55 protein-coding genes (2 of these 55 only partly in view) are annotated in these 57,120 nt (G+C 69.4%); 35 read left to right on the plus strand and 20 right to left on the minus strand.

All coding sequences use genetic code 11. The features are described from left to right. From ACFX43_RS16570 to aroB, 16 genes are all read left to right on the plus strand, one after another. Positions 1–798, plus strand: partial view of an ABC transporter ATP-binding protein gene (locus ACFX43_RS16570; RefSeq protein WP_378829749.1) — the 3' portion only. It extends 288 nt beyond the left edge of the window; 798 of the gene's 1,086 nt are visible here — the last part of the coding sequence; the start codon falls outside the window, past its left edge; its stop codon occupies positions 796–798. Next, positions 798–1,985, plus strand: a complete 1,188-nt coding sequence (locus tag ACFX43_RS16575) for an ABC transporter ATP-binding protein (protein WP_378829759.1) — start codon at positions 798–800, stop codon at positions 1,983–1,985. Before ACFX43_RS16570 ends, ACFX43_RS16575 begins: the two co-directional genes overlap by 1 nt. A 231-nt stretch (positions 1,986–2,216) precedes the next feature. After that, positions 2,217–3,215 (plus strand): ABC transporter permease, encoded by a 999-nt coding sequence (locus ACFX43_RS16580; RefSeq protein WP_378829769.1) that lies wholly within the window; start codon positions 2,217–2,219, stop codon positions 3,213–3,215. Between the two features lie 65 nt (positions 3,216–3,280). Continuing rightward, positions 3,281–5,074: an ABC transporter substrate-binding protein gene (locus tag ACFX43_RS16585; protein ID WP_378829773.1), complete on the plus strand. Its 1,794-nt coding sequence runs from the start codon at positions 3,281–3,283 to the stop codon at positions 5,072–5,074. A 111-nt stretch (positions 5,075–5,185) separates the two neighbouring features. Further along, positions 5,186–6,178: an ABC transporter permease gene (locus tag ACFX43_RS16590; RefSeq protein WP_378829782.1), complete on the plus strand. Its 993-nt coding sequence runs from the start codon at positions 5,186–5,188 to the stop codon at positions 6,176–6,178. Positions 6,179–6,249: 71 nt separating this feature from the next. Beyond that, complete coding sequence (locus ACFX43_RS16595) at positions 6,250–7,581, plus strand: replication-associated recombination protein A (RefSeq protein WP_378840935.1); 1,332 nt, start codon at positions 6,250–6,252, stop codon at positions 7,579–7,581. Between the two features lie 12 nt (positions 7,582–7,593). Next, positions 7,594–8,151: a hypothetical protein gene (locus ACFX43_RS16600; protein WP_378829790.1), complete on the plus strand. Its 558-nt coding sequence runs from the start codon at positions 7,594–7,596 to the stop codon at positions 8,149–8,151. Further along, the gene (locus ACFX43_RS16605; protein WP_378829798.1) at positions 8,148–8,462 is read left to right on the plus strand and encodes a DUF6167 family protein; all 315 of its coding nucleotides are present in this window, start codon (positions 8,148–8,150) and stop codon (positions 8,460–8,462) included. Before ACFX43_RS16600 ends, ACFX43_RS16605 begins: the two co-directional genes overlap by 4 nt. Before the next feature lie 8 nt (positions 8,463–8,470). Continuing rightward, the gene (gene alaS, locus ACFX43_RS16610; RefSeq protein WP_378840941.1) at positions 8,471–11,158 is read left to right on the plus strand and encodes an alanine--tRNA ligase; all 2,688 of its coding nucleotides are present in this window, start codon (positions 8,471–8,473) and stop codon (positions 11,156–11,158) included. Further along, positions 11,158–11,628 carry a Holliday junction resolvase RuvX gene (gene ruvX / locus ACFX43_RS16615; RefSeq protein ID WP_378829808.1) on the plus strand — a complete coding sequence of 157 codons (471 nt, stop codon included), beginning with the start codon at positions 11,158–11,160 and terminating at the stop codon, positions 11,626–11,628. The genes alaS and ruvX overlap by 1 nt, the downstream gene beginning before the upstream one ends. Before the next feature lie 152 nt (positions 11,629–11,780). After that, positions 11,781–13,085 (plus strand): endolytic transglycosylase MltG, encoded by a 1,305-nt coding sequence (gene mltG, locus ACFX43_RS16620; protein WP_378829817.1) that lies wholly within the window; start codon positions 11,781–11,783, stop codon positions 13,083–13,085. A 13-nt stretch (positions 13,086–13,098) separates the two neighbouring features. Then, entirely contained in the window at positions 13,099–13,962 is an 864-nt protein-coding gene (locus ACFX43_RS16625; protein WP_378829826.1) for a shikimate dehydrogenase, read from the plus strand. Continuing rightward, positions 13,959–14,636 (plus strand): prepilin peptidase, encoded by a 678-nt coding sequence (locus tag ACFX43_RS16630; protein ID WP_378829830.1) that lies wholly within the window; start codon positions 13,959–13,961, stop codon positions 14,634–14,636. Before ACFX43_RS16625 ends, ACFX43_RS16630 begins: the two co-directional genes overlap by 4 nt. A 45-nt stretch (positions 14,637–14,681) precedes the next feature. Next, on the plus strand, positions 14,682–15,860 hold the full coding sequence (gene aroC / locus ACFX43_RS16635) for a chorismate synthase (RefSeq protein ID WP_378829842.1): 1,179 nt from the start codon (positions 14,682–14,684) through the stop codon (positions 15,858–15,860). A gap of 14 nt (positions 15,861–15,874) precedes the next feature. Further along, the gene (locus ACFX43_RS16640; RefSeq protein ID WP_378829851.1) at positions 15,875–16,390 is read left to right on the plus strand and encodes a shikimate kinase; all 516 of its coding nucleotides are present in this window, start codon (positions 15,875–15,877) and stop codon (positions 16,388–16,390) included. 2 nt (positions 16,391–16,392) lie between these two features. Further along, complete coding sequence (gene aroB, locus ACFX43_RS16645) at positions 16,393–17,490, plus strand: 3-dehydroquinate synthase (RefSeq protein ID WP_378829876.1); 1,098 nt, start codon at positions 16,393–16,395, stop codon at positions 17,488–17,490. 59 nt (positions 17,491–17,549) lie between these two features. Here aroB and ACFX43_RS16650 read toward each other — a convergent pair whose 3' ends face one another. The 4 genes from ACFX43_RS16650 to ACFX43_RS16665 all read right to left on the minus strand — a co-directional run bounded on the left by ACFX43_RS16650 (position 17,550) and on the right by ACFX43_RS16665 (position 20,312). Then, positions 17,550–18,011 (minus strand): VOC family protein, encoded by a 462-nt coding sequence (locus tag ACFX43_RS16650; protein WP_378829879.1) that lies wholly within the window; start codon positions 18,009–18,011, stop codon positions 17,550–17,552. A gap of 48 nt (positions 18,012–18,059) precedes the next feature. Beyond that, positions 18,060–18,449, minus strand: a complete 390-nt coding sequence (locus tag ACFX43_RS16655) for a helix-turn-helix domain-containing protein (RefSeq protein WP_378829886.1) — start codon at positions 18,447–18,449, stop codon at positions 18,060–18,062. Between the two features lie 63 nt (positions 18,450–18,512). After that, positions 18,513–19,670, minus strand: coding sequence for an acyl-CoA dehydrogenase family protein (locus ACFX43_RS16660; RefSeq protein ID WP_378829894.1), 1,158 nt, complete (start codon positions 19,668–19,670; stop codon positions 18,513–18,515). Positions 19,671–19,706: 36 nt separating this feature from the next. Beyond that, positions 19,707–20,312: a TetR/AcrR family transcriptional regulator gene (locus ACFX43_RS16665; RefSeq protein WP_355021714.1), complete on the minus strand. Its 606-nt coding sequence runs from the start codon at positions 20,310–20,312 to the stop codon at positions 19,707–19,709. Positions 20,313–20,459: 147 nt separating this feature from the next. Here ACFX43_RS16665 and ACFX43_RS16670 point away from each other — a divergent pair, with 147 nt between their 5' ends. The 7 genes from ACFX43_RS16670 (at position 20,460) to ACFX43_RS16700 (ending at position 26,181) form a co-directional block, all read left to right on the plus strand. After that, a complete protein-coding gene (locus ACFX43_RS16670) occupies positions 20,460–20,915 on the plus strand; it encodes a type II 3-dehydroquinate dehydratase (protein ID WP_378829901.1) in 456 nt (151 codons plus the stop codon). 313 nt (positions 20,916–21,228) lie between these two features. Then, positions 21,229–21,795 (plus strand): elongation factor P, encoded by a 567-nt coding sequence (gene efp / locus ACFX43_RS16675; RefSeq protein WP_355224970.1) that lies wholly within the window; start codon positions 21,229–21,231, stop codon positions 21,793–21,795. A 3-nt stretch (positions 21,796–21,798) separates the two neighbouring features. Then, entirely contained in the window at positions 21,799–22,212 is a 414-nt protein-coding gene (gene nusB / locus ACFX43_RS16680) for a transcription antitermination factor NusB (protein ID WP_160022948.1), read from the plus strand. A gap of 173 nt (positions 22,213–22,385) precedes the next feature. Further along, entirely contained in the window at positions 22,386–23,567 is a 1,182-nt protein-coding gene (locus ACFX43_RS16685) for a MinD/ParA family protein (protein WP_378829928.1), read from the plus strand. A 24-nt stretch (positions 23,568–23,591) separates the two neighbouring features. Further along, positions 23,592–24,602 (plus strand): NADPH:quinone reductase, encoded by a 1,011-nt coding sequence (locus ACFX43_RS16690; RefSeq protein ID WP_378829932.1) that lies wholly within the window; start codon positions 23,592–23,594, stop codon positions 24,600–24,602. Positions 24,603–24,664: 62 nt separating this feature from the next. Then, positions 24,665–25,243 carry a bifunctional pyr operon transcriptional regulator/uracil phosphoribosyltransferase PyrR gene (gene pyrR, locus ACFX43_RS16695; protein ID WP_378829938.1) on the plus strand — a complete coding sequence of 193 codons (579 nt, stop codon included), beginning with the start codon at positions 24,665–24,667 and terminating at the stop codon, positions 25,241–25,243. After that, entirely contained in the window at positions 25,240–26,181 is a 942-nt protein-coding gene (locus ACFX43_RS16700) for an aspartate carbamoyltransferase catalytic subunit (protein WP_355224963.1), read from the plus strand. Before pyrR ends, ACFX43_RS16700 begins: the two co-directional genes overlap by 4 nt. A 9-nt stretch (positions 26,182–26,190) precedes the next feature. On the opposite strand, the gene ACFX43_RS16705 is transcribed toward ACFX43_RS16700, so the two are convergent. The 3 genes from ACFX43_RS16705 to ACFX43_RS16715 form a co-directional block, all read right to left on the minus strand. After that, positions 26,191–26,859 carry a FadR/GntR family transcriptional regulator gene (locus ACFX43_RS16705; protein WP_378840945.1) on the minus strand — a complete coding sequence of 223 codons (669 nt, stop codon included), beginning with the start codon at positions 26,857–26,859 and terminating at the stop codon, positions 26,191–26,193. Continuing rightward, positions 26,802–27,167: a UBP-type zinc finger domain-containing protein gene (locus ACFX43_RS16710; protein ID WP_378829944.1), complete on the minus strand. Its 366-nt coding sequence runs from the start codon at positions 27,165–27,167 to the stop codon at positions 26,802–26,804. The genes ACFX43_RS16705 and ACFX43_RS16710 overlap by 58 nt, the downstream gene beginning before the upstream one ends. Before the next feature lie 28 nt (positions 27,168–27,195). Further along, on the minus strand, positions 27,196–27,738 hold the full coding sequence (locus ACFX43_RS16715) for a YciI family protein (RefSeq protein WP_378829951.1): 543 nt from the start codon (positions 27,736–27,738) through the stop codon (positions 27,196–27,198). 81 nt (positions 27,739–27,819) lie between these two features. Here ACFX43_RS16715 and ACFX43_RS16720 point away from each other — a divergent pair, with 81 nt between their 5' ends. The 4 genes from ACFX43_RS16720 to ACFX43_RS16735 are packed head-to-tail and all read left to right on the plus strand — an operon-like array spanning position 27,820 to position 31,186. Further along, positions 27,820–28,239, plus strand: a complete 420-nt coding sequence (locus ACFX43_RS16720; protein ID WP_378829958.1) for a DUF309 domain-containing protein — start codon at positions 27,820–27,822, stop codon at positions 28,237–28,239. A gap of 50 nt (positions 28,240–28,289) precedes the next feature. Continuing rightward, entirely contained in the window at positions 28,290–29,663 is a 1,374-nt protein-coding gene (locus ACFX43_RS16725) for an NAD(P)-binding protein (RefSeq protein ID WP_378829964.1), read from the plus strand. Positions 29,664–29,704: 41 nt separating this feature from the next. Next, positions 29,705–30,337 (plus strand): hypothetical protein, encoded by a 633-nt coding sequence (locus ACFX43_RS16730; RefSeq protein ID WP_378829967.1) that lies wholly within the window; start codon positions 29,705–29,707, stop codon positions 30,335–30,337. 3 nt (positions 30,338–30,340) lie between these two features. Continuing rightward, the gene (locus ACFX43_RS16735; RefSeq protein ID WP_378829971.1) at positions 30,341–31,186 is read left to right on the plus strand and encodes a hypothetical protein; all 846 of its coding nucleotides are present in this window, start codon (positions 30,341–30,343) and stop codon (positions 31,184–31,186) included. 24 nt (positions 31,187–31,210) lie between these two features. On the opposite strand, the gene ACFX43_RS16740 is transcribed toward ACFX43_RS16735, so the two are convergent. Next, positions 31,211–32,014, minus strand: coding sequence for an alpha/beta fold hydrolase (locus ACFX43_RS16740; RefSeq protein WP_378829978.1), 804 nt, complete (start codon positions 32,012–32,014; stop codon positions 31,211–31,213). Further along, a complete protein-coding gene (locus ACFX43_RS16745) occupies positions 31,972–33,258 on the minus strand; it encodes an MFS transporter (protein ID WP_378829983.1) in 1,287 nt (428 codons plus the stop codon). Before ACFX43_RS16745 ends, ACFX43_RS16740 begins: the two co-directional genes overlap by 43 nt. A gap of 115 nt (positions 33,259–33,373) precedes the next feature. Here ACFX43_RS16745 and ACFX43_RS16750 point away from each other — a divergent pair, with 115 nt between their 5' ends. The 3 genes from ACFX43_RS16750 (at position 33,374) to ACFX43_RS16760 (ending at position 36,547) form a co-directional block, all read left to right on the plus strand. After that, positions 33,374–34,285, plus strand: a complete 912-nt coding sequence (locus ACFX43_RS16750) for a LysR family transcriptional regulator (protein WP_378829989.1) — start codon at positions 33,374–33,376, stop codon at positions 34,283–34,285. A 154-nt stretch (positions 34,286–34,439) separates the two neighbouring features. Next, positions 34,440–35,027 carry a hypothetical protein gene (locus ACFX43_RS16755; protein WP_378829994.1) on the plus strand — a complete coding sequence of 196 codons (588 nt, stop codon included), beginning with the start codon at positions 34,440–34,442 and terminating at the stop codon, positions 35,025–35,027. Beyond that, positions 35,024–36,547 carry an FAD-dependent monooxygenase gene (locus ACFX43_RS16760; RefSeq protein ID WP_378830003.1) on the plus strand — a complete coding sequence of 508 codons (1,524 nt, stop codon included), beginning with the start codon at positions 35,024–35,026 and terminating at the stop codon, positions 36,545–36,547. Before ACFX43_RS16755 ends, ACFX43_RS16760 begins: the two co-directional genes overlap by 4 nt. 25 nt (positions 36,548–36,572) lie before the next feature. Here ACFX43_RS16760 and ACFX43_RS16765 read toward each other — a convergent pair whose 3' ends face one another. Together ACFX43_RS16765 and ACFX43_RS16770 are read right to left on the minus strand one after the other, a co-directional pair. Continuing rightward, positions 36,573–36,902 (minus strand): hypothetical protein, encoded by a 330-nt coding sequence (locus tag ACFX43_RS16765; RefSeq protein WP_378830009.1) that lies wholly within the window; start codon positions 36,900–36,902, stop codon positions 36,573–36,575. 154 nt (positions 36,903–37,056) lie between these two features. Beyond that, entirely contained in the window at positions 37,057–39,183 is a 2,127-nt protein-coding gene (locus ACFX43_RS16770; RefSeq protein WP_378830016.1) for an MMPL family transporter, read from the minus strand. A 132-nt stretch (positions 39,184–39,315) separates the two neighbouring features. Here ACFX43_RS16770 and ACFX43_RS16775 point away from each other — a divergent pair, with 132 nt between their 5' ends. The 4 genes from ACFX43_RS16775 to ACFX43_RS16790 all read left to right on the plus strand — a co-directional run bounded on the left by ACFX43_RS16775 (position 39,316) and on the right by ACFX43_RS16790 (position 44,960). Then, positions 39,316–40,464, plus strand: coding sequence for a sensor histidine kinase (locus ACFX43_RS16775; RefSeq protein WP_378830029.1), 1,149 nt, complete (start codon positions 39,316–39,318; stop codon positions 40,462–40,464). Continuing rightward, entirely contained in the window at positions 40,461–41,129 is a 669-nt protein-coding gene (locus ACFX43_RS16780) for a response regulator (RefSeq protein WP_378830042.1), read from the plus strand. The genes ACFX43_RS16775 and ACFX43_RS16780 overlap by 4 nt, the downstream gene beginning before the upstream one ends. A gap of 118 nt (positions 41,130–41,247) precedes the next feature. Next, entirely contained in the window at positions 41,248–44,202 is a 2,955-nt protein-coding gene (locus ACFX43_RS16785) for a metallophosphoesterase (protein ID WP_378830046.1), read from the plus strand. 53 nt (positions 44,203–44,255) lie between these two features. Beyond that, complete coding sequence (locus tag ACFX43_RS16790) at positions 44,256–44,960, plus strand: hypothetical protein (protein WP_378830049.1); 705 nt, start codon at positions 44,256–44,258, stop codon at positions 44,958–44,960. Positions 44,961–44,977: 17 nt separating this feature from the next. On the opposite strand, the gene ACFX43_RS16795 is transcribed toward ACFX43_RS16790, so the two are convergent. The 7 genes from ACFX43_RS16795 to ACFX43_RS16825 form a co-directional block, all read right to left on the minus strand. After that, positions 44,978–46,930, minus strand: a complete 1,953-nt coding sequence (locus ACFX43_RS16795) for a tachylectin-related carbohydrate-binding protein (RefSeq protein WP_378830054.1) — start codon at positions 46,928–46,930, stop codon at positions 44,978–44,980. Between the two features lie 164 nt (positions 46,931–47,094). Next, positions 47,095–48,999 (minus strand): caspase domain-containing protein, encoded by a 1,905-nt coding sequence (locus tag ACFX43_RS16800; protein ID WP_378830061.1) that lies wholly within the window; start codon positions 48,997–48,999, stop codon positions 47,095–47,097. Next, complete coding sequence (locus ACFX43_RS16805) at positions 48,996–49,391, minus strand: hypothetical protein (protein ID WP_378830063.1); 396 nt, start codon at positions 49,389–49,391, stop codon at positions 48,996–48,998. Before ACFX43_RS16805 ends, ACFX43_RS16800 begins: the two co-directional genes overlap by 4 nt. Positions 49,392–49,527: 136 nt before the next feature. Further along, entirely contained in the window at positions 49,528–50,130 is a 603-nt protein-coding gene (locus tag ACFX43_RS16810; RefSeq protein WP_378830068.1) for an antibiotic biosynthesis monooxygenase family protein, read from the minus strand. 573 nt (positions 50,131–50,703) lie between these two features. Beyond that, complete coding sequence (locus tag ACFX43_RS16815; protein ID WP_378840950.1) at positions 50,704–51,084, minus strand: RidA family protein; 381 nt, start codon at positions 51,082–51,084, stop codon at positions 50,704–50,706. A gap of 92 nt (positions 51,085–51,176) precedes the next feature. Continuing rightward, complete coding sequence (locus tag ACFX43_RS16820) at positions 51,177–51,851, minus strand: hypothetical protein (RefSeq protein ID WP_378830070.1); 675 nt, start codon at positions 51,849–51,851, stop codon at positions 51,177–51,179. 153 nt (positions 51,852–52,004) lie between these two features. After that, positions 52,005–53,090, minus strand: coding sequence for a CapA family protein (locus tag ACFX43_RS16825; protein WP_378830072.1), 1,086 nt, complete (start codon positions 53,088–53,090; stop codon positions 52,005–52,007). Between the two features lie 173 nt (positions 53,091–53,263). On the opposite strand from ACFX43_RS16825, the gene ACFX43_RS16830 reads away from it, so the two are divergent. After that, positions 53,264–53,596, plus strand: a complete 333-nt coding sequence (locus tag ACFX43_RS16830; RefSeq protein WP_141793738.1) for a hypothetical protein — start codon at positions 53,264–53,266, stop codon at positions 53,594–53,596. 135 nt (positions 53,597–53,731) lie between these two features. On the opposite strand, the gene ACFX43_RS16835 is transcribed toward ACFX43_RS16830, so the two are convergent. Further along, positions 53,732–55,384, minus strand: coding sequence for a helicase (locus tag ACFX43_RS16835; RefSeq protein WP_378830073.1), 1,653 nt, complete (start codon positions 55,382–55,384; stop codon positions 53,732–53,734). Between the two features lie 118 nt (positions 55,385–55,502). Further along, positions 55,503–57,120 carry the 3' portion of an ATP-dependent helicase HrpB gene (gene hrpB, locus ACFX43_RS16840; RefSeq protein WP_378830078.1) on the minus strand. Its footprint extends 932 nt past the window's final position, so the window shows 1,618 of its 2,550 coding nt (coding positions 933–2,550); its start codon lies beyond the right edge, outside the window; its stop codon occupies positions 55,503–55,505.

A 57,120-nucleotide genomic window follows, 5' to 3' on the forward strand; every position in this document is an offset into this window, starting at 1 on the left:
GAGATGCGCAAGCGACGCGGCCGCGACGTGGCGATGATCTTCCAGGACCCGCTCTCCGCGATGCACCCCTACTACTCGGTGGGCAACCAGATCATGGAGGCCTACCAGGTCCACAACAACGTCACCAAGAGGGAGGCGCGCAAGCGCGCCATCGAGATGCTCGACCGCGTCGGCATCCCGCAGCCCGACCGTCGCGTGGACGACTACCCGCACCAGTTCTCCGGCGGTATGCGCCAGCGCGCGATGATCGCGATGGGCCTGATCAACAACCCGAGCCTGCTCATCGCCGACGAGCCGACCACCGCTCTTGACGTGACCGTCCAGGCGCAGATCCTCGACCTGCTCCAGGACCTGCAGCGCGACTTCGACGCGGCGGTCATCATCATCACCCACGACCTCGGCGTCGTGGCGGAGATGGCCGATGACGTCCTCGTGATGTACGCCGGCCGCGCGGTCGAGTACGGCCCGTGCAAGGAGATCCTCACCCACCCGCAGATGCCTTACACCTGGGGCCTGCTCTCCAGCGTGCCGGACCTGACCGCGTCGACCGAGGCCAAGCTGATCCCGATCCGGGGCAACCCGCCCTCGCTGCTGAACGCGCCGCCGGGATGCGCCTTCGAGCCGCGCTGTGACCACGTTGCGAAGGTGGGCGGCGACCTGTGCCGGACGACCCTTCCCGACCTCACCCCGGCCAGCAGCGGTGGCAACCACACCAAGCGGTGCCACATCAAGAACGCCGACGAGGTCTATGTGGCAGAGATCCTGCCCGAGATCGCCCCTGACCTGGTGGAGGACTGATGAGCGACACCACGACTGCCACCGCGGCCTCGGTCGCGCCGGCGAGCACGGAGACCGTGCTCTCGGTCGAGAACCTGAAGATGCACTTCCCGGTCAAGGGCAGCGGCGTGATCCGGCGTACGGTCGGGCACGTCAAGGCCGTCGACGGGGTCTCCTTCGAGGTGGCCAAGGGCAGCGCCCTGGGCCTCGTCGGTGAGTCCGGTTGTGGCAAGTCCACCACCGGGCGGATGGTGACGCGGCTCTACCAGCCCACCGAGGGGAAGATCAACTTCGAGGGCACCGACATCGCCAACTACTCGGGTAGGAAGCTGCACCCGATGCGCCGGGAGATCCAGATGATCTTCCAGGACCCGTCGACCTCGCTGAACCCGCGGCACACGGTCGGTTCGATCATCGGCGCGCCGCTGCGGATCCACAACATGGTGCCGAAGAACAAGGTGCTCAGCCGGGTCCAGGAGCTGCTCGAGCTCGTCGGGCTCAACCCCGAGCACTACAACCGCTACCCGCACGAGTTCTCCGGCGGTCAGCGCCAGCGCATCGGCATCGCCCGGGCCATGACCCTGCAGCCGAAGCTGCTCGTCGCCGACGAGCCGGTCTCCGCGCTGGACGTGTCGATCCAGGCCCAGGTGATCAACCTTCTGCAGGACCTGCAGAAGGAGTTCGACATCTCCTACCTGTTCATCGCGCACGACCTCGCCATCGTTCGCCACTTCTGCCCCGAGGTCGCGGTGATGTACCTCGGCAAGATCGTGGAGATCGGTGACCGCGAGTCGATCTACGAGCACGCTCACCACCCCTACACCCAGGCGCTGCTCTCCGCGGTGCCCGACGTGAAGCAGGCCGCGATCGGCGGCCGTCGTGAGCGGATTCGGCTGGAGGGCGACGTACCTTCGCCGATCAACCCGCCCTCGGGCTGCCACTTCCGCACCCGCTGCTCCCTCGCCAAGGACATCTGCTCCGTGGTCGAGCCGCCGCTGCTGCAGATCGGCAAGAAGCACAAGGTCGCCTGCCACTTCCCGGGTGAGATCCACCAGCACCCGGAGAAGCCGATCACCGCGCCGCTCCTGGGCGTCGACGAGTTCGGGGCCCCGGACCCGGGCGCCAGCCCGGCCGAGGTCCCGGGCGACGGCCCGGGGTACGCCGACACCTGGTACGACCTGGCGAACAACTCACGGGGTCGTGCCTGAGAATCTCCCGTATATCGTCGAGATTACGAAAGACGGTCCGCAGCCTTTGGCTGCGGACCGTCTTTGTTACGTATGTGTCACACGTCACTGTCGGTATCGAACCGTTATCCGTAGTCCCGCCCGAACCGCTGGAACTTGGCATAACTTGATGCAGCGCGTTGGCTCGGGGCCGCGCGAAGTGGTCTGTTCTTGGGCGTACCGAGCCTTGGCATCGAACGGAGATCCGAGCGTATGACTGTGTCCGAAGTGTTGATCCAGGGTCCTGATCCCGAGATCAGTCCGGAACCCAGGACGGGCGATGTCGCCGGCCGTTCGCCGATGCGGATCGCGATGGACCGTCTCCTCTCGGACAAGGTCGCGATGATCTGTGCCGGGATCGTGCTGCTCTTCGTCCTGATCGCGATCTTCGCGCCACTGCTGTGCAAGCTGTTCGGCGTCGAGGTGCGAGCCGGTGACCCGGTCGCCGACACCGACTCGTTCAACTACCCCGTCATCGGCCCGCCCAACTACGGGTTCACCTGGGAGGCGCCGCTCGGCCTGGAGCCCAACTCCGGCAACGACCTGCTCGCGGAGTGGTTCTACGGCGCGCGTACGTCCCTGCTGGTCGCCACGATCGCCACGGTCGTCTCGACCTTCGTCGGCGTGGTTCTCGGCCTGATCGCGGGCTACAGCCGCGGCTGGGGTGACCGGGTGATCACGTTCGTGATCGATCTCTTCCTCACGCTGCCGTTCCTGCTGGTCGCGATCGCGATCTCGCCGATGCTCGTGGAGCGCTGGCGGGAGAACCCGACGATGCTCGACAACGCCTCGCTGATCGCACTCATCGTGATCCTCTCGATCTTCGGGTGGATGGGCCTGGCCCGGCTGATCCGCGGTGAGGTGATCTCGCTGCGCGAGCGCGAGTTCATCGAGGCCGCGCACGTCCTCGGGATGCCGACCCACCGGATCCTGTTCAAGGAACTGCTGCCCAACCTGGTGGCGCCGATCGTCGTCTCGTTCTCGCTGAGCCTGCCGGCCACGATCGCCGCGGAGGCGACGCTGGCCTACCTCGGCGTCGGCGTCACCGGCCGCCCGTCCTGGGGACAGACGATCCTGCGTGCCCAGAGCTGGTTCGACGAATACCCCTTGTACCTCTACGCGCCGATCGTCGGGATCGTGGTCCTGGTCTTCGCGCTCAACCTGCTCGGAGACGCCATTCGCGACGCCTTCGACCCCAAGTCTTTCCGGTGAGCACGTCGTCGGAGAGAGGCATCAACCATGGAAGGTGGACACCTACGATGCGATTGAAGAGAACAGTGATCGCCGCCAGTGCGATCGCTGCGCTGACGCTCACCGCTGCTTGTGGTGGCGGGGGCGGCGGTGGCGAGGACCCGGCCGGCGAGTTCAAGGCCGGCGGCGGAGCCGGAGCCGGCAAGGACGCCACGGCCGAGGGGCCGCTGGAGATCCCGTCCGACGCCAAGAAGGGCGGCACGATCACCGTGCTGTCCAACGCCGCCCCGCACACCCTCGACCCGACCCGGACCTACTACACCGACTCCGGTGCGATCATGTCCGGCCTGGTGACCCGCTCGCTGACGCAGTACGTCTATGACGAGGAGAGCGGCGACTCCGTTCTCGTCCCCGACCTCGCCACCGACCTCGGTCAGGTCTCCGAGGACGGCCTGACCTGGACCTTCGAGCTGAAGGACGGGATCAAGTACGAGGACGGCACCGACGTCACCGCCGAGGACGTGGTCTACGGCATCAAGCGCTCCTTCGCCATCGACACCCTGACCGACGGCCCGACGTACCAGACGACGTTCTTCAAGGACGGCCAGAAGTACAAGGGCCCGTTCGCCGACACCGACGCCGAGCTCAAGAAGCTCCCCGACTACGACGCCAGCGCCGGCTGGTACGGCGGCGAGGACTACGACGGCGTCGAGGCCGACGGCAACAAGGTGATCATCCACCTGGCGCAGCCGTTCCCCGAGCTCGACTACTACGCCTCGTTCCCGGTCTTCTCGCCGATCCCGAAGGCGAAGGACAAGGACCCGCTGGCCTACGAGAGCCACCCGATGTCGACCGGCCCCTACAAGTTCGAGTCCTACAAGCCGGGCACCTCGCTGAAGCTGGTCAAGAACGACCAGTGGGACCCCGACACCGACCCCGGCCGCTTCCAGGCCGCGGACGCGTTCGACTTCAAGTTCGCCCAGGACACCGCGAAGCTCGAGAACCAGATCCTCGGCGACAAGGGCGCGGCGCAGACGATGATGACGTACGACGACGTCACGCCGCCGACCTACAAGTCGATCAAGGAGAGCGCCCCGGACAACCTCATCGAGGGCACTTCGCCGTGCACCTACATGTACCGTCCGGACCAGACCAAGATCACCGACAAGAAGGTGCGCGAGGCCATCAGCTGGGCCTACCCCTACCAGGCTGCCTGGAAGGCATCCGGCGAGATCGTCGGCGTCACCATCCAGCCCGGCACCTCGCTCCTGCCCCCGGGCACGGCGGGTCGGGTCGAGTACCAGTACCCGAAGGGTCAGGACGGCCAGACCACCGACCCGGAGAAGGCCAAGGCGCTGCTGAAGGAGGCCGGGGCCGAGGGCTTCGAGCTGAAGTGGCACTACCAGCGTGACGACGAGAACTCGGTGGCCAAGAAGGACCAGATGGTCAAGGGCTTCGAGGCAGCCGGCTTCAAGGCGACCCCGGTGGCCTCGACCGACGAGACCTACCGTGACGACGAGAGCAACCTCGACGCTCCGGTCAACCTCCGCTACGGCGGCTGGTGCTCCGACTGGCCCTCGGGCGGCTCCTGGTTCCCGGCGCAGTGGATCGGCTCGAACGCCAACAAGGCGGGCATGCCGAACCCGACCAACTTCAAGGAGGCCGACGCTGACGCGAAGCAGGCCGAGATCCTGAAGATGGACGCCGACGAGGTCCCCGCAGCCTGGGGCGAGTTCGACAAGTGGATGCAGGAGACCTACATGGTCGAGATCAACGCCGGCTACGACGCGAACGCCTTCATCAAGGGCTCGCAGGTCGGCGGGGTCGTCAACGACCCGGTCAAGGGCATGCCGAGCTTCTCCATCATGTACCTCAAGTGAGCTGATCCGGCCGGCGTGGGCGCACCCCACGCCGGCCGGACCCGCACATAGGACCCCGCAACTCTGGGCCAGCGCCCGTGGACACCTTCTAGGAAGCGAGACCTCCGTCCCATGATCGGTTTTGTCGTACGCCGGTTGATCTCGGCGATTCTCGTGCTGTTCGTGATCTCGGTGGCGGTCGTCGCGCTCTTCACCTATGGCCCGAGCGACCCGGCGGACGCGATGTGCCCTGAGCCCAAGTGCACCGCCGAGCGTCAGGACGCGATCCGGGAGGCACTCAACCTGGATGCTCCGCTCCATGTTCAGTACACCGAATACATGACCGGCATCTTCAAGGGTCGCGAGATCGCCTTCGGCTCCGAGTCGTACGACTGTGAGGCCCCGTGCTTCGGGGTCAGCTTCATCTACCGGGTCAACGTCTGGGACGACATCAAGGACCGGATCGGGCCGACGGTCTCGGTCGCGGTCGGCGCAGGCGTCACGATCCTGCTCATCGGCGTGCCCATCGGGATGTTCGCGGCCAGACGCCGGGGGACCTCGGCGGACAAGGCGGTCATCGGCGCGACGCTGGTGATCGAGTCGATCCCGTACTACCTGTTCGTCCTGCTCGCGTTCCTCTATCTCGCGGTCAGCGCCGGTATCTTCCCGCAGGAGGGCTATCACCCGCTGACCGACTCGCCGCTGAAGTGGGCGTGGGGCCTGATGCTGCCCTGGCTCGCGCTCGGCCTGGTGAACTCCTCCAAGTACGCCCGGTTCACCCGCGGGTCGATGATCGAGGCGTACAACCAGGACTACGTCCGGACGGCGCGAGCCAAGGGCCTTCCCGAGCGCAGGATCGTCAACAAGCACGCGCTGCGCGCGGCCGTCGTGCCGATCGTGACGATCTTCGGCATCGACTTCGGATCGCTGCTGACCGGCACCATCTTCACCGAGCTGATCTTCGGCATCCCCGGCCTCGGTCTGCGGGCACTCAACGCGGTCAGCCAGAGTGACCTGCCCGTCATCGAGGCCACCACACTGATCTCCGCCTTCATCATCGTGGTCACCAACCTCCTGGTCGACCTCTTCTACAGCGTGCTCGACCCACGCGTACGCCTCACCTGACCCCCCCACCCCTGTCGGCTGAGTCTGTCGGTGCCGGCCACTAGGGTTGGCGTGTGGACGGGTTGTTTGAGATGGGGGCTGCTGCCGGCGCCTCGCGCGGCGGATCGCTGAGTCACAGCGACCATGCGGCAGCGCCGCTGGCGGTCCGGATGCGGCCGCGTACGCTCGAGGAGCTCGTGGGCCAGAGCTCGCTCAAGGCGTCCGGGTCGCCGCTGCACCAGGTGGTGGAGGGCGGGCAGTCGCTCTCGCTCCTGCTGTGGGGGCCGCCGGGGACCGGGAAGACGACCATCGCCTCGATCGTGAGCCGCTCCACCGACCGTCGGTTCGTCGAGGTCTCCGCGGTCTCGGCCGGGGTCAAGGAGGTCCGCGCGGCGATCGACTCGGCCCGCGCGGAGCTGGTCGCGACCGGCAAGGAGACGGTCCTCTTCGTCGACGAGGTCCACCGGTTCAGCAAGGCTCAGCAGGACGCGCTGCTGCCGGGCGTGGAGAACCGCTGGGTCACGCTGGTCGCCGCCACCACGGAGAACCCCTTCTTCTCGGTGATCTCGCCGCTGCTGTCGCGCTCGCTGCTGCTGCGGCTCGAGTCGCTCACCGACGACGACATCCGTGGCGTACTGCTGAAGGCGGTCGAGGACGAGCGTGGCCTCGGCGGCTCGGTGACGCTGACCGAGGAGGCGCTCGACCATCTCGTACGCCTCGCCGGCGGCGACGCGCGCCGGTCGCTGACGTATCTGGAGGCCGCGGCCGGAGCTGCGTCCGGTGGGAAGATCACCCTCGAGGCCGCCGAGCGGGCCGTCGACCAGGCGGCGGTGCGCTACGACCGGCAGGGCGACCAGCACTACGACGTGGTCAGCGCCTTCATCAAGTCGGTGCGCGGGTCGGACGCCGACGCGGCGCTGCACTACCTGGCGCGGATGATCGAGGCGGGGGAGGACCCCCGGTTCATCGCCCGCCGGCTGATGATCCTCGCCTCCGAGGACATCGGCCTGGCCGACTCGACGGCGCTGCAGACCGCGGTGGCCGCGGCCCAGACGGTGCAGCTGATCGGGATGCCCGAGGCCCAGCTCACCTTGGCGCACGCGACGATCGCGCTCGCCGTCGCGCCGAAGTCCAACGCGGTCACCAACGCCATCTTCGCCGCTCGCGCCGACGTCGCGGCCGGGAAGATCGGCAACGTCCCGCCGCACCTGCGCGACGCCCACTACGAGGGCGCGAAGAAGATCGGGCACGGGGAGGCGTACAAGTACGCCCACGACGAGCCGTTCGGCATCGCGACGCAGCAGTACGCACCCGACGCTGTGGCGGATGCGGAGTACTACCAGCCGACCACCCACGGAGCCGAAGCCGGAGTGAAGGAACGTTGGGAGCGTGTCCGGAAAATCGTGCGCGGACAGGATGGATAGGGTAGGCGCACCATGACGAACTCGAGCATGCCCGGGTGGGCGCTGGTGGTGACGCTGACCGCGGTGGCGGTCCTGGTCCTCATCTCGCTGGTGGCCGTGCTGCTCGCGCTCCGGGCGCGCCGCGCCGCGCGGCGCCGGCTCGAAGAGGCCGAGGCCAGTGAGGCAGAGCTGCGCGAGCGGCTCGAGGCGCTGGAGAAGCGGCTGACCCCGCCCGAGGCGGTCGGCCGGCGTCGGCGCCGGGACGTCGCCGAGAGAGAGTATGTGATCACCTCCCTGGGGGAGGACGGCGAGCCTGCCGAGGTGGAGCGGGTGGTGCAGCGTACGTTGACCGCACCCGCCTTCGCGGACGCTGTGTTCCGGGAGACCGTGGTGCACGGCGCCGCGCTGGTCCACGGGGTGCGCCGGGCGCTCTCGCCCGAGGTGCGGTTCAAGATCCGATACGAGATGCACCGCGAGGTCAAGCGGGCACGCAAGGACCGGAAGAGCGAGATGCGCGAGGCGCTGCGCGAATACCGTGCGCGCCAGCGCGCGGCAGTTGACGAGGACGTACGTATGGAGGACTCCCTATGAGGGGCGCGATCTGGTTCGCGGTCGGCGCGGGTGCGGGCGTGTACGCGATGGTCAAGGGGCGGCGGGCCGCGGAGGCCTTCACCGCCGACGGACTCCGCGACCGTGCCCAGGCGCTCGGCGTCGGCGCGCGGATCTTCCGCGACGAGCTGGCCACCGGCAAGGCCGAGAAGGAGCTCGAGCTGCGCGAGTGGATCGAGGCCAGGACCGCGGGACCGAAACAGATTGGCGCCAACGGCGCCACGCAGCAGAGACTTGGATTGAACGGGCCAACCGAGGACCCGATGCAGAACACGGAAGGTAGTACCCCCTGATGGAGTGGTTGAGCACGGCGGAGATCCGCCGCCGTTTCACGGCGCATTTCGCCGAGAACACGAGTGTCGGCGAGCACACGGTGGTGCCGTCGGCATCGCTGCTGCTCGACGACCCCAACCTGCTCTTCGTCAACGCAGGCATGGTGCCCTTCAAGCCCTACTTCCTCGGCCAGGCCACGCCGCCCTACGACCGGGCGACCTCGGTGCAGAAGTGCATCCGTACGCCCGACATCGAGGAGGTCGGCAAGACCACCCGGCATGGCACCTTCTTCGAGATGTGCGGCAACTTCTCCTTCGGTGACTACTTCAAGGAGGGCGCGATCACGCTCGCCTGGGAGCTGGTCACCAAGTCGGTCGCCGACGGCGGCTTCGGGTTTGACGAGTCGGTCCTCTATCCGTCCGTGCTCAACGGCGATGAGGAGGCGGTCGCGCTCTGGAAGAAGATCTCCGGCCTGCCCGACGACCGCATCGTGCGGCTGCCCCCGAGCGAGAACTACTGGTCCATGGGCGTGCCCGGGCCGGGCGGTCCGTGCTCGGAGATCCTGATCGACCGCGGCCCGGAGTTCGGCGCGGACCGTGACTGGGACGCCGGCGACCGCTACCTGGAGTTCTGGAACCTGGTCTTCATGCAGGACAACGTCGTCGCGGCGCGGTCCAAGTACGACGTCGACATCGACGGCGCCCTGCCGCAGAAGAGCATCGACACCGGCCTCGGCCTCGAGCGTGTCGCCTACCTGATGCAGGGCAAGGCGAACATGTACGAGACCGACGTCGTCTTCCCCGTCATCGAGAAGGCGATGGAGCTGACCGGGAAGAAGTACGGCGCCTCCTACGAGGACGACGTCCGCTTCCGCGTGGTCGCCGACCACGTGCGCTCCTCGCTGATGCTGATCGGCGACGGCGTGACCCCCGGCAACGAGGGCCGTGGCTACGTCCTGCGCCGGCTGATGCGCCGCGCGATCCGCAACATGCGCCTGCTGGGCTACGAGGACCCGGCGATGCCGGAGCTGCTGCCGATCTCCCGCGACAAGATGGGGGAGACCTACACCGACCTGCACACCGGCTGGGACCGCATCAAGCGGGTCGCCGACGCCGAGGAGGAGGCCTTCCGCAAGACCCTCGCGGCCGGCACCCAGATCTTCGACCTGGCCGCGACCGAGGTGAAGTCGAGCGGGTCCACCACGTTCACCGGCGCCAAGGCGTTCCAGCTCCACGACACGTACGGCTTCCCGATCGACCTGACCCTCGAGATGGCCGCCGAGGCGGGCCTCGAGGTCGACGAGCCGGGCTTCCGCGGCCTGATGACCGAGCAGCGCGAGCGGGCCAAGGCCGACGCGCGCGCCAAGAAGGGCCAGCACGCCGACGTGTCGGTCTACCGCGGCATCCTCGACAGCAACGGGCCGACCGACTGGCAGGCCTACACGACCCTCGACACCGAGTCGAAGGCGATCGCCCTCCTCAAGGAGGGCAAGCCGGTCGACGTGCTCGGCCCCGAGGAGATCGGTGAGATCGTCCTCGACCGCACCCCGTTCTACGCCGAGTCCGGTGGCCAGTCCGCCGACGCGGGCATCATCGAGTTCGACGGCGGCCGGCTCGAGGTCGTCGACGTGCAGCGGCCGGTCAAGGGCCTCGTGGTGCACCAGGTCCGGGTCGTCGACGGCGAGTTCTCTGCACATGGAACGAGCGGCGAGTCGCTCGTGCACGCGCAGGTCGACCCCGAGTGGCGTCTCGGCGCCCGCCAGGCCCACTCCGGCACGCACGTGGTGCATGCGGCGCTGCGCGAGGTGCTCGGCCCGACCGCGCTGCAGTCGGGTTCCTACAACCGCCCCGGCTACCTGCGTCTCGACTACGGCTGGACCAAGGGCCTGACCCCCGAGCAGATGCACGAGATCGAGGAGGTCTCCAACCACGCGCTGCGGGCCGACCTGCCGGTCTCCTGGGACTACATGACCCTTCCGGAGGCCAAGGAGTGGGGCGCGATCGCGCTCTTCGGTGAGACCTACGACGACTCCAAGGTGCGGGTCGTCGAGATCGGCGGCCCTTGGTCGCGCGAGCTGTGCGGCGGCACCCACGTGGACCACTCCGCCCAGATCGGCACGATCGTGGTCACCTCCGAGGCGTCGGTCGGCTCCGGCAACCGGCGCATCGAGGCCTACACGGGCGTCGAGGGCTTCAACTACCTCGCCCGTGAGCGCGACGTGGTCTCCGAGCTCAACCTGCTGCTCAAGACGAAGTCCGACGACGTCGTCGGCCGGGTCTCCGACCTGATGGAGCGGCTCAAGGCCGCCGAGAAGGAGATCGCCCGGGCGCGCACGGCACAGCTGCTCGCCTCCGGTGGTTCGATCGCGGCCTCCGCGGTCGACGTCAACGGCGTCCAGCTCGTCGCCCAGCGGGTCCCGGGTGTGGGCGGCGGCGACGCCCGCACGCTCGCCCAGGACGTACGCGCCCGGCTCGGTGACGCGCCGGCGGCTGTGGTGCTCATCGGTGACGCCGACGACAAGGTCGCGGTCGTGGCCGCGGTCAACCCGGCCGGCATCGCCAAGGGCGTCAAGGCGGGTGACCTGATCAAGGAGCTCGCGCCGGTCGTGGGTGGTCGCGGCGGCGGCAAGCCGGACTTCGCCCAGGGCGGCGGCACCGACGTCTCCAAGATCGACACCGCGCTCGGAATGGTCGCGACGCTGGTCGCGCAAGCCTGATGCGGCACGGCGTACGCCTCGGTCTCGATCCTGGCGACGCCCGGATCGGCGTCGCCAGGAGTGACCCCACGGGGTTCCTGGCGACGCCGCTCGAGACGGTCAAGAAGGGTCGCGGAGACCTCACGCGCCTGCAGGCGATCGTCGCCGAGATCGCCGAGGAGTCGACGATGCTCGAGGTGGTCGTCGGGCTGCCCAGGTCCCTCAAGGGAGGGGAGAACCCGGCGACTGCTAAGGTCCGGGACTTCGCCGCGTCCTTGGCGCGGCGAGTGGCCCCGGTCCCGGTTCGCCTCATCGACGAACGACTCACCACAGTTTCCGCGGAGGCTATGCTCCGAGACCGGGGGCGCAAGGGTCAGGACCGCCGAGCCGTGGTGGACATGGCCGCGGCGGTTGTGATCCTGCAACACGCATTGGACAGTGAGCGCGCTTCGGGCACCGCGCCTGGAGAGATCGTTGAGGTCGGTCATTGAGTGAGCGCTACTACCCCCCGGACCCGCGCGACCCACGTCGCCCTGGCCAGGGGTCATATGGTCGCGATCCGCACGGTGGCCACCCGCCACGGCAGCAGCCTCCGCAGGATCCCCGAGACCCACGCCGAATGCCGCCGCAGATGCCGGGTCAGATGCCTCCGCAGCAGGGCCAGCCGGGTCGGCGCCCTGGGCCTCGTCCGGTACCCGGTGCCGGCACGCCCCCGCCGGGCTACGGCCGGCAGGAGCCGCCGCAGCGGCCGGGCGGCTACGGCGGGCCGACCTACCAGCAGCAGCCGGCCTTCTTCGAGGGTGGTCCCTCCGATCACGATCCCTACTTCGACGAGGAGCCACCGAAGCGCAAACGACGCTTCGGTGGCTGTCTGGCCGTGCTTGTGGCCATGGCGGTGGTCCTCGGTGGGTTCTACTTCGTGGGCGACCGGGCGATCGACTACGTCAAGGACATGGTCGCGCCGCCGGCCGACTACGCCGGTCCCGGCACCGACCCCGTCTCCTTCGAGGTGCACGAGGGCGACTCGGTCTCGGCGGTCGGGCGCAACCTGAAGGAGGCCGGCGTGGTGAAGTCGGTCGACGCCTTCATCGAGGCGGCCAACGAGGAGGGGCTGACCGTCCAGGTCGGCTTCTACCCGTTGAAGAAGCAGATGAAGGCCGCCGACGCCGTCGATGTCCTCGCCAACCCGGAGAACATCGACACGGTCAACGTCACCATCACCGAGGGGTCGCGCGCCAAGGCGATCTACAAGGTGCTCGCCGAGAAGACCGGGAAGAAGCCGGCCGACTTCAAGAAGGCCGCCCAGGACACCGAGGCGATCGGGCTGCCCGACTACGCCAAGGGCAACGTCGAGGGCTACCTCTTCCCGGCGACGTACGCCTTCCCGCCCGACGCCACGCCGACCGACATGTTGGCGATGATGGTCGACCGGTGGGAGCAGGCCCTCGGCGACAACGACATCGAGGCGCGCGCCAAACAGCTCAAGTGCGGCGGCGGCAAGGCGTGCACGGCAGAGCAGATCATGACCGTGGCCTCCCTCGTGGAGGCGGAGGGTCGTGGCGACGACATGTCCAAGATCGCCCGGGTGATCTACAACCGGGTCGAGAACCCCGGCAAGGCCGGCCAGGCGGGCTTCCTGCAGATCGACGCGACGGTCAACTATGCGCTCGGGAAGTCTGGAAGCACCGAGCTCGGCGGCGTCGACGTCCAGTCCGTCGACTCGCCCTACAACACCTACACCAGCAAGGGCTTGCCTCCGGGGCCGATCGGTGCGCCGGGTGACGACGCGATCCAGGCCGCGCTCAACCCGGCGGAAGGTGATTGGTACTACTACGTGACCGTCAACCTGAAGACCGGTGAGACGAAGTTCGCCAAGAACTATGACCAGTTCTTGAAGTTCAAGGCCGAGTACAAGGACTACTGCGCAACCGAGTCCAAGAGTTGCTGAGGAGAAGACCTGAGTGAAGTGTGCTGTTCTGGGTGATCCGATCGATCACTCGCTCTCGCCGACCCTCCACCAGGCGGCGTACGCCGAGCTGGGAATGTCTGACTGGTCCTACACGTCCACGCGCGTGCAGGCCGGTGGCCTGGCGAAGTACGTCGCCGACCTCGGCGGCGACTGGCCGCCGAGCCGGTGGCGTGGGCTGTCGGTGACGATGCCGCTCAAGCGGGAGGCGTACGAGCTGGCGCGGTCGATGTCGCCGCGGGCGCGGCTCGTCGGGGCGGTCAACACCCTGGTGCGCTCCTCGCACGGCTGGGTCGGGGACAACACCGACCTGCCCGGTGCGGTCGCGGCGATCCGCGAGCGCGCGGGCGAGGGATTCTCCTGCACGTCCGGCGCGATCCTGGGCGCCGGTGCGACCGCGGCCTCCACGGGCCTCGCGCTCGCCGAGCTGGGTGCCTCGCGGATCACGCTGCTGGCGCGCAACCCGGGTGCGGCGGGGGAGACGATCGAGATGATCTCGCGTCACCCGAGCAAGCCCGTCGTCTCCGTGCTGCCGCTGGACTCGGCTGCCCAGGGATCGGTTACCAGTGGGGTCGACGTGGTCGTCTCCACGGTTCCGGCGAAGGCGCAGACCCCGGAGCTCATCGACCGCTGGGCATCGACGCCGGTCGTCTTCGACGTCGTCTACGACCCGTGGCCCTCGCCGCTGCTGTCCGTCGCGCCTGGCGTGGCGGTGAGCGGCCTGGATCTTCTCGTACACCAGGCGGTGCTGCAGTTCGAGCTATTCACCGGCCGTACCGCGCCGCTCGCTGCCATGCGGGCAGCGGGGGAGAAGGCGCTGGCCAGCAGGGAGTCCAGTATGGAGCCGACACCGGCATGAGCCCCGGGGCGGTCGTGCTGGTGAGTGCGGCCGTCGCCGGTCTGCTCGCTCTCGGGGTGCCGGCACTGCTTCGCCGGCTCCCCGAGCCGGTCGACGATCCGCCGGCGGTCTCCTATGCGGCCATCGCAGGGTGGGCTCCGCTCCTGCCCCTCGCGGTGGCCGTCTCGGCGGCGCTCGCCGGGCTGCTCGCCTGGCAGGTGGAGCCGTCGCGGCTGATGGTGGCGCTGGTGCCGCTCCTACCTCTCTGCGTGCTGCTCGCCTATGTCGACTGGCGCGTCCAGCGGCTGCCCAAGGCCCCGATCCTGATGGCGACCGCGGTCGGGCTCGGGCTGCTCGCCGCCGAGTGGCTCTGGACGCGCGACACCGCGGCGACCCTCGGCGCCATTGCCGGACTGGTGATCGCGCGCTCGGCGTTCTGGCTGCTGTGGCGGATGCTGCCGCACGCCATGGGCTTCGGCGACGTACGACTCGCGGCGCTGGTCGGCCTGGTCCTCGGTCGGCTCGGCTGGGAGCAGCTCGCGGTCGGGCTGTGGGCAGGGCTGGCGATCTTCGGCGTCTGGGGCATCGGACGCGCCGTCGCGCAGCGCTCGCGCACGGCGATGCGCGAGCCCCTGGCGTACGGGCCTTTCATGATTCTGGGCATGCTCGTCGGTGCGTTCGCCGTCTCGCTTTGAGCCCGGGTGCACGGGGTTGCGTGACCGGGATGAAACACTGGCCTCATGTTGCGTTGGCTCACTGCGGGCGAGTCCCATGGTCCGTCCTTGACGGCCGTGATGGAGGGTCTGCCCGCCCACGTCCGGATCACCTCTGACGACATCGCTGATGCCCTGGCCCGGCGGCGCCTCGGCTATGGCCGCGGTGCCCGGATGAAGTTCGAGAAGGACCAGGTGCGGATCACCGGCGGCGTACGCCACGGGGAGTCGCAGGGCGGTCCGGTCGCGATCGAGGTGGGCAACACCGAGTGGCCCAAGTGGGAGACCGTGATGGCCTCCGACCCGGTCGACCCCGACGTGCTGGCCGGCCAGGCCCGCAACGCGCCGCTGACCCGTCCGCGGCCCGGTCACGCCGACCTTGTCGGGATGCAGAAGTACGACTTCGACGACGCCCGTCCGATCTTGGAGCGGGCCTCGGCTCGCGAGACCGCGGCCCGTGTCGCGCTCGGTGCCGTCGCCTCGGCCTTCCTCGAGCAGGCGCTCGGTGTCCGGCTGGTGTCCCACGTTCTCGAGATCGGCGGAGTCCGTACACCCGGCCGCGAGGTCCCCGCTCCCGAGGACGTGGCCCGCCTGGACGAGGACCCGGTGCGGGTGCTCGACCCCGACGGCTCCAAGCAGATGGTCGCTCGCATCGACGAGGCCCACAAGGACGGTGACACCCTCGGCGGCGTCGTCGAGGTCGTCGTCCACGGGCTGCCGCCGGGCCTGGGCTCCCACGTGCACTGGGACCGCCGCCTCGACGCGCGCCTGGCCGGTGCGCTGATGGGCATCCAGGCGATCAAGGGTGTCGAGGTCGGCGACGGCTTCGAGCTCGCCGCGACCCCGGGCTCCAAGGCCCACGACGAGATCGTTCCCTCCGCCGACGGCATCCGCCGCGCCTCCGGACGCTCCGGCGGCACCGAGGGAGGCATGTCGACCGGCGAGATCCTGCGCGTGCGCGCAGCGATGAAGCCGATCGCGACCGTGCCCCGTGCGCTGCGTACCGTCGACGTGGCCACCGGCGAGGAGGCCGTCGCCCACCACCAGCGCTCCGACGTCTGTGCGGTGCCTGCCGCCGGTGTCGTCGCCGAGGCGATGGTCGCGCTCGTGCTGGCCGAGGCGGCGCTGGAGAAGTTCGGTGGCGACTCGGTCGCCGAGACCGCGCGCAACGCCAAGGCCTACCTCGAGAACCTGAGGCTGCGTTGAATTCCCGGGGCCTGATGCCCGCTGTCGTGCTCGTCGGCCCGATGGGCGCGGGCAAGTCGACCGTCGGAGCGCTGCTCGCCTCCCGTCTCGGGGTCACCCTGCGCGACACCGACCAGGACATCGCTGCGGCCGCCGGCAAGAGCGTGCAGGACATCTTCGTGGACGAGGGCGAGGCCCACTTCCGTGCGGTCGAGGCCGACGCCGTCGCTGCGGCGCTCGCTGAGCACGACGGGGTCGTCTCCCTCGGTGGCGGCTCCGTTCTGGCCGATCGGACCCAGATCCTGCTCAAGGAGCACACCGTCGTCTACCTGCGGGTCGGGGTCGCGGACGCGGTCAAGCGGGTCGGGCTCGGCTCGGGCCGTCCGATGCTGCTCGGCAACGTACGCGGCCGCATCAAGACGCTCCTGGAGGAGCGCGCACCGATCTATGAGTCGGTCGCGACCCTGGTCGTCGACACCGACGGCCGCTCCGCCGCCGACGTCGCCGCCGAGATCGCCACCGCCCTCACCGCGCTGAACACCACGGAGTAGAAGTGACCGAAACCGTCATCAGGGTCGAGAGCGCCGCGGCGTACGACGTCGTCATCGGCTCCGGCCTCGCCGGCCGGCTCCAGGGACTGCTGGGCGAGAGCGTCCAGCGGGTGGCGTTCCTCTACGCCGCCGAGCTCGCTGAGTACGCCGAGCCGGTGCTCGAGGAGCTGCTGAAGCACTACGACGTGCTCGGCCTCGGGCTGCCCAGCGGCGAGGACCAGAAGACGGTCGCGGTCGCCAACGACTGCTGGGAGGCGCTGGGGGAGCGGGGCTTCACCCGCTCCGATGCCGTCGTCACCTTCGGTGGCGGCGCGACCACCGACCTCGGCGGGTTCGTCGCGGCCGGCTGGCTGCGCGGCGTACGCGTCGTGCACGTGCCCACCACGGTGCTCGCCATGGTGGATGCCGCGGTCGGCGGCAAGACCGGCGTCAACACCGGCGCTGGGAAGAATCTCGTCGGTGCGTTCCACGAGCCCGCCGGCGTGCTGTGCGACCTCGCGCTGCTCGAAACGCTTCCGGAGGCCGACCTGATCGCGGGGATCGGCGAGGTCGTCAAGTGCGGCTTCATCGCCGACCCCGAGATCCTGCGCCTGGTCGACGAGAACGACAAGATCACCGCCACCTCGCCCGTTCTCGCCGAGCTGGTCGAGCGGGCGATACGGGTCAAGGCCGAGGTCGTCGCCGCCGACCTGAAGGAGACCGGTGGCGCCGACGGACACCCCGGCCGCGAGACGCTCAACTACGGCCACACGCTCGCGCACGCGCTCGAGAAGCACTCCGGCTTCTCGATCCGCCACGGTGACGCGGTCGCCGTCGGGTGCGTGTACGCCGCCGAGCTAGCCCGCCTCGCCGGAGTCCTCTCCGACGACGTCGCCGCCCGGCACGCGCCGACCTTCGCGAAGGTCGGCCTCCCGACCACCGTCAAGGAGCTGGGCGTCGAGGCCGGCTTCGACGACCTGATCGGGGCCATGCGCGTCGACAAGAAGGCCCGCGGCTCCGTCCTCCGCTTCCTCGTCCTCCACGACCTCGCCACCCCCCGCATCCTCACCGGGCCGACCGAGGATCAGCTGCGGGAGGCGTACGCGGTCGTCGCCGGCTGACCAGGATCGCTTGGACGGTGCCGGTCGGCGTGGAAGGAAAATTCCTTCCGTAGTTCGGCTCACTTCCCGGACCAGCGCGCGATGTCCTCGTCGGTGACCTCGACGGGGCCCTCGACACGCTGGGTGGCGCGGATGTGGTTGCCGAAGGGGTCGCGGAAGGCGCAGTCGATGCCGTAGGGCTGCTTTGTGGGCTTGTCGGTGAACTCGACACCCTTGGCGGAGAGCTCCTCGAAGAGCTTCTGGCAGTCGTCGGTGTTGAAGATGACGACCGCGCCCATCGCGCCCTTGGTGACCAGGTCGCGCAGCTGGGCGGCCGTCTCGGCGCTGTGGGCGGGGGAACCACCGGGCACCTCGAGCAGCAGCTGGTGGTCGGGGTCGCCGGGAAGGTGGACGGTGAGCCAGCGCATGAAGCCCATGTCGACGTCGCTCCCGACCTCGAGCCCGAGCTTGCCGACGTAGAAGTCGAGCGCCTCGTCCTGGTCGAGCACGTAGATTCCGGTGATGTTGATGTTGGTCAGCATGCGACCAGTCTGCGACGTCTTCGACGCCCCGCGCTTCTCCGAAACTGCTCAGCTCGCGGGCCGCATCCAGGCGCGGGCGACACACCCGGGCACGGCCGGGCTGTCGGCCCGGGCGCGGTAGTCGGTCGGCGAGGTGCCGACGATGTCGCGGAACGTACGGCTGAAGGTGCCGAGGCTGGTGAAGCCCGCGGTGAGCGCGACATCGGTGACCGGCGTCGCGGTGTCTCGCAGCAGCGCCATCGAGCGCTCGATCCGTCGCCGCTGCAGGTAGCGGTGCGGCGTCTCCCCGAAGACTGCCTTGAACCGGCGGCTGAAGTGCGCCGGTGACACATGGGCGACGCGGGCGATCGCAGCAACGTCGAGCGGCTCGGCGTAGTGCCGGTCCATGGCGTCACGCGCGCGCAGCAGGCGACGGTTCTCGTCCTCGCGCGGCGTCATGTGCCCGAGCGTATGCCGAGTCGGCTCGTCATGACGAGCCGACTCGGCAGGGCTTCTAGCAGGTCACAGACCCATGTCCTTGGCGATGATCAGCTTCATGACCTCGGAGGTGCCGCCGTAGATGCGGTTGACGCGGTTGTCGGCGTAGAGGCGGGCGATGGGGTACTCGTTCATGTAGCCGTAGCCGCCGTGGAGCTGGAGGCAGCGGTCGATGACCCGGTGGGCGACCTCGGTGCAGAACAGCTTGGCCGAGGCGGCCTCGGCGGCGGTGAGCGTGCCGAGATCCTCGGCCTCGATGGCGCGGTCGACCACGGCCTCGGCGGCGTCGACCTCGGCCTTGCAGGCGGCCAGTTCGAACTTGGTGTTCTGGAACGAGGCGACGGTGGTGCCGAAGACCTTGCGCTCGGCGACGTACTTCTTGGCGAACTCGACGGCGGCCGCGGCCTGGGCGTAGGCGCCGACGGCGATGCCGAGACGCTCGACGGGAAGGTTCTGGCCGAGGTAGGAGAAGCCCTTGCCGACCTCGCCGAGTACGTCCTCGACCGGGACCTGCACGTCGGTGAAGGAGAGCTCGGCGGTGTCGGAGACCTTGAGCCCGAGCTTGTCGAGCTTGCGGCCGACCTCGTAGCCCGGGAGCGAGGTGTCGACGGCGAGCAGGGTGATCCCGCCACGCCGATCGTCGGCGGAGGCCGGCGCGGTGCGGGCACAGACGATCACGCGGTCGGCGTTGACGCCGCCGGTGATGAAGGTCTTGGCGCCGTTGAGGACGTAGTGCTTGCCGTCCTCGGTGAGCTTGGCGTTGGTGGTCATGCCGGCGAGGTCGGAGCCGGTGCCGGGCTCGGTCATCGCGATCGCCCACATCTCCTCACCGGAGACGAAGCCGGGCATCCAGCGCTCCATCTGCTCCTTGGTGCCGAGCTTGAGGAGGTAGGGCAGGCAGAGCCCGACGTGGGTGCTCGAGCCGCCGAAGGAGACGCCGGCGCGGGCGAGCTCCTCGGTGATGACGGCGGAGTACTTGAACGACTCGATCCCGGCGCCGCCGTACTCCTCGGGCACCTGGATGCCCCACACGCCGAGCTCACCGAGCTTGAGGTAGAAGTCGTGGGGGACGATCCCGGCCTCGTACCACTCGTCGTAGACGGGAGTGACCTCCTTCTCGATGAACGAGCGGATGGTCTCGCGGAAGGACTGGTGGTCCTCGGTGTAGATGGTGCGGCGCATGACGGTGTTTTCTCCTCGGGTGCTTTCCGGTAGGGGTCAGGGGCGAGCGCCGACGGCGCGGAGCGCGAGGTCGGCATAGAAGTCGGCGAGGGCCTCCGGGGTCCAGGAGCCGTCGTCGCGGTACCACCGGGCCAGGTCGATGCCGAGCGAGAGCAGGGCGGTGGCGGCCTTGGCGGGGTCGGGGGTGTCGAAGTCGCCGCTGCGTACGCCTTCCTCGACGACCTCGCGCATCACGGTGTCGATGGCGCGGCGCAGTCCCGCGATCTCGCGGAAGTGCTCCTCGGTCAGCGCGGCGAGCTCGTAGTTGATGACCCGGGCCGTCGTGTGGGAGCGCGCGTGGAAGAGGACATAGGTGCGTACGGCGGCGGCGACCCGCTCGGCGGGCGTGGCGTCGGCGCGGGTCGCGTCGGTGACCGCCTCGAGGATCACCTCGTGGCCACGCACCGCGATCGCGTGCAGGAGCTCCTCCTTGGAGCGGTGGTGGACGTAGACCGCGGCCGGGCTCAGTCCGGCCGCCGTGGCGATGTCGCGGGTGCTGGTGCCGTGGAACCCCTTGGCGGAGAATGCCTGGACCGCCGCGTCGAGCAGACGGGCACGGCTACGGTCGCCGCGCGCCTGGGTGCTGGTGCGGAGCTCGTTCATCGCCCTCCTCATGTCGGAGTCTCGTGTCGGAGTCTCCTGGTGTCGGATCCAGTGTCGCACAATATAAGTGAGCGCTTAGATTGGGATCACCGTCACGGGTGTCGAGACGGCCTGGGGAGCGCCCGGGGCCCGTGACAGGATGACCGGGTGAGCAAGAAGCTACAGCCGGTCCTGGTCCTCAACGGCCCCAACCTCGGTCGTCTCGGGAAGCGTCAGCCCGAGATCTACGGGCACACCACGCACGACGAGCTCGCCGCGATGTGCGTCGACTGGGGTCATGCGCTCGGCTTCGCCGTGGACGTACGTCAGTCCAACCATGAAGGCGACATGGTCGACTGGCTCAACGCCGCGGCCGACAAGGACATCCCGGTCGTGCTCAACGCCGCCGCCTGGACCCACTACTCCTACGCCATCTACGACGCCTGCGCGCAGCTGACCGCTCCGCTGATCGAGGTGCACATCTCCGAACCGCTCGAGCGGCCCGAGGTCTTCCGGCACACCAGTGTCGTCACCCCGCACGCGGCCGCGGTCGTGGCGGGCAAGGGCATCGACGGCTATCGCGAGGCGCTCGAGGTCATCGCCGCGAAGCTCGGCTCCGCCTGACCTGACCCATATTGGCGATCGCCGCTGGCCGTCGTCGCGGAGCGGTGGATCCTGGCCGCATGGCCGGTCCCGCCTCAGACGGGGCTTGCGGGCAGCGCCACGCTGTGGGTGCTGCGCGCGCTGGCGCTGGTCGTCGGCGTACTGTCTCTGGTGGATCTCGCCGGGAAGACCGCGGTCGTTGCTTGATTCGGCCCTGTGCGGACTCGCGGATAGGATTCTCCGAGGCCCTCAGGGGCCCTGCGAACCTTGACGGACATTGACAATTGAAGCCTGCATCGGTGCAGGTCAAAGAGACGAAGGCTGACGGACGGTTATGGCGACGACGAACGACCTCAAGAACGGCATGGTGCTGAAGATCGAGGGCCAGCTCTGGCAGGTGGTCGAGTTCCAGCACGTGAAGCCCGGCAAGGGTCCGGCCTTCGTCCGCACCAAGCTGAAGAACGTCGAGTCGGGCAAGAACGTCGACAAGACCTTCAACGCCGGCACCAAGGTCGAGACCGCCACGGTCGACCGCCGCTCGTTCCAGTACCTCTACAACGACGGCACCAACTTCGTCTTCATGGACGTCGCGGACTTCGACCAGGTCGAGGTCGGCCCGGAGATCATCGGCGACGGCGCCGGGTTCCTCCTGGAGAACCAGGAGGTCATCCTGGCCACCAACGAGGGTCGCGTGCTCTTCGTCGAGCTCCCGCCGTCGGTCGAGCTCGTCATCTCCTACACCGAGCCGGGTGTCATGGGTGACTCGGCCACCGGCCGCACCAAGCCCGCCACCCTGGAGACCGGTGCCGAGATCCAGGTGCCGCTCTTCATCGAGCAGGGCGAGAAGATCAAGGTCGACACCCGCGAGGGCGGTTCCTACCTCTCCCGCGTCAAGGGCTGACCTGTGGCTCACGTCGCCACCGCCCGCACCAAGGCCCGTAAGCGCGCGCTCGACCTGCTCTTCGCCGCTGAGGCCCGTGGACTCTCCGCCGGTGATCTGCTCGACCAGCAGATCCGCGAGGGTGAGGTGCCCAACAACCCCTTCACGGTCAAGCTCGTCCGTGGCGTGGTCGCCGAGTCCGAGCGCATCGACGCTCTGATCGCCGCCTTCGCCAAGGACTGGTCGCTGGCCCGGATGCCCGCGGTCGACCGCAACGTCCTCCGCCTCGGCGTCTGGGAGCTCCTCGACGGCGATGTCGCCTCCGAGGTCGCGATCAGCGAGGCCACCGCCCTGGTGACCGAGCTGTCCACCGACGACTCGCCGTCTTTCGTCAACGGCGTGCTCGCCGCGGTCGCGAAGGACCTCGCCAAGGCCTGATCGGCATGAGACGTACGCCTGTCCGGGACCGTTCCGGGCAGGCGTAGCGTCATTTCGGGTGCGGCGCGACGCGTGTGTTTTCCGGTTATCGACGATTGCTTCGGTCGGGACCGTATGTTTGGACCCAAGGCTGTGATGGAGGCCGTAACCAAGCACCCGTATTCGGAGAGCGCATGACGCAGGAGAACAACCCCTACGACGAGCCGGACTCGCGCACCCGACCGGCCGGCGCACCCTCGCACTGGGTGACGCCGCCCCCGCCGAACACGGCGGGAAGGCCGACGACGCCCCCCACCCAGCCCCATTCGGACCCGAGTCAGGAGGCGACTCGCATCACCAACCCACAGGTCACCACGACACCCGCCCCGCCCCCTCCGGTGGCGGTGACGCCGCCACCCCCGGGCGTGCACGGGCAGGAGGTCCCCAGCGCCACCGACTTCCTCGACCGGCGCGCGGAGTCGGCCGGTTTCGGCCCCGCGACCTGGGGCTGGCGAGGCGCGATCCGCAGAATGTCCGGCGGGTTGATCAGCCCGAAGATGGGGCAGGACGAGGTCGCCTACGAGCAGGACCGGGCGATGATCCAGCGCGACTTCGACGGACCGCGCACGATCGTGTTCATCAACCCCAAGGGCGGCGCCGCCAAGACCACCGGCGTGCTCGCGGCGGGCTACACCTTCGGCACCGTGCGCGGTGGCGGGATCGTGGCCTGGGACAACAACGAGACCCGCGGCACCCTCGGCATCCGTGGCATGCGGAGCACCCACCGCAACACCACCCGCGAGCTGCTCGACAACCTGGCCGCGTTCAACAACGTCTACCAGTCCCGCATCGGCGACCTCGGTGCCTTCGTACGCTCCCAGGGCGACGCCCACTTCGATGTGCTCGCCTCCGACGAGCGGCCCGATGTCACCGGCCAGATCCACGCCGACGACTTCGGGCAGGTGCACCAGCTGCTGGAGCGCTTCTACAAGGTGATCCTGGTCGACACCGGCAACAACATGCGTGCCGAGAACTGGCTGGCCGCCGCGGACACCGCCGACCTGCTGGTGGTCACCTCGACGGTGCGCGAGGACACCGGCTACAGCGGCCTGTGGATGCTCGACGCGCTCCAGGAGTCGGGATACGCCGACCTCAAGCTGAAGACGATCACCGTGCTCTCCGACCCGTCCCCGAAGGTCGACACCAACCTGGCTCGCGACCTCACCGAGGTCTACCAGCAGCGCACTCGCGGGGTCTACCGGGTCCCGTTCGACCCGGTGCTCGTCGCGGGGTCCACGGTGCAGTACTCCCAGCTCTCGGAGGACACCAAGATGTCGTGGCTCAAGGCCTGCGCTGGGATGGCGCACGCGCTCTAGCCGTGGGCCGCTAACGTCGGAGTCATGCGCGCAGTCGTCTACTCCGAGAACGGTCCCTCCTCCGCCATGCGTCTGACCGAGCGCCCGGTGCCGAAGCCCGGCCCGGGCGAGGTCCTGGTCAGGCTGGTGCGGGCGGGGGTCAACCCCACCGACTGGAAGGTACGCGCCGGCATCAGCGCGACCCTCACGACTCCCGAGGCGACCCCGGGCCAGGACGGCGCCGGCGTGATCGAGGAGATCGGTCAGGGCGTGACCGACCACGTCGTCGGTCAGCCGGTCTGGCTCTTCATGGTCCAGCACGGGCAGGCCTGGGGGACCGCGGCGGAGTACGTCACCGTGCCGGCCCACAAGGCCGTCGAGCTGGCCGTGGGCGCCTCCTACGACCTCGGCGCGTCGCTCGGGGTTCCGGCGATGACCGCCCACCGGGCCCTGACCTCCGGCTCGGTGGAGCGGGTGGCCCCGCAGTCGTTCAACGGCCTCACCATCCTCGTCCACGGCGGTGCCGGAGCGGTCGGCAACGCCGCGATCCAACTCGCCGTGTGGGCGGGGGCGAAGGTGATCACCACGGTCAGCTCCGCGGAGAAGGCCGCGCTGGCGAAGGCCGCCGGGGCGCACCACATCGTCAACTACCGTGAGGGCGACCCGGCCGCTGCGATCCGCGAGATCGCGCCGGACGGCGTCGACCAGATCGTCGAGGTCGCCCCGGCGGTCAACAACGACCTGGACCGCGCGGTCATCGCCAAGCGCGGCACGATCGCGATCTACGCCAACAACGGCGGCGACGAGCTCACCATGCCCGTGCGGGCCACCTTCTCGCTCAACCTGCGCTACCAGTTCATCCAGCTCTACGGCATCGAGGAGGCGCAGATCCAGGCCGCGGCCGACGACGTCGCCGCCGCCGTGGCGGCAGGGGCGCTGCGAGTCGGCCCGGAGGGCGGCGTACCTCTTCACCACTACCGGCTCGAGGAGACCGCCGCCGCCCACGACGCGGTCGAGGCCGGTGCGGTCGGGAAAGTGCTGATCGACCTGGAGTGAGGATAGGGTTGTGCCGATCCTTTAACGAGCCGTCCCGTGAGGCGGAGAAGGAGACCACAACCTTGTCTGCAGAGCCTGCCCGAGAGCCGTCGACCGATGGTCGTGTCGTGCTCGATGCCCGTGACATCTCCCGGGCGCTGACCCGGATCTCCCACGAGATCCTGGAGCGCAACCGCGATGCGGAAGACCTGGTGCTGCTGGGTCTGCACACCCGCGGGGTGCCGCTGGCCAAGCGGATCGCCACACGGATCGAGGCTGCCGAGGGTCACCCGGTCGCGCACGGCGCGCTCGACGTGACGATGTACCGCGACGACCTGCGCACCCATCCCACCCGCGCTCCGCACCACACCGAGATCCCGCCCGGCGGCATCGACGGCAAGACCGTGGTGCTGGTCGACGACGTGCTCTTCTCGGGCCGCACCGTCCGCGCCGCGCTCGACGCCCTGGCCGACTACGGTCGCCCCGCCGTCGTACGTCTGGCCGTTCTCGTCGACCGCGGCCACCGGCAGCTGCCGATCCGGGCCGACCACGTCGGCAAGAACCTCCCCACCGCCCGCTCCGAGCGGGTCGGGCTGAGCCTGGAGGAGATCGACGGCATCGACGAGGTACGCATCGTGGAGCTCGAGGGGGTTCCGGCATGACGAAGCATCTGCTGTCCATCGACGACGTGAGCGCGGAGGAGATCCAGCAGCTCTTCGCGACCGCCGCCGAGATGCACGACGTCCAGAAGCGTGAGGTCAAGAAGCTCCCGGCGCTGCGTGGGCGTACGGTGATCAACCTCTTCTTCGAGGACTCGACCCGCACCCGGTCCTCCTTCGAGATCGCTGGGAAGTGGCTCTCGGCCGATGTGATCAACCTGTCGGCGAAGGGCTCCTCGACCTCGAAGGGCGAGTCGCTGCGCGACACCGTGCTGACCGTGACCGCGATGGGCGTCGACGGCCTGGTGATGCGTCACTCGGCCTCCGGCGCGGCCCATCAGGTCGCCGGCTGGCTCGACATCCCCGTGATCAACGCCGGCGACGGGATGCACGAGCACCCCACCCAGGCTCTGCTCGACGGCTACACGCTCCAGCGCCAGCTCGGCGGGCCCGGCTCCCTGGAGGGCAAGCGGATCGCGATCGTCGGCGACCTGACCCACTCGCGGGTGTTCCGGTCGAACGTGAAGTCGCTGACCAAGCTCGGAGCCTCCGTGACCGCCGTCGCCCCGCCCACGCTGATGCCCTCGGGTATCACCGAGTGGGCCAAGGCCGACGGGTTCGCCACCTCCTACTCTTTGGACGACGTGTTGCCGGAGGTCGACGCGGTGATGATGCTGCGCGTCCAGCGGGAGCGGATGAGCGGTGGCTACTTCCCGACGTCGAGGGAGTACACCGTCGGCTACGGGCTCACCCGTCAGCGGCTCGGAATGCTGCGCGAGGGTGCGCCGATCCTGCACCCCGGGCCGATGAACCGCGGCCTGGAGATCTCTCCCGAGGCCGCCGACGCCGCCTCCTCGCGGATCCTCGACCAGGTCTCGGCCGGGGTCGCGATCCGGATGTCCGTCCTCTACCACCTGCTTGCCGGCGAGGAGTCCGCATGAGTTTGTTGATCAAGGGAGTCTCGGTCCTCGGGGCCGAGCCGACCGACGTACACGTCGACGGGGGAGTGATCCGAGAGATCGGCACGCTCTCCGCGANCTCATCGCGTCCTGCGCCCGGACCGGGTCGCCCTCGGAGATCGCGGCGTGCACCGCCTCGTGCTCACGCAAGGTCACCGCGAAGGCGTCGGGCGTGTCGACCCCGTGGTAGCGCGAGCTCTCCAGTGCGTGGTCCATGAGCGTACGAGCGATGTTGCCGGCGAGCCGGTTGCGGGAGAGCTCCATGACGGTCTCGTGGAAGGCCACGTCGGCGGCGCGGAAGACATCCTCGTCGGCGGTGCTCTCCCGCATCCGCTGCATCGCCCGGTCGAGCTCGGCGACCTGCTCGTCCGATCGTCGCTGGGCGGCCTCCGCAGCCATCACCGACTCGAGCTGGGCGCGGACGACACTGAGCTCGTCGAGAATGCCCAGCGTCTCGTCGTGCTTGATCAAGGCGGAGAGGACCACTCGGTCCATCGTGTTCCACGCCGTCATCGGGCGCACCTCGGTGCCACGCCCGCGCGCGATCGTGACGAGGCCCTTCTCCTCGATGCGCTTCACGGACTCGCGTACGACGGTGCGGCTCACGCCGAACTGCTCGCTGAGAGGTCCTTCGGGCGGCAGCGCGTCGCCCGGAGCCAGGCGCCCNGTGAGGACTGGGACTCGGGGCGGCTCGTGGGCTCGGCCAGCTCCGGGCCCTTGAGCGCCTCTTGGTTCTCGAAGTCCCAGAACCACGTCTCGCCGGGCTCGAAGCTCTGCATGTAGCGGTGGCCGGTCTCGCGGAAGTGGCGGGTGGCGTGCTGCGCCGGGGAACTGTCGCAGCAGCCCACGTGGCCGCACTCGGCGCACCGCCGGAGGTGTAGCCACCATCCGACCTCGCTCGCTAGGCACTCGGCACATCCTGTGCCGGACGGCGGAGCAGCGACGTCGATCCCTGGTGTGGCGGTCATGCCGGTCACGTTACCGGTCGAGGCCCTTCTACGCGGGCCGCCCGCCGAACTCCCACCGATGGACCTCGACCCAGACGTAGCGGCCGGGGGAGAGGGCTTGCCGAGCCGCATGCTCGGAGGCTGCCTCCAGCAGCACTGCCGCGCCCAGCACCACGGTCGCGTCGTCGGAGAGCAGCGGCCCGGCCGCGATCAGCTCGTCGCCGCGCGGCAGCTCGATCGGGTCGGTCGTCGGCTCGGTGAACCCGAGGACGAGGTAGCGGTCGGCGTCGGGCCGGCCGTCGAAGTCCCACATGGTCCGGCCGAGCTCGTTGTGCCACCGCCGCAGCAGCACGTCACGGTAGGCGCCGGCCTGGTAGCCGGGCTCCTCGAAGGCGAACGCGCGAGCTGCGCTGGCGTCCGGGAGGTCGAGGATGTGCACGCTCCCGGTCAGCGTCTCGTCGCTGGTGAAGGTCGGGCCGCGGGCGATCATCGTCGCGGCGAACCGGTCCATGTAGCTCCAGTGCTCCTCCACCATCTCGGTGCGCAGCGGCGTCGACCCCGGGCGGTCGCGGTGATAGCAGAAGAACTCCATGGGCTGAGACTCACCGGCCCCGCCGTCCCGTGCAATCGGTTATCTCAGTGGGTCCGTAGGGTGGGAGCCGAGGAGGCCGACATGGTGAGCGATCGCGACCGGAACGAACAAGGGCGGGCACAACAGGCCCGACCGCGTGACGCGCTCGGCCGTCCTTTGCCGTACGGCGCAGTCGGCGTCGAGCCCATCTCCGAGGAACCGCTCCCGCCGGAGGAGACCCTGGCGTACGCCCGCAGCCTGCTCGACCAGGGGCGCCCCTTCGCGGCCCACGAGGCTCTCGAGGTCCGGTGGAAGTCGTGCCCGGAGGAGGAGCGCGAGCTGTGGCAGGGCCTGGCCCAGCTGTGCGTCGGCCTGACCCACCACGAGCGCGGCAACACCGTCGGCGCCTCCCGGCTGATCGAGCGGGCGGCGGGTCGGCTGCAGGCGTACGAACAGGGTGCTGGTCCGACGTACGGTCTCGACCTCGGTGCCCTCATCGCGTGTGCCCGAGACCGGGTATAGCTCCACCTGCCTATTGACCGTGAAGGTCCGTGCCGTGCTTTGGTGGAGGCATGAGCCGCACGGTCGATGTCGACTACCTGGTGGTGGGTGCCGGCGCCATGGGGATGGCGTTCACCGACGCTCTGACCGGGCACGCCGACGTGCGGGTGGCGCTGGTCGATCGCCGCCACGGTGTCAGTGGACACTGGCTGGAGGCGTACCCGTTCGTCCGCCTGCATCAGGCCTCCGCCTTCTACGGTGTCCCTTCGACCCTGCTCGGCGGCGGGCAGCTTCAGCAGCGCGGTCCTGAGAAGGGTCTTCAGGAGCGGGCCACCCAGGCGGAGATCTGCGCCTACTACGCGCGGATCCTCGATCGGATGGTGGAGTCGGGCAAGGTCGAGTTCTTCCCGAACAGCGAGTACGTCGGCGACGGCACCGTCGTCTCGCGCATCTCGGGGGAGCGGTTCGAGATGCCCGGCGCGCGGATCGTCGACGCCCGCTACCTGGCTCCCAGCATCCCTGCCGAGAAGCCGCCGCCGTTCGGTGTCGGCGAGGGTGCCCGGGTGCTGCCGGTCAACGATCTCGCCCGGCTCGAGGAGACCCCGAGCCAGTACGTCATCGTCGGATCCGGCAAGACCGCGACCGACGCGTGCATCTGGCTGCTGTCGCGCGGCGTCGACCCCGACGCGATCTGCTGGGTGCGGCCGCGGGACCCGTGGATGTTCAACCGGGCCGTCGTCCAGCCCGATCCCGCGATCTTCCTCGGCATGGCCGCCGACACGATGCAGCTCGCCGAGAGGTCGACGTCGCTCGAGGACCTGTTCCTCGGGCTGGAGGACGCCGGCATCATGCTCCGTATCGACCGATCGGTCATGCCGACGATGGCCAAGACACCGACGCTGGCGACCTGGGAGCTCGAGCAGCTGCGTACCCTCGAGAACGTCGTACGCCGCGGCCACATCCAACACGTCGACCGCGGCAGCCTCACCTTCGCCGATGGATCCCTGGCCATCGCCGACGACGCCCTGGTCGTGCACTGCGCGGCGGACGGGCTGAAGTATCCGCCGCTGCTCCCGGTCTGGCGCCCGGAGGCGATCACGCTGCAGCCGATCCGCGCCGGATTCCCCTGCTTCGGTGCCGCGGTCATCGGCTACGTCGAGGCCACCCGTGACGCCGACGCCGAGAAGAACCGGCTCTGCCCGCCGAGCCCGTTCCCCGACTCGATGGCGACCTGGGCGAAGATGAACGTCCTGGGCACACAGGCGGCGATGTCGTTCTTGTCCGAGCCGGACATCAAGGCGTGGTCGGACGGGGTCGCGCTCAACCCGGCTCGGGTCGCGCCCGGGTATCCCGGATCGGCTGCCCTCGACGACGCTCGCGAACGGCTGGCGAAGCACACCAAGCCCGGACTCGCTCAGCTGGCTCAGCTGGCTCAGCCGACCTGAGTGCACGTCCCGGCTCCGTCTTTGTTCAGGAGGTGTTGTTCATGCTGTTGAACCGTTCGCTCCTCGCCGCCATCCCTTGTGCACTCCTGCTCCTGGCTGCCTGCGGCTCGTCCGACGGAGAGTCGGAGGTGGACGTCGCGGATGCGAGCTCCGCGGAGACCGGGCAGGGGGATCCTGATCCCGATGATCCGACGGATCCCGACGAGCCGGTGGTGTCCGTGCCGACGCTCCCGATCGGCGGCGGGTCGTACCCGCTCGACGGCAGCCCCGGCGTGGTCTGTGCCGACGTCAGCTGGCTCTGGCCGAGCGGTAACGACCCGTCGATGCCCGAGGGCGTCTCGGTCGTCGTCACCGGCTACGAGGTCGAGCCGGAGGTCTTCGAGCCGGCTGACGCGGCGTGCGACGGCGTGCCCTGCCTGGACGGATTCGTCTTCACCGCCGACTCGCTGAGCTGCCAGGTGGCGATGCGGTCCCTGGTTCCCTGGACCGATGAGCAGGAGGGTGAGGACGCCGCGCTGCGGCTCAGCGGCGAGATGACTTGCCCGGCCGAGCCCTGCGAGCTCGAGGACGTGGAGGGTGGCGACACCGAGGCGTTCCTCAACGCGCCGGAGGTCGACACGGAGTCCGAGTCGACCGAGTCGTCCGAGTCGACGGACCCGGCCGAATCGGGCTGAGCCATGACCGATACGCCGCCGACGGGGATGGACCGCTGGGTGAGCCTGGCGACGAGCTTCGTCGCGCCGGTGACGGTGATCAGCGGCGTGCTCTTCTACTTCGGGTACGTCGCCGCCCGCGCCCAGTACGACTACTTCGGCCTCGACGTCGACGTGATCGGGCTCAGCACCCGCGCGTATGTCATGCGCAGCCCGCAGCCGCTGCTGACTCCGATGCTGGTCCTGGTGCTGGGCGGCGTCGCGGTGGTTGCCCTCCACCATTGGGTTCGGCGACAGGCCGCGGAGCCTTGGTTCGGCCGGCTCGTCACGATCGTCCTCGGCGTCGGCTTGGCCCTCCTGGTGGCCGGAACCGTGCTGCTTGCGGGCTTCTCCCTCGTTGGTGGCTGGGCCTACTACGCCCTGGTGACGCCGGTCCTGCTCGGTGGTGGCGCGGCACTCGTGGCGTACGCCCTGCGCCTGCGCGGGGGCCGCCTCGAACCGCGCATCATGCTGCTCTGGGCGGGCGTGGCCGCCTGCGTGATCTGGGCGACGGCCACGACCGCGCAGTGGACCGGCCGTGGCCTGGCGATGGAGCAGGCCCGCAACCTGCGCAGCCTGCCCAGTGTCGTCCTCGACACCCGCGAGCGGCTGCACGTCCCGGCCACCGCGGGAGTCGAGGAGGTCGTACGGCCGGATGCAGGCGAGGACGAATACCGCTTCCGCTACTGGCGACTGAGGCTGCTGATCCAGGGAGACGACCGGATGTTCCTCGTGCCCGACACCTGGAGTGCCGGTGGCACCACGATCCTCGTCCGGCTCGACGACGACGTACGGGTCCAGTTCCAGTTCCGGAACTCGCCACCGAGCTAGCGCTTCAGCCCGGGTGGGACCCGGTCAGACCAGCGCGTTCTTCAGCCGCGCGGCAAAGGCACTCGGGTGATCCACGAAACCGGTGTGGTCGCCGGGGAACCGCATGGCGGTGAGTCCGAGTCGCGCGGCGAGCGCCTCGGTCGTACGCTCGCACAGCTGACCAGCCGACTCCTCGCCGATGCCGAGGACGATCCGTGGTCCGCGGCGCAGCGCTTCCTCGTCCGGCTCCCACCGCACGGAGGCAGGCAGCTCCTGGGCGTACCAGAACGCCTCCTCCGCCAGGGCGCTCGCGTTGCGCTCGCCGCCGAACATGGCCTCGAGCATGCCGTCCGGCACGACGATGTTCGCTTGTTCGAAGAACATGCCCCATGCGCCGACCACGTCGCCGTCGGCATGGCGGCGCCTCATCGTGTCCGTCAGGGTGCGCTGCTCCTCGCGGTCGTCGAGGAGCTCCAGCAGCGGGGGCTCATGGGCCACGATCGTCGTGGCGAGCTCGGGATGGCGCTGGGCGAAGGCGAGGGCCGTCACGGCGCCGCCGCTGGACCCGAGGATCGCGACGGGGCCCAGGTCCGTGCGGCGTACGAGCTCGGCGAGATCGTCCGCGCGCTGCTCGGGTGTGGAGCCGACGGACCGATCGGCCATGACGCTCCCGCCGTGCCCGCGCGGGTCGTGGGTGAGGACGGTGTGGTCGGCGGCGAGCGCCTCGGCGAGCGGGGCGAACTCCTCGGCGGTCATCGGCGATCCGACGAGCGCTATGGCGGGCCCGGATCCGCGTAACTCGTAGTTCAAGCGCGTTTCGGGCAGGTCGATCTGGACGGGTGCGTACATGGCGTTCTCCTCGGTGTCGGTATCGGTGAAGGCAATGGGCGGGTCGGTTCCAGGTGCAGGAGCCGGGAGACGAGAGGCGGCGCGGCCGCCGCGAGCAGGACAGTGAGCGTCGCGGGTAGCACCATCGCGCCGGCCAGTCCCACCCCGGCGGCGAGCCCGCCGATGAGAACCGGCCCCACGAACCCGCCGAGATATCCGATCGTGGTGACGACCGAGAGCCGCCGCGGGTCGATCCGGGAGGCGCCGAGGCTGCCGATCACGATCGGCCAGACGAGGGCCGTGCCCGCGCCGGCGAGCGCCCATCCGCCGGTGGCGACCACGACCTGGGCACCCTCCACGACGATGGGGGAGAGGAGGACGAGTACGAACCCGAGCATCGTCACCCCGGCGGCCGCCGCTACGAGGATCGGTGCGACGACGATGCGGCGCAGACGGTCTCCCGCGAAGCGGACGACGGTCATCGCAGCGAAGAAGACGGCGTACATCATCGCTCCGGCGGCCGGATCCGCGCCGAGGACGCGAGTCGTGTGGATGCCCGCCCAATCAGTTGCGGCGCCTTCCACCACGAAGGCAGCGGCGGCCACGGCGCCGGCGCCGATGAGTACGGGGCTCACCGCGCGAGTCGGTCCCTGGGAGGCCGCCGCGTTCGGATCCGCGACAGTGTCCGGGTCGGTGCCGGTGCGGTCAGCCGGAAGCCGCAGCGCCAGCAGAGTGAGCAGGGCGCCGGCGCTCAGTGCGGCTGCGGGCAGGAGCAGGACGCTGTCGCCGCCGGCGCGCAGCGCCGCCGCCAGTGCCGACGACCCCAGGACGGCGCCGAGCGTCCAGAATCCGTGCATCCGGGCGATCACGGGTCGTCCCGCTGCGCGCTCGGCGGCCGTCGCCTGCGAGGTGAGCCCGACGTTGATGCCGCCGCAGCAGAGGCCGAAGACGGCGGCGAGCGCGATCATCGGCTCGGCTGTGGGCATCGCGCCGATCGCGGCGAGGAGGAGCGCTGCCGAGGGGAGGGCGACGCGCAGAACGGCGGCGTCGCTCCAGCGGTGGGCGAGCTGTCCCGCCAGCGGCATCGCAACCGCAGCGCCCAGCGCGAGAGCGAGGAGCAGGAGCCCGAGTCGTGTGGGGCCGAGATCGACTCGGGCGTCGAGGACGGGAAGCCCCGCGCCCCAGACCGCGACGAGAATGCCCACGCCACCGTGCAGCGCGGTGATCACGCGAGGGCTTTCCGGCGCGGGGCTCGACGAGGACATGCCTCCAGGTTCCTCGCGGCTCCGGACGCGCGTCCAACACCAGCGAAGCGCGGATCGACGCACTTCTGTTGTCGATCGGCTGCCGCCCGGTTCGCCGACCGGACAGAATGGGCCCGTGGCAGCCGACCTCGAGATCAGGCTCCTGCGCCGTTTCGTGGCGGTCGCGGAGGAGCTGCACTTCGGGCGCGCGGCCGACCGGCTCTTCATCGCCCAGCAGGCGCTCAGCCGAGACGTACGCCGGCTCGAGAGCGCTGCGGGCGTCCGCCTCCTCGACCGCTCCTCGCGCCGCGTCGCACTCACACCGGAGGGCCGGCGTCTCTTGGACCGAGCGCGTGAGCTCATCGCGCTGCACGACCGTGCCGTACGCGACCTGCGTGCCGATACCGGCAGCCTTGTCATCGACGCCGTCGCGCCGGGAACGACGCCTGCTCGTGTGCTGGACGCGGCTCGGCGGGCAGCCCCTGACGTCGAGTTCATCGTCCGCTTCGGCGGCGGATCCGCGGACACGGTGGTCGGGGCAGACGTCGGCTTCGGCGCCACCCCACAGGGCGTCGCGGCCCCGCGTGGGCAGGCGGTCCGCCATGAGCGGATCATCGTGCTGCTCCCCGACGACCATGAGCTCACCGCGCTCGACGCCGTACCGCTCGAGGCCCTCCGTACGGCCCAGGTGTGCACGCGCTCCGGAGACCACGTGACTCCCGCATGGGCCCGCGCGATGGGTCAGCTCCTCGCGCCGTTCGGTGTGGACCCGACGGACGGGCATCCCCATGTCCTCGGCGGTGCCGAGCTCGCCGCGCACCTACGGCTGCACGGTGCGCCCGGGCTGGCCCTGGAGAGCCAGCCGCCGGTCGAGGGCATCGTCATGCGTCCGCTCGTCGAGCCTGTCGCACTGTTCCCCTGGACGATGCGCTGGCGCGCGGATCTCGATCACCCCGGTCTCGACGTGCTGAGACGCAGCGCACGCGCGTTGTCCGAGACGCATGGCTGGATCACGGTGCCCGACGACGCCTTGCTCCTGAGTGCCTGATCGGCCGCAACCGGCCGGTCCCGTCGAGCGGGTCGCGGATGGCCTGAGGGCGTCTGTCACCGAGTGAGAGGACGAAGGCCCCTCGTCGGCCACGACGTCCTCGGGTTGCCTTGGAAGCACCGAGTAGTCATCCGTCGGACGAGAGGATCCGCCGATGAGCACGGACGACCCGAAGTCGATCCCCGGCGGCTCCAGATCAAGACCGCTGCCTCCCGCGGCGGCGTGGCGTGCGGTGGCACGCTGTGTCGTCGATTCGGCGCGAATGCTGGCCACCGGGGTCGTGCACTGGCCGCGCGGCAACGTGGGGCGCCGACTCCGGTTCGCCGACGGCACCACCGGCGAGGTGTACCGAGAGACAGTGGTCGCAGTGCCACCTGTCGAGCCGTGCCTCCTGGTCGTCTGCTTCCGGCTCCGCCGGGTTCGCGGTCGCGGACACGTGCTGTTCCGGTGGGAGAGCTGGCTGAACACCCCGCTGTTCGTGGGGTTCCCGGGATTCGTCTCCAAGCTCTGGCTCGCCGACGACGAGCGTGGCCGCTACCGCGGTGTCTACGAGTGGGACGGGGCAGACCTTGCCGATCACTACGCCCGGTCGCTGTGGAGGGTGCTCGCGCTGGTGAGCGAGCCGGAATCGATCGACTTCAAGGTCGTGCCCGGGCTGCGACGCGACGAGGTGCTCGCGGATCCCGGCCTTCTCGCCGACCCCTCGGCCCCCGACTGGTGGTGCCCGGTCGGCACGTCGTGAGCTCCTCGGACGTACTCGTCGTCGGGGCCGGCCCCACCGGTCTCACGCTTGCTCTGCAGGCCCACGAGCACGGCACCACGGTACGCGTCGTCGATCGCCGGAGCGAGGCGTTCCGGCGCTCGCGAGCGATGATCGTGCACTCCCGGACCCTCGAGTGCCTGCGCCCGCTCGGGGTGACGGCTGCCCTGCTCGACCGTGCCGACGGGAGCCCCCGCGCGCAGCTGCACCTCGGGAGCCGGTTCGTGGACGTCAAGCTGGGGGAGGCGGCGATGCGGGGCACGGCGTACCCACACCTGACGATGGTGCGGCAGGCGGACGTGGAGGAGGTGCTGCGGGAAGCCCTGCGCCGACGAGGCGTCGAGGTGGAGTGGGGAGTCGAGCTCGACGCTTTGGACGTGGTCGACGAACGCGCGCGGGCGACCCTGAGCGGGGCGCGTGGCCACGAGCTGGTCACGCCTCGGTACGTCGTCGGCTGCGACGGTCCCACGAGCAGGGTGCGGAACACCGCGGGGATCGCCTGGGAGGGCGGCCCCTACCGCCAGGAGATCGTGCTCGCCGACCTCGAGCTCGAAGCCGACCTGACGCCGGACGTGCTCCACGTGGTCGCCGGTCGCACCGGCCTGCTGTTCCTGTTCGCACTGGGCGAGGGGGCGACCTGGCGCCTGCTCGGCACTCGCCCGGCCCGCGACGGCGACCAGCCCTACGGCCAGCCCGGCGAGGCGGTGGCCGTCGCCGAGGTACAGGCCCTCATCGACGACGCCGGACTCGAGGCACGGGTCCGCGAGATGCCGTGGTCGGCGCAGGTGCGACTCCAACATCGCGTCGCTCGAAGGTTCCGGCACGGGCCGCTCTTCCTCGCCGGCGACGCCGCGCACACGCACTCACCCGCAGCCGCCCAGGGCATGAACACCGGCATCATCGACGCCGTCAACCTCGGCTGGAAGCTCGCGTACGCCGACCACGCGCGCCCCGCGCTGCTGGACTCCTACGACCGCGAACGTCGGCCCGCGGCGCGGCAGGCGCTCGCCCTCACCCACACGGTCTTCTTCGCCGAGGCATCGACCCACCCGTTGCCGCAGCTCCTGCGCGGCACGGTGCTGCCTCTGCTGGCACCCCTGCTCCCGGTGATACTGCGACAACCCCACGCCATGGCTGCCGTCGTCACCCTTCTCTCACAGCCGTGGGTGCGCTACCCGGGCAGTGCCCTGTCGGTGACGGACGGCTTCTTGGCCCGAGGGCCGCGCCCCGGCGACCGGCTGCCGGACCGCGTCGTCACGTGCGCTGGTCGGCAGGCGCGGCTGCACGACCTCACGGCCTCGCCCGGCGTACACCTGCTCCTGGCTCGTGAAGCCGAGCGCACCGAGCTCGACCGTCTCGGTCCACGCGTCACCGTCCACCGCATCGACAGCTGGTCCGGTACGGGCGTCACCGCGGTACGTCCGGACGGTCATGTCGGCTACCGATCGGCGCGCAGCGCGCACGCTCTCACCGACTGGCTGGATCTCGTCGGAGCGATCTGAGATCTGAGCCCGCCCCTGCGAGCCGTCAGTGGCCCCTGCAGGCCTCGCCGGGAGACGGCACGAACTCCTTGAGTCCGGCTCGGGCGAACATGCCGTAGCTCTGCGTCCCGTGGTAGCGGTCGGTGCCGCCTGGGCTCTGGTTGCCTCGTACTGCCAGCCCGTCGTCGTCGAATCCCTCCGGGTTGCCCTCGATGGAGTCTGCGGTGTCCAGACCCGAGAACACGCACTCCGAGGAGGCGCGGTCCGGCGCGGGGATCTCGCCGCCGTTGCCGTTCACCTCTCCCGCGCTCGCAGCTCCGGCTCCCGCCAGCATGAGCCCCGCCGCGATGGCACAGCTTCCGATCCAAATCCTCATGATCTCTGTTCCTTCCGTCTTCGATGGCCCTGACCTGCCCTGCCGTGCCACCGAGCTTGTGGTTGGCGGTCCGCTCAACCAGACGAATGGCCGGAAGGCCGAGATGTCGTTCTAGGGCTAGCACTTTCATCATCTGTCCGGCCTTGACGCGTTGCTATACGCCAATCTGGGGGCTTTCCAGCTCGGCCGGCTGCTCCGCCGGCGCAGAGTCCAGCTCCGGTAGCAGCCGATCGAGCCACGCCGGCAGCCACCAGTTCGCGGCGCCCAGGAGCTTCATGGTGGCGGGGACCAGGATCAGTCGTACGACGGTCGCGTCGAGGAAGATGGCCGTGGCCAGGCCCACGCCCATCATCTTCACCACCGGGTCACTGCCGAGGACGAAGCCCGAGAAGACCGCGACCATGATCAGCGCGGCTGCGGTGATGGTGCGGCCGGTGCCGGCGATCCCTTCGATGACGGCGCGGGTGTTGTCGCCGTGGCGGCGGTACTGCTCGCGCACCCGCGACAGCAGGAACACCTCGTAGTCCATGGAGAGCCCGAACAGGATCGCGAACATGAACAGCGGGATGAACGACACGATCGGCACCGTCGACTCCACGCCGATCAGGCCGGCCGCCCAGCCCCACTGGAAGACCATGACGAGCACGCCGTACGCCGCACCGACGCTCAGCAGGTTCAGCACGACCGCCTTCAGGGGCACCAGTACCGACCGGAACAGCACGGCGAGCAGGAGGAACGACAGCAGCAGCACGGCCGCGACGAAGCGCGGCATCCGCTCCTGCACCCGGTCACCGAGGTCGGCGAAGGTCGCTGTCTGACCGCCGACGTGGGCGGTCGCCGAGCTGCCGTCGAGCACGGTCGGGAAGACCTCGCTGCGGAGCCTCGTGACGGTCTCCTGGGTGGCGACGTCCTGGGGCGACGTGGTCGGCTGAGCCGCCAGCGTCGCCACGCCCGCGGAGAGATCGATGATCGGTTCGCCGACCGAGGTGATACCCGGGTCCGTGGCCACCGCCTCGGCCAGCGGCGCCACGACGGACCTGTCCTGCGAGATGTCGACCGCGATCACCAGAGGCCCGTTGGCGCCGGGCCCGAAACCGTCGGCGATCAGGTCGTACGCGCGGCGTTCGGTCCTCGACTCGGGCTTGGTGCCGTCGTCCGGGAAGCCCAGGTCGAGTGCGAGAACGGGTGCGGCCAGGGCGATCATGAGGACCGCTCCGCCGACGAGGTACGCCGTCGCGTTGCGGGTCACGTGAGCGCCCCACCGGTACCAGCCGGTGCTCGGCCGGTGCGCCCCCATCTCGACCCGTCGCCGGCGTCCGTTGATCCGGTGTCCCGCCAGTCCGAGAAGTGCCGGCAGCAGGGTGACCGAGGCGAGCACCATCACGAGCACCATCGCGGAGATGGCGACCCCGCCACCGGTCACGAACGGGATCCCCGCGACGAGCAAACCGAGGATCGCCACGACGACCGTGCCGCCGGCGAAGATCACCGCCTGTCCTGCGGTCGCCAGGGCTCGGCCGACCGCTTCGGGAACCGGCATCCCCGCAGCCAGGTTCTCGCGGTGCCGGGTGACCAGGAAGAGCGCGTAGTCGATGCCGACGCCGAGCCCGACCATGGCCGCGAGCTCCGGCGCCCACGCCGGGATGTCGACCAGGTACGTCACCAGCTTCATCGAGGTGATGCCGATGACCAGACCGAACAGCGCCATCCCGATCGGCAGCCCCATCGCGACGAAGGAGCCGAAGGCGATCAGCAGGACGATCATCGCGACGATGATCCCCGCGACCTCGCCGAGCCCGGTGGGTGCCTCCTCGAACGCGAAGAACAGGTCGCCGCCGGTCTCCAGCGTCAGCGACGACCCCTCACGCAGGTCGGCGACGGCGTCCTTGAGGTTGTCCAGGTCGGAGGCTTCGAGGTGCTCGACCGCCGGGTACTGCACCCGTACGAGCGCGATGTCACCGTCCGGCGAGACGCTGCTCGTCGTACCCAGCACACCCGGGAGCTCCGCGAGGGCCGCCTCCACGGGCGCCACCTGCGTCGAAGCGTTTGGCGCTTCGAGCACGACGTGGGCGCTGATCCCGCCCTCGTCGGCCTGGGCCTCGGAGAGCAGCTCCGCGGCTTGGTAGGAGTCGAGGCCGGGTGCCTCGAAGCTCTCCTCGAGCTCTCGCCCGAAGGCAGCGGAGGAGGCGATGACGACGAGCGCGAGAACGACCCAGGCGCCGATGGCGGTCCAGGGACGGGTCGCGGCGGACCGGCCGAGCCGGTAGAGGAGATTGGTCATGCCTCCACCGTGGCCCGACGACGAACGATCCACATCGGGCCAAGGAGCAGTGGGCTCCTCGGCCGAAAGTACGAGGTGAGGATCGTGCTTGTGCCCCGTACGAGGAGGCCGTCCGCTCGCTAGGGTCGAGAGGTGGTGACCGCCTTCGTCCGCTCAGTCCTAGCCGAGCCCCGTGCCCCGGACCCGCCCGCTCGGGCGTGGTGGGACTGGGCCCTGGTCGGCGCCCTGCTGGTCTCGGCCGTGGGCGAGGCGATCTTCCGCTCCGACGTACCGTGGCGTCCCTTGGCCACCGTGGTCGCGCTCCTGGTGATCCCGGCCCTGCTCTGGCGGCGTACTCATCCACTCCTGGCGACCGTGGTCGGCTTCGGTGGCGGCGCGATGGTGCTGCAGATCCCGACGATCCTCGACGGCGTCGGCGAGGTGGGGCTCAACACCATGGCCTGCGTCCTGCTGTTGCCTTACTCCTTGTACCGCTGGGCATCAGGACGCGAGGCGCTGATCGGGACAGCGATCGTCGCCGTACCGGTGACTCTGGGACTTGCTGCGACCGAGAACGTCGGGGACCTGATCGGCGGCGCCATGGTGGTGGTCGCGTCGTTCGCCCTCGGGGCCGCGATGCGCTACCGCGCGGTGGCGCGCCAGCGCGAGGTCCAGCAGGTCCGTACGCTCGAGCGCGGTGAGCTCGCCCGCGAGCTGCACGACACCGTCGCGCACCACGTCTCCGCCATCGCCATCCAGGCGCAGGCGGGGCGGGCGGTGGCGGCCATAGACCCGGCCTCGGCCGTCGAGGCGCTGGCGGTGATCGAGGCCGAGGCGTCGCGTACGTTGTCCGAGATGCGCACGATGGTCCGGGTGCTCCGCGATGGCGAGGCGGCCGACGCGGTGCCGGTTGACTACGCACCGCAGCGGGGCATCGGCGATCTGGACGAGCTGACCCGGATGAGCCCTTTGGTGGAGGTGCGGTGCGTGGGCGATCTCGCCGACCTGCCGCAGCCGGTCGAGGTGTCGGTGTACCGGATCTGTCAGGAGTCGGTCACCAACGCGATCCGGCACGCCCTCTACCCCACGAAGGTCAGCGTGGAAGTCCGGGGCGAGGCCGGCGTCGTACGGTTGCGTGTGCACGACGACGGAGAAGCAGCCCGCCCCGCGACCACCATGGGCTACGGCCTGCTCGGGATGGCTGAGCGGGCCAAGCTGCTCGGCGGCGTGTGCCAGGCCGGGCCGGACCCGGCCGGTGGCTGGACCGTCGAGGCGACCCTGCCGCGCGAGGTGACGCGGTGACCAGCCAGGGGACCATCCGGGTGGTGGTCGCCGACGACCAGCTCCTGGTCCGCACCGGCCTGACGATGATCCTCAACGCGCAGCCCGGGATCGAGGTCGTCGGCGAGGCGATCGATGGTCATCAGGCAGTGACGATGGCCCGCGAGCTGCGTCCCGACGTCTGCCTCTTCGACATCCGGATGCCGGGCATAGACGGCGTCGAAGCCACCCGCCAGCTCGCCGGCCCCGGCGTCGAGGACCCCCTCGCCATCGTCGTCATCACGACCTTCGACCTCGACGAGTACGTCCACGGCGCCCTCAAGGCCGGCGCCCGCGGCTTCCTGCTCAAGGACGCCGGCACCGAGCTGCTGGTCCAGGCGATCCACGCAGCTGCGAACGGCGACGCGCTCATCTCGCCCAACATCACCCGCCGTCTCCTCACCACGCTGGCCGGCCTGGAGCGAGCCACCCCGCCGGCCCAGCCGATCGAGCCGCTCACCGAGCGCGAGGAGGAGGTCCTGCTGACCGTCGCGCGCGGCCGCACCAATGCGGAGATCGCCGAGGAGCTGAACATCACCCTGAGCACGGTGAAGACCCATGTCGCCGCGCTGATGAACAAGCTCGGCGCCCGCAACCGCGTCGAGGTGGCGATGTGGGCGTACGAGACCAAGCGCATGAAGGAATAGGGCCGTACCGCATCTTGAGGAGATGGCTCGCGCTACCGTAGCGCCGCGCGGGGATCTGCTTAGACCTGTTGTATGCGGTCGCGCGGGCGACCAGGTCCGTCCTGCGGAGGAGATGGCTATGGCTGTGGCTCAGGGCGATGACTCCGAGACCGGGAGCGAGGACTGGGCTCGCACGCGGGACTACTTGCAGAACGACCCGACCAAGTGGAACAGCCTCTCCTGGATCGCCGCACGCACCCTCATCGAGTCGGTCAACGACGTCTTGGGACGCGGTACGCAGGGGCTCGTCGAGAACCTGCGTGCGCACTGGACGAAGAAGGACCAGCCCCTGACGATCCCCGCCTCCGGGGTCTCGAGGTTCCTGGTCATCGGCGACACCGGCGAGCAGGACCCGTCGCAGTACGTGGTCGCGCCCGCCCTGGCGCGCGCCGCGGAGCAAGCCGGCTTCGTGCTCGTCCTGAGCGACGTGATCTACCCGTCCGGCAACGTCAACGACTACGTGGACGGTTTCTACAAGCCGTACCGGTCGAACCGGGTGCCGGACCTCAAGGCGCCCCTCGACGTACGCGACAAGTTCTCGCTTCCGGAGAATGTCCCGGTCTACGCGATGCCCGGCAATCACGACTGGTACGACGGCCTCTACGGCTTCGCCCACCAGTTCCTGTACCCGGCGGACGCACCGCCGACCTGGCCCAGCGATCTCCTGACGCCGTCGTTCGACGAGCCGCTAGGAGGATGGCAGCTGATCCGGGACCGCTTCGGCCGCGTCATGTGGCGCACACCCAGCGAACCGGCCGGCAGAGCCGCGCCGGCGCGGTGGGGGCAACCGGCCCCGGATGGCGAGCCGGCACCAGAGGCCGAGCTGCAGCCGGCGCCGTACTTCGTCATCGAGACCGAGCACGTGGACCTGGTGTGCATCGACACCGGCATCGACGGGACCATCGACGGCCCGCAGTTCGACTGGCTGAGCTCGCTGGGCGGCGAGAGGCCGAAGATCCTGATGACCGGCAAGCCGCTGTTCGTCAACGGTGAGCGCCGGAAGGGTGCGGTGGACGGACGCCCCGGCGAGACCGTCTACGACGTCGTGGCCGACAGGAACCACCGCTACGTCGCGACGGTGGGAGGTGACACCCACAACTTCCAGCTGTACGACCCGACGACGCCGGACAGCTCGCGCGACGGCCTGTGGCACATCGTCAGTGGTGGTGGCGGCGCGTACACCCACGCCACCCATCCCATCCGGACGGCCACCTCGGATGCGCGAACCAACCTGCGATTCCGGCCGACCAGGCTCTTCCCGGGATCGGCCGAGTCGCTGGCGTACTTCGCCCAGCAGCTGGTCCCCAGCATCTGGCGGCTGCTGCTGGCCGTCGTGATGTTCGGCGGGGGAGTGGTCCTGGGCCGGTGGCTCGCCGAGACCGGGTGGAGCCGTCAGCTCCAGCTCGGGGACCAGCTCGTTCGAGTCGGTCCCGGGGGTGCGGCCATCGCCGCGATGACCGTGCTGATGCTGCTGCACCTGATGCCGCAACGTCCCGGACGCAGTCGCTTCGTACGCCGCCTGCTCCTGCGTCTCGAAGCGCTGGTCGTCGGGGTGCTGGCGACGCTGTTCCTGCACCACTACCTGCCCGATGCGGCCGGAGCGCTGCTGGTGCTGTTCGGGGCGAGCACCCTGTGGATCTGCCTCAACGCCTGGTGCGTGCGGTGGTCGAGATGGTGGAGCCCCGTCGAGCGGGTGCCTGGTTGGCATCACGTCGCGTTCGCGTGCGTGCTGGCGGCTCTCGTGGTCCTGGCTCTGTTGCCGATGGGCTTGGACTCGGGAGGCTCGGACGACGGACGTACGGTGTCCTGGGTCCTCGTCGTCGCGGTCGACCTCTACGCCGTCCTGGCGATCATCGGGTGGCGGCAGCGGATCGTTACCACCGTGAACGGCGCGAGGGCCGCGCGCTGGCTCGAGCGCTCGGTCGTGTGGGCCGTGATCGCACAGGCGGCCGTCGTCTCGGGCGAGATGCTGCGCGTGATGAGCGGCGAGGGCCTGACCGTGCTGTTCCTCAGTGGCCTGCTCGGACTTGTGCCGTTGGCGGCGATCGCGGTGGTGGTGCTCGCGGCCGTTCTGGCCCCGGACTTCCTCACCCGCCGCCTGCACGATGAGCCCGTACGCCGGGCGCGTGCCTGGATCCGCTGGCGGCGCTGGCTGGTTCAGCCCCTCGCGTTCCTTGCGCCGCCCGTGACGCTGGCGCTCTGGTGGTGGGTCGCCGAAGCCGTCGACTCGGCGTGGATGCGGGCCGCCTTCGCCCTGCCGGCGCTCATCGTGGTGACCGCGATCGGCATGCTGGTCGTCGACTGGATGCGACGGGAGCACGAGCGCCTGTACATGCCGCTGCTGGTCGTCGCCGTCCTCGCCCTCGGGGTGCTCCTGCTGGGGGCAGCGGTTCCGGGCCTGCTCGACGTACCGGGCTTCTCGGCGCCCGGCCAGGTTGCGAACGAGCTCAGGATGTGGTGGCCGGCCGTGGCGGTCGGCGCGGCCTTCTTCACGGTCGTCGCGATCGGCGCCGCGGTCCTCCTCGCCCACCTGGTGTTCCTCGGCGCCTACTCGCTGATCGCCGATCCCAAGGCGTGGGTGAGTCCCCGCTACCGCCAGGGCGACCCGGCGCACCACGACTTCATCAGCGAGGCGGACGCGACGTCCATCATCGAGGCCGAGCAGGAGCAGATGGGTAGCCAACCTGCAAAGGTCGAGGGCGTCGGCTGGCGGACCAGACGTCGGGCGCAGATCGCCTTCCCCGGCCTGAACCCGCCGTTCGGGCCGATCCAGAAGTTCGTCTCCGAGATCTACTCCCTCGACGAGCCGCCGTTCTTCAAGCACTTCCTCGAGTTCGAGACCTCACCCACCGAGGTCGTGGTGAAGATCCACCGGGTCCGTGGCGACCAGTCGGTCGAGATCGAAGAGGTGGCGAGGATCAGTCTCACGGATGCGGCGCCGCAGGTGACTGATCGCTCCCAGCCGCGCGAGACGCGCGCGTCGGATTCAGGCCCGACGAGTCCCACCACCTCAACGTTCCGGAGGTCGACGTGAGCCAACGCGACCGCGTATGCAATCCCATCTTGTTGTCTCCAGATGAGCCGGGCATGCCTCGGTTCCAGTTCGTCGCGCTGGACGCATACAAGCCGCGGGGCGACGTGACCCGCATCGAAGACGACATCAACCTGCATTCATTTCCCTGGTTCGCTGAGATCGTCGGACGCTACTCCGATCGCCAAGGCCAACCGATCGACACATGGTGGTGCATCAACCGCATGCCGGTCGTCGGCACGGACTTCGAACTGTTGTCGGCGTGTATCGATGGCGCTCCGGAGTCCCTGTTTCACGTGCTGTCCGGACGTGACTACGGCGATGCCCTCGCCGGCATTCTGAGGAGAGACTGGCCCGACATCTACGCAATGCTCGAAGCGAGTACGTCGGGCGATCTCAGCCGAAGGCTCCTTCTCGCGGTGGACGTCGGCAACGGCCGGCAATGGATGGTCGCGGACGTCGTGGCCGGTGAAGCCCGGCACAACATCGAGCCGGCGCAGGTTGAAGACCTGATCGTCACGGCTCTGTCCGTGGCCTTGCGCACCAACGACTGGCTCACCAAGCTGCCGGGCATTCTCGAGCTCGGCCCGGACCTGACCACTCGCCGGCTCCGAGGGATGGCGGGAATACTCGGAGGATTCGCAGACGTCGGGGGAGGGCTCCAAGCGCTCGCGCAGAACAATCTCAATCCGCAGGCAATCACATCCGCGATACAGGCCGCCAGCGGGCTACCTGACCACGTTCGATCTGTCTTCCGCTAGCAAAGCGTGGGCTGCGCTCACCAGCCGGTGCCGATGACGTTTCCCGAGCGAGCGATGAACCCGCTCGCGCCAGTCTCGTCCCGTTCGCCCTGACCTCGGTAGTGGAACCAGCGGAGGTCCCCGGCTCGGTTGACTGCGAACATGCTGTGCCCGAAGCCACCCTGATTGGTGACTCCGCCGAAGAGGTGCACGATGTCACCGAACCCGCGGCCGATCGGGTTGCTGGTGTTCGGGGCCCAGCCCAGCACGCCGGACGGGTCCTGCTCACCGTTGCCGGAGTAGGAGTACCAGCGCAGCAGGTTGTCCTCGGTGACCACGAAGAACACGTTCGCCGAGGCGTACACCAGGCGCACGCCCTGCCAGCCCTGCCCGACGATGTGTCCCGAGTTGGGGTGCCAGCCCATCGTGCCGCCCGGGTCGTGCTCGCCGTTGCCCGTGTATCGGTACCAGCGCAGGAAGCCGTCGGTCTCGACGGTGAAGATGTTGAACCCCTGGAGGCCGATGCCGAGGCGCGGCGCGACGAACATCTTGGTCACGTTCTCGAACCCGCTGCGGATGGTGTTGCCGGAGTTCGGCACGAACCCCGCGGCGCCGGTGATGTCGGGCTCGCCGTTGCCGTCGTAGCCGAACCAGCGCAGCGTCCCGTCGGGGTGGACCACCAAGATCACCCCGTCTCCGGCGCCGACGACCTGCTTCAGGTGAGCGAACCCGCGGCCGATCAGGTTCCCGGTGTTGGGGGACCACGACTGGAGGGCCAGCGGGTCACCGGCCTGCTCGCCCTGGCCGTTGTAGCGATTCCACTCCAGGTTGCCTTCGGTCGTCACTCCGAAGAAGACCCCTTGGCGGGTGAGACCACCGACGCCGTCGGAGCCGTTGCCTCCATGGAACAGCCGCAAGTGCCGCACCGAGCTGGCGTGGGTCAGCGCCTCACCCCAGGAGACGCGCACGCGGCCGTCCGGAGCCGCGGCAAACTTGAGGGTCACGTTTGTCGTCGTCCCGTCGGACCACACAAGGGGAGGGGTCTCCTGGCCCACCTGCCAGACTCCCTGGACGCCGGCCAGCAGGTCCGGCGGGCGCAGGTTCTGGACGATGGGTCCGTTCGGGGTCGACTTCTGCACTCGCCAGACGCAGACGCCGTCACCGGGGAAGTCAGCGTCGTAACGCCGGGCCGGCCCGCCGGACCTGCGGCGCTCGACCAGGAAGTACTCGCTGTCCCGCCGGGTCTCGTCCCAGAGGATGAAGGCCCCGTCGGCGGTGTCGTCGCGCACGTCCTCGGACCGTTGGCTCTTGAGCGCGAACCGGCGTGGTTCCGCCCAGCCGAGCTGCATCTTGTGCCACATGTCGAGGTGCACGATGACCTGATCGTCGCTGGTGAAGGAGAAGGAGCTCATCAGCGTCATCAGTACGTTGCCGTTGTTGGGCTGCTGGCCCATGTTGTACATGTCGATCGTGCGCAACAGGTGGGAAGCTTCGTGGGCCAATTGATAGAAGGGTGTCAGGGGGCCACCTCCCGCCAATCGGATCCGAATCTGGATGCCGTCAGGGAGGAAGGGGATGGTGCTGCCGGTCAGGGTGAAGGCCTCGTTGAAGGCGATGCCCGGCAAGGCGCCGGCGAAGTTCTCCACCATCACGATGCTGAGTTCGCTCTCCTCGAGCATGGCGTCAGCGTCGACGTTGTGCTGGGCAAGCATGTTAGGCGGAAACGTCTCCAGCACCTGCCTGCAGCGTTTGGACGGCACCCCGTCCGGAACCGTCGATCCCATCGTGACTTCGAACAGGCCAACCCGGGTGAAGCCGAAGCGGCCCAGGCTGTTCTCCCGGAAGTACTCGGTGAGGCTGGCCGGGTTGACCGGGTCGGCCGTCGAGAACGGCGGCGTTGGGTTACCGAACGCCAACTGCTCGTAGTAGCCGAGTCCGTGGAAACTCGCGATCTTGCTGGGATTGCTGTCCCAGTCGACAAGAAGGGCCATCAGCGGACGGCTACCCAGGGCTTTCGTTCCGTCGCCCAGAGTCATGGAGCCGTGGCCGAAGTCGGCCAAAGACGCAGGAAAGAAAGCCATAACCCATGGAACTGCTGCTCATATACGGAGTCATGCCCTATCTAGGCGATGTTGACCTGCCTCTCCTGAGCGGGTCAGGTTGTGCCAGACCCCGGGCCGCCTCGTGTCAGCGACTGCTGGATCTGCCATGCGGCGAAGGCGGTCAGCAGGCCCCCGGCAATGCCGACCCACCCGGCGGAACGCACCTCGCCTTCCTCGCCGATCGCCTGCCAGGCCGCTATGACGACACCGACGTAATGGACCGCGGTGAGGACACCAGCAGAGATCAGGACGGCGGTGGCGAACCGGCGCCGGGAGGAAAGAGACAGCATGCCGAGGGCCAGGCATCCGACCACTGCCGCTGGCTCGAAGATGAACTCGGCGCTTGCGCCCTCCTCGACCTCGGTCCAGAACGAGCTGAAGCCGTCGTAGGGGATGAACAGCGCGAGAATGGCCAGTCCAGCGCCCGCCATGGCCGATACGAGCCAGACGGGGTCGGCAGGACCAAGGTCGCGATCCCTCGAGGACACGCTCAAGCACGCCCGGCCTGCCACGACAGCCCCCACTCCGCCGCACACGACAAGAAGACTCAGAACAACTCCGATGGCGCCGATCTCCTCGAGGGAGAACTTCACCAGTCCGATGCCGGCGGCGCCCATGAGGACCCCGACCACGATGAACAGTCCTGCCGCGTCGGCGGTGGCCAGCTGCTGACGGCGGAGCCGGACCGCAGCGAGGAGGAGAGCAAGGGCGGCAAGCGCTGCCTCGAACGGCGTGACGACCGCGAACGAGTCCCAGGACGACGGGGCCTCGGCCAGCAACGGCAACGGAATCGCAGCCAGGAGCGCCACGGCAGCTGTTGACGCGACGGCCGGCACCCACGCGGGCGGCCGGGGCTCGGTAGCTGCCACCGGCCGCGGGCTGTGCTCGGGCTCGCGCGCGACAGCGGCTTCGGCCGCCGGTGCGGGTGTGTCTGGTAGGGGCGGCACGAGTGTCGGCTGCTCGGGGGCGGCCGGTGACGGTTGGGGCGAGGCCTCGGCGGGCGTACGAGCTCGTTCGGCCGACCCTCGAACGACACGCTGTGCGTCATGCTCAGCCATGTCGTCCAGCGCCATGCGAGCCGCGGCGGCGCGAGCGGAGTCCGCGTCGTCCAGCAACGCGGCCAGCTCCTCCACTGCACCGAGACGCACATTGGTGAACGGACTCGAGATGGCGCCACGCAAGTCGGCCAACAGGTCCACCGGTTCAGGTGGGCGGTTGCTGCGGGCGATGTAGAAGTCCCCCTGTACGTCGAAGACCCACTTGCCCGGAGTCTGCGACGGCGTGACGGTCCGCACCCGGTCGAAGGCGAAGTCGTACAACTCATCGACCGACACGAACCCGTCACGATCCCGGTCCGCCTCGCCGGTGGCCAGGCCCTCGACCAGAGCCGAGGTGAACACCGACGGCTTGCCCTGGCCGGCAAGCTGGTCGCCCTCGAATGAGTACTCCATCGCGCTCGACGCCGTCAGCACGATCCGCCCGCGGCCATCGAAACGCTCCATGATGTCCATGCGCGCATCGCCGCGATTCATCATCCCGCGCGCGAACGCGCCGCTGTAGCAGCAGTCCAGGAGGAGCACGATGCGCCGGGAACGACTCTTCGTCATCTGCCTGTTCACATAGTCGGCGGGCAGGGACGTGGCGTCCAGGTGGTCGACCTCGGTGTCCGGCGTAGCGAAGTAGAGCCTCCCGTCCTCATCCTTCACCCCGTGGCACGAGAGATGCAGCAGGAGGAGATCGTCAGGCCCGCGGTCATCGAAGAAGCTGGAGATCTTGCGCCGGACCACATGCTCCGGCTCGTTGAGTGACACCTCGACCTCGAAGCCGCCGATCTCGGCGTTCCGGAGCACGCGTGCCAGTTGCTCGGCGTCGGTGGCGGGCGCGCGAAGCCTGCTCAGCCGCTGGTCGTCGTAGGTGTCGTTCGCCACCACCAGTGCGCTGCGCCGACCCGCGGTCATGGCACCGGTGAGGAAGCAGGTGGGTCCGGCTCGCCTGAACCGTGCAGGGCTGCGACGAACTCATCGATGAGTCGATCCTGCTGCTCCCGCGACGCCGAGTCGATCTTGAGTGTCTGGTCGCCGATGGTGAGCTCGACCGCGTTGGCCCCGCGAGTAGAGGACATCCATCCCCGTATCGCCCCCACGATGGCGGTCACGGCGACCAGTGACTCCTGGAAGGCCACGAGCAGAACCCCGATCGCCGCGACGTCGATACCACGGGTGCCAGCAGGCGCCTCGCCCGCGCTCGCGCGTTCGACATCATCGACGCCGAGGTCCAGCAGCTCCCGGCGCAAGACCGAACTGAGCTCATCGAGACGCTCCACATCAGGATCGTGGATCGTGATGGTCATCTGGCGACTCATCCTCGGCTCCTCGCTTCAAAGGACTCCCTTACGGTCAGTGTCCTCCCAGACCGGGGGCTCGTCAGCGGATTCACCGACACGATGGCCGAGCCCGGCCAGTGCGGGCTCGGCGAAGACGTGGACGTCAGGCCATCTCGGGGACATGCAGGTGCGCGTACGCGAGGTCGAACTCGTGCACGTCGACGATCTCGCCGCCTGCGTCGCTCGCGGCCCGGCTGCGCATGTCGTCGGCCGCCGAGCGGCTGGCCTCCATCGCGGCGCGGGACTCCCAGGCCGTGGTGGCGCAACCCAGGCCGGACGACCGGTTCATCAGCAGGCTGGCGCTGCAGAACCCAGCGGTCTGCTCGAGCTGGGGAAGAATCCCTACCCGGAAGGTCTCGGCCATGGCGTCGAGGTCACCCTGCAGCCAGCTGACGCGGGCGCACTCGCCGTGATGACTACGGTGCATGACGACGATCTCCCACTCGTCGATCTGCATGGATCCGCCGAGGATGTCCTTCCCTCGATCGCGTACCGGGCGAAGCTGCTCATCGCTGGCGCGCATGGCCGCCTCGTCTTCCCACGAACTTGTTGCGATGCACTGCCCGGTCTCGCGGTCGACCAGCATCGAGAGGCCGCGACAGCCCTCGATGCTGTCGAGCATGGGCCCGACCTCGTCCTTGACGAATGCTATGCCCGCGTCGATGTTGCCGGGACTCCCGTGGAACGTACTGGAACGTGCGTACACGGCCCGCTCCTTTCTAGGACAGGGCAGTGCCCGACCGGCACCGCCGGTAGTTCCCTGTCTACTCCTCTGGGCGCGGGGACGCCATAGCCAAGCTCCGCGGTTCTCGGCCCCATAGGGATGGGGAGCGGCGGCGGTTGTCGGCGCCGCGCCTGAACGAAACTGTCGGTACGCACGCCTAGAGTTCGTCAGGTGATTACACAATGAGCAAGGACGCCGCAATGCGGGCGATGCGCGAGGCCCGGTATCGCGAAAGGCAAGATGCGTCGACCGCCGACTCGACGCCGACCAGATCGGCGGTTCGACCTGCGAAGGCCCAGGCCGTCAAGACGGCTGCTCCGCCTTCGCCCGCCGAGGCGCTGTGTGGCCACCGTTCGATGAATGGACGCACCTGCACACGCGAGCAAGGCCACGCGGCAAAGAGCCACCGCTACTCCTAGCGCTCAGCCGACTTGCCACCTCGAGGCAACGCGCCCGCCCATCGATGGGAGCCGGCGCATCGAACTCGCCGACAGGCGGCGAAGTGACGCAGGCCCAGACCTGACGCAGGACGTGGATCAACCATGGATCTGACGGTCAGGCAAGGAATGCCGTCATGCGAATCGAGACGAGCAGTCCTGGTATCTCGGCTCCTAGTTTGGCGGCGTAGCGGGTGGGCGGATCGACGGGGAACCAGTGGGCGTATTCCTCGTTCATACCGGCGAAGTCATCCGGGTCAGTGAGCAGCACGCCTACCTCGACGACGTCATCGAGGGTCGCGCCGGCCTCTCGCAAGATGGCCTCGCAGTTTGCCAGCGCCTGGCGGGTCTGGGCCTGGATGCTGTCGCCGGTCATGCGACCGGTGCTCGGGTCGATACCGGTGGTTCCCGAGATGAACACCTGGGAGCCGGCCTTGACTCCCTGGCTGAAGAGCGGCGAGCTCGGTGCGTTTGATGTCGTGATGATCTGACGTGGGATCTCAGACCTCCTGTTCTGATCGTCCCATCAAAAGGGTCCCCGCAGAGGGCCGAGGGCGAGTGCGCATGGCGAAGGTGTGCGGCTGTCACCCGTCAGGGATGGCCAGACGAGCACCAGGCGAACACCTGTGAAAGCGGTGCGGCGATCTCCGTGTCAGGCGCGGGACATGCCGCGATGCCGGCCTCAAGCAAAGCGCCTAGCCGTCCGTCGCAGTCGGCGCTGGCGTTCGCCACGACCCCGTCGACGGCGCACCGGACCATCGTCGGCGCGCAACGCTTGGCGAAGGTGTTTTCGTCGATCCGGCCTCGGATCCCGAGTCGATCGACCCAGGCGACCGCGCCAGGAACCATGCCGAGCGCGTGCTGGGCCTCCCGCCGGGTCGCCGCCAGATCGGGTTCGGCATCCGCGCACAAGCGCTCAGCTTGAAGCAGGCCAGCTGCCAGCGCACGCTGCTTCGCTTCGGGGACGTCGAGGATGGTCTGCGCCGCTACCGCGACCGCGACCGCGAGCCACGTCCGGTCGTTCCCACGCCGGCACACGACCGAGGGGATGAGTGGCGCCAGCCGCTGGCGTCCGTCGTCGCTGGTGTGATCGTTCACCAGCCTTGCCAGATACGCGAGCAAGGGATGAGTGCAGGAGGGATGATCGCTCCACCGCTCACCGGCGAGCACCGAGGCGAGCTCCATGAAGCATGCGCCGCGTCGTGGCGTTCGATGCCGGCCACGCGACAGAATCGGGATGCCATCGGGAATGCGTGAGTGCTTCATCGCAACCTCCTACTCCGAGGATGCGCCGACGCGCTGGCGCGGTCAACCTTCGGCACTCAGGAAGAAGACGACGCGGAAGCTTGATCGCTGCCGATGACGGGGAACGGGCAGCAGGCACCACCGGGATCGGAGAGTTCCTGGCGGGATTGGGCGTTACCGGCGTAGTAGCAGGCTGGCGTCCGGCGCGAGATCGATCTGTGAGCCGAGGCCACGGCTGGCCTTGCGCAGAACCCGGTGCAGCCACCTGGCGTCCTCCACCGCGGCGCGCCGCAAGCGCATCTGCCGCGACTGCAGGGGCACCATCCGTAACTGGTCGAGCCCTCCGACCGGATCGAGCATGGCAACGTACAACAGCCGCAGGTCCCCCCGGAACCGTTCCTCGCCCGGGATTCCCTCGTAGTCGTTGATCAAGTCGCCGCAGCCGTAGAGCACGAGCCGGTCCCGATAGACCTCGACCGGGCGCGGGTGGTGTGAGGAATGCCCATGGACCACGTCCACCCCGCTGTCGATGAGCCGATGGGCGAAGCGGACCTGCGCCCGCGGCACGTCGTACCCCCAGTTCGATCCCCAGTGCACCGACACGACTGCAATGTCTCCCGGCTGCTTCGCCCGCCGCACGCGCTCGCAGAGCGCGTCGGCGTCAGCGTCGGAGGCCTCGCTGAGGAAGGCCACGCCAGGGCGTTCCGGTCCTGCCGCCCAGCTTCGCGGTATGCCGCTGGAGGCCGACCCCGCCGACCAGACCAGGACCCGATGGCCACCGGCGGTGAGCGCAACTGGGCGCCATGCCTGCTGCGCACCGCGTCCCGCGCCCACCGGTGCAAGGCGCTCGCGCGTGAGTACGTCGAGTGTCTCCTCGAGTCCGCCGACGCCGAAGTCCAGCACGTGGTTGTTGGCGAGCGCGCAGGCATCGAGCCGAGCAGCGGTCAGGCAGCGGACGTTGCCTGGGTGCATCCGGTACGTCACCGCCTTGGCGGGCTGGACGTCGTCGCTGCTCGTGACGCTGGTCTCCAGGTTGACGATGCGCAGATCCGGTGCGAATTCGTCGAGGACCTGCAAGGCGTCGCCCCACGGCCACGAGTAATCCACCGGTTTGGGGATGGTTCCTGACGCTGCCTCGGCAAGCGCGACGTAGTTCTGGGCGCTGGCGACGTACCGCTCCCACAGACGTGGGTCACCCGCCGCGGGCAGAATCTGGTCCACACCCCGGCCCGTCATCACGTCCCCGGTCAGGCACAGCACGACCACCCTCCCATCGTGCCACTCGCCGGCCGCATGCCCAGGTCGGGCGGGTCTGATGGGTCCCTCGCAGCCCAGGGCTTCGGTGCAGACGCGGCGGTATGACGCGGGACCCTTTCTGTCAGCCGGGGTTGCACGCCAAGTCAAAGTCCGATGCGTAATGGCAAGATGACTACATGGCATCGGACTCCCGGATGGTGGCATTGGGTTTCGGAAAGTTCGCGCGCGCCGACCGTATCTTCGCCCTGGAGCGCATCACCGGGGAGGAACGCGGCGATGGCCGCCGCACTCGAGTCTGGATCGACGGGGTCACCGACCCCTTGATCGCGTCCAGGACCGAGATCACAATCCTTCGCGATATGGGCCAGGAGTCCGCGGTCACCGCACCCGAGCTCGACGAGGCAATGGACCTCGCCGCGCGTCTGGCGGCCGCGGCTGAGGAGGGTCGGGTGGATCTGAGCGATCTGGGTCGTCGTGCGCGACGCCTCCTCGCCACGACGACGCCATAGGAAAGGGAGACCTCGACAGCCCGCCCCTTCGGCGAGTGACCCAGCGCGGCGATGTAGCGCGCTCGCGGCGGAATGCCGCGCCACCTCTGCATGGGTTTCTCCACGGTGCCGGTGTGCCTTGCATGAGCCGAGAGGTCAGGCGCCGTCCTCGGTCAGGGTGGTGGAGGGAAGCCAGTCGGCGCCGAGGAGCTGGGCGAGGGCGGTGAGGCCGGTGGTGTCGCTTCCCACCGTGGCAGAGGCCGCAGCGATCCGCTCGACCATCACCCTGCCGACCTGCTCCTCGACGGTGCCCTCGGCGTACGCGATGTGCCACGGCGAGAGCTGGTGGTCGCGGTGGGTGCGGCCGGTCACCTGCCGTCCCGCGATACCCGAGAAGCGGGCCTGGTGGAAGACGCCGACCCGCGGCTCGCTGCTGGCCCGGCGACCGTCGGCGAGGGTTTCGCCGGCGTGCAGGCTGATCGAGGCGACCGTGGTGAAGACGCAGACCTTCGCCAGCCCGGTCTGGAACCGGAGCCGCTCGGCCTCTGCGTCGAACCGGTCGCGGCCGTAGATCGTGGCTACTTCGAGGCCGGAGTCACGCAGCCGGTCGGCGATCGGGTCGGCGGCGGTCGCGACGAACTCGACCGAGCACGCCACCTGTCGCTCGGCTTCGACCTGCTGGACGATCCAGGCGACCGTGGAGTCGACGCGTATCAGCCCGGCCTTCTGCCGGAAGCGCAGCAGCGCTGCCCGCCCTTTCGCGACATTGCGGCCACGCCGGGCGATGTCCATCTCGCGGCAGAACTCTCCCCATTCGGCCTCGTACGCCGTCCGCTCCGACGGGGTGAGTGCCACCGGCATGCCGGAGATCGGCACCGGCCCCCACGGTGCCGCGCGGTGCAGCATCGCGGGCGGCCGCTCGTCCTCGAGCCAGCCGCGTACCAGCTTGAGGTCCGCGGCGCGCCGCGCCGGGTCGGCGGTCCACGTTGCGCCGTAGCGTCCGCGCTCGACCCCGACGCCGTTGCGCTCGAGCGCGGTGGCGAACGTGGCGCCGGGCTGGGTCGCCGAGGTCCACTCCTGCATCGGCTCGCCGAGGACCTGCGCATAGGCCGGGGCAAGATATGGCAGGTCGAGCGGCGTGTGTCCGGGCGTCGCGGTCGTCGCGATGACGAAGGGTGCCTTGTCGTGCGGCCGCCCGTGGCCCGAGATCCGCGCCCAGAGCTTCCACCGCTTCGTCGACGTACGTCGCAGCGCGTGGGCCTCGTCCGCGATGATCACGTCCCACGCGTGATCCTTGACCTTCTCCAGGCGGTCCCAGGTGATCACGACCCATTCGAGACCGCCGTCGCCCAGCGCCGCGATCGTGCGGCACCAGTGGCCGATCGTGATCGCGGCGGGACGGTCGGCGACGACCAGCACCCGTCGCGCACCGCGGAGGTCGCTCACCGCTGTCGCCCCGAGGACCGCGGAGATCGTCTTGCCCACGCCGGGCTCATCGGCCAGCAGGAACTGCCGCCCGCCCGCCGCAGCGCGCGCCGCGATAGCGTCGGCAGCCTCGTACTGGATCTGCCGCGGCTCGAGCGCGTCGGTCGGCTCGAGGCTCTGCGTCGGAAGGTCGGGATTGAGGGTGCTCTCGATGAACCGACCGAGCGTGTACGGACCCGGAGCGTAGGGCGCGAGGTGCGCCGGCACAGCGTGCCCGACGTACAGGTGGGTCTTGACTCCCGGGTGCCACGTGGCGCCCTCGACCTGGGTGCCGTACGGGATGTCGAGCACCCACAGCCGCTCGCCCGGGCCGACGGCCGGCAACGGCCGCTTCGGTTGTCGCGTCCCGCTCCGGCGCGGACGCCCGCCGCGGCGACGAGCACTGGATCGGCGAGGACTGGCCACACCCAGACGCTATCCTCCAGGAGAGTCGACCCGCCGCTCATCTTCCGCGGCGGGGATTGTTCGTACGCGCGGTGGCTGGTGCGCTGCGGGGATCCTCCGGCCAGGCGTGCTTGGGATAGCGCCCGCGCAAATCAGCACGTACGCCGGGGTAGCCGTTGTCCCAGAAGGACTCCAGGTCTGCGGTGACGGCTGCTGGGCGTCGCGCGGGGGAGAGCAGATGCAGCAGGAGCGGGACCTGGCCGCCCGCGAGGACCGGCGCTGCGGTCCAGCCGAAGACCTCTTGGATTCGCACAGCGAGCACCGGTTGTTCGGCGGAGTAGTCGATCCGCACGCTCGACCCACTGGGGACCTGCACTCGCTCGGGAGCCAGATCGTCGAGCCTGCCTGCCTGCGGCCACGGCACCATCGCCCGCAGCGCGGCAGCCACGTCGACGCGACGAAGATCCTGGGCCGAGCGAACCCGCGCCAGCTGGGGCCCGAGCCACGACTGGAGGTTCTGCGTCAGTGCCACGTTGCTCACATCGGGCCACGGGTCACCGAGCGCACGGTGCAGGAAGTCGAGGCGGGCGCGCAGCGCCGTGGCCGCCTCCGACCACGCGAAGAGAGCGATTCCCTCGCTCGCCACCGCCTCTCGGATCGCTTCGGTCACGGCGTGGGCCGGTGGATCGCTGAGCGGGACGGAGCGGAGCTCGATCGCGCCCAGCAGCGTACGTCGGCGAGCCAGCACCCGCCCTCCGGTCCAGGTGACCTCGTCCACCTCGGTCCACAGGGATCCGGCCGCCTCCAGCGCGAGGTCCTCGGTGAGCGGGGCCGCCGCTCGGATCCGGGCTTCACGTTGCCCGGGCCGCCGCTCCGCGTCCCCGACCGCGAGCCACTCCAGCCCGTCCAAGGGCCCCGAAGCACGCGGATCGAGCGCCGCGCCCGTCCCGGACGCCATCAGGTAGCTCGCGGAGCTCGAACGCTTGCGCGCAATCCGGTCCGGATGCGCCAGGGCCACCACCAGCCCCGCCGCCACGTCATCGGTGAGTGCTCGGGCTGCTTGGGAATGGTCCGACGCGCTGCTCCGGCCGCCTGTGGGACCCTGCTTCTCGACGATCTTCTCCAGGCGGGTGGCCTGGCTGCGCCACGAGCCCGCACGCTGGTTGCCACGGAGCGACCGGAGCGCAGCAACCAGGTCGCCGCCGGGAGCGCGCACGTCCTCGCTCAACATCGCGACCACCTCTGAGGCCCGCCTGGCCCCGACGAGACCAGCCCCGTCGATGAGGGCACGCGCCAGCCTGGGATCGGCCGGTACGCCAGCGATCACCCGGCCCCGCGAAGTGGCTCTCCCTTCCTCGGTCATCGCCCCCAGATCCACCAGCACCTCCTTGGCTGCCGACATCGCATGCGCCGGTGGCTGGTCGAGGAGCGCCAGGTCGTGCACGTCGTCACTGCCCCAGCACGCCACCTCCAGGGCGAAGGCCGTCAGGTCGGCGGTCGCGATCTCGGGCTCCGGGTGAGCGGCCAGATGCGCGTGCTCCGCCTCGGACCAACAACGCAGCACGGCGCCCGGCCCCAGCCGTCCGGCCCGACCCGCCCGCTGCTCGGCCGCTGCCCGGCTCACCGCGACGGTGACCAGAGAAGCCAGTCCGCGACGGTGGTCAGTGCGTGGCTCG

This window comes from Nocardioides sp. YIM B13467 (genome assembly GCF_042788075.1).
Lineage (GTDB): Bacteria > Actinomycetota > Actinomycetes > Propionibacteriales > Nocardioidaceae > Nocardioides.

Bases quoted from the DNA above. Each gene is read 5' to 3' on its own strand.
- mltG (WP_378829817.1), top strand. From the start codon at position 11,781: ATGCCTCCGCAGCAGGGCCAGCCGGGTCGGCGCCCTGGGCCTCGTCCG.
- ACFX43_RS16650 (WP_378829879.1), bottom strand. From the start codon at position 18,011: ATGCTGACCAACATCAACATCACCGGAATCTACGTGCTCGACCAGGAC.
- ACFX43_RS16830 (WP_141793738.1), top strand. From the start codon at position 53,264: ATGGCATCGGACTCCCGGATGGTGGCATTGGGTTTCGGAAAGTTCGCG.
- ACFX43_RS16790 (WP_378830049.1), top strand. From the start codon at position 44,256: ATGCCTCGGTTCCAGTTCGTCGCGCTGGACGCATACAAGCCGCGGGGC.
- ACFX43_RS16730 (WP_378829967.1), top strand. From the start codon at position 29,705: ATGCTGTTGAACCGTTCGCTCCTCGCCGCCATCCCTTGTGCACTCCTG.
- efp (WP_355224970.1), top strand. From the start codon at position 21,229: ATGGCGACGACGAACGACCTCAAGAACGGCATGGTGCTGAAGATCGAG.
- ACFX43_RS16770 (WP_378830016.1), bottom strand. From the start codon at position 39,183: ATGACCAATCTCCTCTACCGGCTCGGCCGGTCCGCCGCGACCCGTCCC.
- ACFX43_RS16590 (WP_378829782.1), top strand. From the start codon at position 5,186: ATGATCGGTTTTGTCGTACGCCGGTTGATCTCGGCGATTCTCGTGCTG.
- ACFX43_RS16715 (WP_378829951.1), bottom strand. From the start codon at position 27,738: ATGGAGTTCTTCTGCTATCACCGCGACCGCCCGGGGTCGACGCCGCTG.
- ACFX43_RS16795 (WP_378830054.1), bottom strand. From the start codon at position 46,930: ATGGCCCTTCTTGTCGACTGGGACAGCAATCCCAGCAAGATCGCGAGT.
- ACFX43_RS16785 (WP_378830046.1), top strand. From the start codon at position 41,248: ATGGCTGTGGCTCAGGGCGATGACTCCGAGACCGGGAGCGAGGACTGG.
- ACFX43_RS16605 (WP_378829798.1), top strand. From the start codon at position 8,148: ATGAGGGGCGCGATCTGGTTCGCGGTCGGCGCGGGTGCGGGCGTGTAC.
- ACFX43_RS16690 (WP_378829932.1), top strand. From the start codon at position 23,592: ATGCGCGCAGTCGTCTACTCCGAGAACGGTCCCTCCTCCGCCATGCGT.
- ACFX43_RS16800 (WP_378830061.1), bottom strand. From the start codon at position 48,999: ATGACCGCGGGTCGGCGCAGCGCACTGGTGGTGGCGAACGACACCTAC.
- ACFX43_RS16700 (WP_355224963.1), top strand. From the start codon at position 25,240: ATGACGAAGCATCTGCTGTCCATCGACGACGTGAGCGCGGAGGAGATC.
- ACFX43_RS16640 (WP_378829851.1), top strand. From the start codon at position 15,875: ATGCCCGCTGTCGTGCTCGTCGGCCCGATGGGCGCGGGCAAGTCGACC.
- ACFX43_RS16735 (WP_378829971.1), top strand. From the start codon at position 30,341: ATGACCGATACGCCGCCGACGGGGATGGACCGCTGGGTGAGCCTGGCG.
- aroC (WP_378829842.1), top strand. From the start codon at position 14,682: ATGTTGCGTTGGCTCACTGCGGGCGAGTCCCATGGTCCGTCCTTGACG.
- ACFX43_RS16685 (WP_378829928.1), top strand. From the start codon at position 22,386: ATGACGCAGGAGAACAACCCCTACGACGAGCCGGACTCGCGCACCCGA.
- ACFX43_RS16725 (WP_378829964.1), top strand. From the start codon at position 28,290: ATGAGCCGCACGGTCGATGTCGACTACCTGGTGGTGGGTGCCGGCGCC.
- ACFX43_RS16630 (WP_378829830.1), top strand. From the start codon at position 13,959: ATGAGCCCCGGGGCGGTCGTGCTGGTGAGTGCGGCCGTCGCCGGTCTG.
- ACFX43_RS16655 (WP_378829886.1), bottom strand. From the start codon at position 18,449: ATGACGCCGCGCGAGGACGAGAACCGTCGCCTGCTGCGCGCGCGTGAC.
- ACFX43_RS16665 (WP_355021714.1), bottom strand. From the start codon at position 20,312: ATGAACGAGCTCCGCACCAGCACCCAGGCGCGCGGCGACCGTAGCCGT.
- ruvX (WP_378829808.1), top strand. From the start codon at position 11,158: ATGCGGCACGGCGTACGCCTCGGTCTCGATCCTGGCGACGCCCGGATC.
- ACFX43_RS16820 (WP_378830070.1), bottom strand. From the start codon at position 51,851: ATGAAGCACTCACGCATTCCCGATGGCATCCCGATTCTGTCGCGTGGC.
- ACFX43_RS16575 (WP_378829759.1), top strand. From the start codon at position 798: ATGAGCGACACCACGACTGCCACCGCGGCCTCGGTCGCGCCGGCGAGC.
- ACFX43_RS16720 (WP_378829958.1), top strand. From the start codon at position 27,820: ATGGTGAGCGATCGCGACCGGAACGAACAAGGGCGGGCACAACAGGCC.
- ACFX43_RS16740 (WP_378829978.1), bottom strand. From the start codon at position 32,014: ATGTACGCACCCGTCCAGATCGACCTGCCCGAAACGCGCTTGAACTAC.
- ACFX43_RS16595 (WP_378840935.1), top strand. From the start codon at position 6,250: ATGGGGGCTGCTGCCGGCGCCTCGCGCGGCGGATCGCTGAGTCACAGC.
- ACFX43_RS16745 (WP_378829983.1), bottom strand. From the start codon at position 33,258: ATGTCCTCGTCGAGCCCCGCGCCGGAAAGCCCTCGCGTGATCACCGCG.
- ACFX43_RS16600 (WP_378829790.1), top strand. From the start codon at position 7,594: ATGACGAACTCGAGCATGCCCGGGTGGGCGCTGGTGGTGACGCTGACC.
- ACFX43_RS16660 (WP_378829894.1), bottom strand. From the start codon at position 19,670: ATGCGCCGCACCATCTACACCGAGGACCACCAGTCCTTCCGCGAGACC.
- ACFX43_RS16755 (WP_378829994.1), top strand. From the start codon at position 34,440: ATGAGCACGGACGACCCGAAGTCGATCCCCGGCGGCTCCAGATCAAGA.
- ACFX43_RS16765 (WP_378830009.1), bottom strand. From the start codon at position 36,902: ATGAGGATTTGGATCGGAAGCTGTGCCATCGCGGCGGGGCTCATGCTG.
- ACFX43_RS16580 (WP_378829769.1), top strand. From the start codon at position 2,217: ATGACTGTGTCCGAAGTGTTGATCCAGGGTCCTGATCCCGAGATCAGT.
- ACFX43_RS16805 (WP_378830063.1), bottom strand. From the start codon at position 49,391: ATGACCATCACGATCCACGATCCTGATGTGGAGCGTCTCGATGAGCTC.